Genomic DNA, 51,321 nt, shown 5'->3' on the forward strand with positions numbered 1-51,321 from the left:
AATGGGTGTCCGGATTAAAACGGAATGACTGTCCGGATAATGCCGGAATAGGTGTCCGGTTTGCTCCGGCGCATGCATTTATGCAATACAGAGATACAGCTCATGACGTATTGTTGAAGCGGCCAATCGGCCGCTTCATTTTTCACCGACCACATCCCCCAATATTTTCCTTCCATTCTTCAACTGCAGATCGTAACCACCGCAGCGGGGAACCCGCGGTTTTGTCGCCACTTGTAGATCGTGGCTTTGCTGCTGATGTGGAACATAGCTAACACTTCCTTGTGGCTGATCAGTTGTGGTGATGACTGCTCATCTAAGGTTGCGATTGGTTGTGATTGTTCGGGCGATTTGCTCAATGAGCCGACAAGTCGTGAACCTCGTTATTTGAAAGTGGTCGTACGGCCGGCGCTGATCACTTTGGGTATTCAAATTGACCAAGAGATGGTTAGGCTACCTAAAAGCGGGTACTTTTCGACGCCCTTGCTGGGGTCAAGCTGAAATAATAAGAGGAGAAAGGTGAGCATTTCTTCTCTAAGCTAGCTTCACTTAACCCAAAGGTACTTGCAAACCCGAATTTCTGGATTAAGTGAAGGGCGATATCGCGAGAGCAGTAGAGTTAAAACGACGGCTGAAACTTCGCTAGCGCAGAGTCCATCGCTGTCATTACCGCTTGGACTTTTTTATCGTTCAATGCGTCAGGGTGCGGCTGTCCGAACTGGCCGATATCATTATCGAAGTAAAGGCCGTGGGCATTCGCAAATTCATCAGACAGTGCACCGCGCACCAGAATATCTGCCCCGACACTAAGATCACTTCCAGCTATACCAAATGCACTTTTCACCATCTTACTGCCAAGTAGCGATTTTGGGTTGACCGACGCTATCATTGGACCACTTTCTTTCATGGCAAGCCCCATATTGCGAGACCACATGGTAATCGCCAGTTTACTTTGTGCATAGGCGTCACCGTCGGAGAGAGGCGTATTGCCTGCCAGTGCGTCTAAATCAACGCTTGATTGTGCGGCAGAAGACAGGTTGATCACTCGTCCTGTACTGCCCAGCTGCGGCAATAAAGCCTTGGTTAGGAGGTACGGTGCAAAGGTATTCACAGCGAAACGGACATCAAACCTATCTCCTGTTTTTGACTCTGGGGAGTTCCATACTCCAGCGTTATTAATGAGGACATCCAGTTTGGCATGTTGGGCAGAAACCTCGGCGGCAAGTTTATAGGCATCAGACATCTTTGACAGATCTGCGACATAACTTTCAACCTTTCCGTTACCTTGTAACTGACTGAGCTGGTTTTCTACGTCTTTCAACTTTGCTGGATTACGGCCATGCAGAAGTACATGATGACCTTGCGATAGAAGCATTTTTGCTGTTTCGAACCCGATGCCGTCGGTTGAGCCAGTAACAAGAATGACTTTTTGCATTGCTGTATTCCTTGATGAGGTAATCATAACGGTATGAATGATAGCAGTTTAAGTAAAGTTGATAATTGGATAGTTGAACGAAACAGTTTAAATAAAATATTGATAATTGCGCTTAAATTGACACCGCTGTGTCGCTTTCAATAGCAGTAAGAACATCTGCGGAACCATCATGTTTGATTAGCAAGTTGTTTAGAATCGATAGAGTCGCCGACACTGAACAAGCTCACAGAAGCATCGTAAAAATCGGCATCACTGTCGTCATAAAACCAAACCATTGTTCCGTTTACTTTTCAAATCAGCACGTTAACTAATGGGGGACGTGGATTTAAGGGATCCGGTATTTAGGTTAATAGGTTCATTAGTTTGTTTTTGTAGTTTCTCTATTAATACATCCCGTTTGAAAGGCTTTGGCAGGTAATCATCCATTCCGCTGTCGAAACACTGCTGTATATCGTCATCAAGAATAGAGGCGGTTAGGGCAATAATATGAGACCTATCCAGAGTCTGCTGTTGTTCCCAAGCCCTGATAGCCAGAGTCGCTTCGAACCCGTTAAGCACCGGCATCATACAATCCATCAATATCAGGCCGATTTGTTGATGATGCTGCTTGTAGAGGGTAACGGCTTCTTGACCGTTATTGGCAATCAAGTATTCATAACCTGCACGTTTTAAGTTAATACACACAACTTGCTGGTTAATCTTATTGTCTTCGACAATCAAGATAGTTTGCTTCTTGGCTGCTATATCGGTTTTAGTACAAGTGTCAGCGTGGGATGATTGAGGCTGTTTCTTGTTATCATGAGTGCCAATAGAGAAAGCTTGTTTCAGTTTATTATTCAATCGCATACCGAATAATGGAGCGGTTGCTAAGGCAACAACATTGTTGGCAATGCCATCAATGACCTCATGATTTTTGCGCACATAAATGATCTTGTAAGGATTAAGTTGGTTTGCAGCAATCGGCAGTGAACTCGGCTCGTCAATAATCACAACGGTAGAGGCGCTGTCCGCGTTGAGCATTTCATCAACTGTGTGACAAAGAGTTAGCTGATAACCGAATCGCTTTATTTCTGAGACCAACAAATTGTTATGGTTTGATGCCAAGTAATATACCGGTAAGCTTGGTACTGGGCTCGTGGTCTGGTCATCATTATGAAAAGTCAGGGTAAAAGAAAATGTACTGCCTACCTGCTTTTGGGAGACTAACTGGATTTCACCGCCCATCATTTCAATGATTTTTGCAGAGATAGCCAAGCCTAGACCTGTCCCTCCATATTGCGAGGAAGTATGGCTTGTCTCTTGTCGAAACTCTTCAAAGATGTGGGCTTGCTTATCGCTGTCTATACCGATCCCTGTGTCGCTAACTGAAAAGAAAACCTGAGTGTGTTCTAAAGAGCAATGAACCTGTTTGGCGGTAAAAGTAATCGATCCTGATTCTGTGAACTTGATAGAGTTAGATGCAAGGTTCATCAATACCTGGCGAATTTTTTGCTCATCGGCTTTGATATAGTCGGGGAGGGCCGAGTCTAAGTCGACCACCAAGTCTATTTTCTTTTGCTGGGCTTTCGGGGCAATAAGTGCAGCTGTATCAAAGATGACCTCTTTGAGTGCACATGTATGGGGTGCAATTTCAAGGTGGCCAGATTCAATTTTGGATAAATCGAGAATATCGTTTATGAGCATCAGCAAAGTCTGGGAAGATGCGTTGATGGTCGAGAGGTAGTCGCTTTGCACAGCGCTGAGTTTGGAGTCTGATAGTATTTCTGTCATTCCTAGAATGCCGTTTAGCGGCGTGCGGATTTCATGAGACATGTTGGCCAGGAAAGCACTTTTAGCTTTGTTGGCTTGTTTCTCTTGCTCGCGCGCTGTTATTAGGGCTTGTTCAAGCTTATTGGTTTGTCTTATTACGTACAGTAGAACAAATATAATAGCGAGGCATAGCCCGAGCGCGACCGCGTTTTTATAGGTTTCATATTTGCCCATTGCCAGTTCTATTTGTTTTGGCGCTTCTGTAAACAGGATATTGAGGGTGAACTCTAATGAATGGATAGTACTGCGCAGCTCACCATGCATTCCATCGTTATGGGAATAGCCAAGTGTTTTATAGCTGCGTTGTAATGTATAAAACGCGCCCTTGAATCTATCAAAGTTGTTGGCTGATGAACTCAATTTGGGGGACGCCGCGATAGCAGTTCCTATTTCTTCTAGATTTTGGTCGATGAGGGGGAGCAACTGAGGGTCAAAATCATTGAAAAACTTATACATTAAATCTTTGGTTGTGAGAGTGAGCGTATCAACCTCTGGTGAATTGGCAGCAATTAATGCGTGCTCGAAAGTTAGGGCACTATCTTTTAATCGATCAATTAAGCTCTTCGCTCCTTCTTCACCGAAAATATCGAGAACAGTATGGCTCATGATATTAAATTGTTGGTAATAGCTATCAATACTATCTAGTGCCTGTTCCCCTTGATAATGGGTTGCAATAGCATGCTTATCGATAGCATGGTTGATTTTAGATATTTGAGCCTTGAGATTTAAATAGGTGTCTTGCATCTTCGTTAAGTATTTTTCATCGACTCGTGCAAGGTAGTCTTTTTCATGACGGCGCATCATGAGCATGCCATTAGAGGCTTCTAATATCGTGTGTTGTAAAGATTGGAGTTCGGTCTGTTTTTTTTGGAGTAGATGGTCGGTGACGAAAAAAACAAAGAGAAGAGAGAAAGTGACTGCAGCCCCAGCGATGAGAAGACGATGAATAGACTGTGTTTGATAAGTGCGATGTACTGCCATATATATAAATCTCGTGAAACAAAAGCATTTATTCCCAGTGTACGGCGAAAGGAAAGTAAAAGGGCGCTTCTTAATCTTAGAGATTCAATTTATTTCAAAATTGTTACACAGAACAGCTTTTGATAGGGGAGAAAAAGGGTGTTACTGATGAGGGAGGCAGGAAAGAAAAAAGGGCACCCGAGGGCACCCTTTTGGAATTCTTCACGTTAACGCAATTAGATGCGCTCAACGTTAGCAGCTTGAGGACCTTTCTGACCTTGTTCAATGTCGAAAGATACTTTTTGGCCTTCAGCTAGAGATTTGAAGCCTTCACCAGCGATAGCACGGAAGTGAACGAATACGTCAGCACCGCCGTTGTCTTGAGTGATGAAACCAAAACCTTTCTCGTCGTTAAACCATTTAACGATACCAGTTGCTTTAGACATGGAATGTCTCCTGAATCAAAAAATTAATAAACGCTTGTTGCGTACTTAAGCCATCATAATGAATTACTTATGGACAAAAGAATGTTGAGCTCTTCAGGACAACGTCGCTCGATGAAGCGGTGTAACGAAGTTTTCTATTTCAATTTGTTGCATAAATAGGTCTGCATTTCAGGCCAAGGTCATTAGGCCATACGAGAGGGTGGGAGGCAAGCAAATACTGTGAAATTAAGTCGTTTATATGGAAAAGTGTGATTTGGATTGTACTGAAGCTGTTGTTTTAATGATGGTATACAAGATGTTATCACTGTTTTGATTGATTTCACGGCAGATTAGAGCGAAAGGTCGAAATCTAAGCGGTTAACTTATGGCTGAGTAATAAGCGTACAGGTAAGCGGTTAATGTAGAACGTAAAAAAGGGCTTTAACAGCCCTTTTATCCAAGTGTAAACGGAGAAAATTAAACTTTTTCTACGTTCGCAGCTTGTAAACCTTTTGGCCCTTGCTCTGTCTCGTAGCTTACTTTTTGACCTTCAGCCAAGGTCTTGAAGCCATCGCCAGTAATTGCACGGAAATGAACGAATACATCAGCACCGCCGTTGTCCTGTGTGATGAAACCGAAACCCTTTTCTTCATTGAACCACTTAACGGTACCTGTTGCTTTAGACATGTTGTCTCCTGGATAACTTACATCTGTACATATGCCAATACTATCTAATCTGTAACAATTGAACTCTTATACACCGGTTGGACTTGCAAAAAGAATTGCTAGACGAAGTGATTCAGAAGCCAATGTCATATCAGTGCAAAACAGTATTGCTCACTTCAAAGATTAGGCAGCATTGGGCTAATTGCAAATAAAAAAATAAGAAATTTGTGGGGGCTTTCACAGGATTTTGTCGAACTTGAGCCAGCACTTAAATAATCTCACAAATTTAACTAAATCTTACTTTTAGCTTTATACCCAGGTGACTTCAAGTCGCAGGATGTGTATCGCTCCGTTTGATGAAATAAGTCAATGAAGCAGGCTGTTTTGGTTTCACGACTCAAAATGTGACTTGAGTGGCAATACATGTTTCTGCTATAACGGGGGCAGTTAGGTTTTGTAGATTCATATAAGGACAAATAATGAACACTATCCTAGAGTTAGTTCGTCAGACTCGTCGCAAGAATAAGCTAAAACGTGAGATCCTAGACAACGACCGTAAAGTGCGCGATAACCGTAAGCGTGTTGAATTGCTGGAAAACCTACTTGACTATATCAAAGCTGACATGACTCATGATCAGATTGTCGAGATTATTGAAAACATGAAAGGTGACTACGAAGACCGTGTTGATGACCACATCATCATCAGTGCTGAGCTTTCGAAAGAACGCCGTGAAGTCAGCAAGAACGTTAAAGATCTGAAAAAAGCAGAGATTGCTTCTCAGCAGTAATTGTGGAAATTGATTTCTTAAAGCCCGATCATTATCGGGCTTTTTTTATGCTTTTTTACCTTCTCTCGACAATAATGTACTTTAATTCAGGTATATATAAGCCAATAAAAGCTATTATCATAGTTATGATTTTTTTTGAGGGAAATTGATTGTCTAAGCACCTTGGTTTTATCGCTTGTTTGCCATTCGCAGCATTGGCTGCCGCCACCGAAAATACTCCCGTGTCGATAGAGCAAGAGAAGTCATTAGGCTTTATATCTGTAGACGATTTGCGGCAGAAAAGAGACGGTGAACAAAAGTGGGGTATCGCTGCGGTCATGCGAGGCGCATCGATTCCTTATGCAACTGAGTCTGTTGTTGAAGATTCAACAGTAGCAACCTTTGTTCCCATGATGTTCTATCAGGGGGAGCGTTTGTTTATCAACGGCACAGAAGGTGGCCTTAACCTCTACCGTGAGCAAGATTGGGAAGTCAATGCCCTCATACGGATGCACTTTATCGACATACCCTCTTCTTTCCAAAATGAGATAGGCGGCGATACAGCGGATTATGGCTTTCAGTATAAATATCGTTGGGATGAAAACACCTATACCGATGTTGAGTTGTTGACTGATCCTGATGGTAGATTAAGTTCTCAGTTCTCCATTGGTGGTGACTATCAATATAATGACTGGCGTTTTCTTCCGAAGGCATCCTTGATTTGGAAAGACAGTGATTACAACAGTTACTACTACGGGTTGAATCTAGAAGATATTGACTCAGGCGTAGACTTCAAAATGGGTTCTGCATTTAGTTACCATGTAACGTCTAACTTATACGTTGTCGGTGGGGCTTATGCTCGCTACTTTGATAGTAATACTCGTGATGCTGCTTTTATCAGTGACAACTGGCAAGGTGAGGGATACCTTGGCTTCGGCTTCTTTAATGATGCCAAGAAGTCGAGAAAGTCGACTATCAGCAATAAGCCATATTTGCGTATAGCTCATGGTTGGGCGACACCATCGAATATTGGTGAAATATTCTCAGGTAATACCGAAAAAGACGAATTTAATAATCAGTTGACCTCTGTATTTTATGGTCACCCCCTGACCGATGAGCTGTTTGGCTTACCGCTGGATATCTATCTGACTCCTGGCTATGTATGGCACTGGCATTCCGATGTTCAAAGCTCAACGCAAGAATATGTGATGGCGATAAAAGCCTATTACACCTTTACGTGGCCGGTACAGTGGCGTTTTGGTGTTGCCGAGGGCTTGTCTTATGTTAATCGCATTACTTACATTGAACAGTCTGAGATGGATCGAAAAGGGTACGAACCCAGTAAGCTGCTTAATTATTTAGACTTCTCTTTTGATGTCAACCTTGGTGATGTGTTCAACCATAAACCGCTAAATGGCGTGTGGCTAGGTTACAGTTTGCATCACCGCTCAGCGATTTTTGAAAGTGCTTCCCAGTTTGGGCGCATTAAAGGCGGGAGTAACTACAACACGGTGTATGTACAGTTTGATTTCTAGGGCTGTTTCAGCACAAGAGATGAACAGCACAACAAAAAGGCCTTATCCACGAGTGAAATCACAGTAGCTCTGCCTTGATAACAACCATTTTTCCTGCGTAATACATAGATCAATTACTTATGCAGATTGGTATAAGCAGTGCCGTGAGAAGGTACTGCTTACTATTCGAAACTCATTTGGCTATTACTGCGCTAGGCTTTCTAGCTCTTGCTTCGCTTGAGCAATGCCTTTTGCTGCCATTTCATCGCCCATCGCCAGCGCTTCGCTATAAACAACATCAACATCAGTCATGCCAACAAAGCTTAAGAATGTTTTCAAATAAGGCACCATGATGTCGGTATCGCCGCCTTTGTGCATGCCACCACGTGTGGTAACCACAATCACTTTTTTACCTGTTAGCAGGCCGACAGGTCCGTTTTCTGTGTAACTAAAAGTCACACCGGCACGGGCAATCAAATCAAACCAGTTTTTAAGCTGTGTAGGAATCGAAAAGTTATACATCGGGGCACCAATAACAATGGTGTCACTGATTTTGATTTCATTAATTAATTGATCAGAAAGCGCAAGCGCTGCCTGTTGTTTTTCGCTGAGGTTATCACCGCCACGTAAACCACTGGCAATTTCGCCATCCAGAACAGGTATTGGCTGAGTTGCTAAGTCACGCTCTATAACGGCTGTGGTGTTCAATGAATTAACAAGGTGATCGATAAGACCGTTGGATTGCGAGTAGTCACCGAGAATGCTTGATTTTAGTACTAGAACGTTTGACATCGTTTGCTCCTTGAAATGCATTGCCGTTTGGCTTGGAACTAACTATACGAAGGGAGGCGTTTTGAAGATAGCGGAAAAAACCGGTTAAGTTATTCGAAAAAATCGAATAGGGTTTATGCGTTTTAAGTTACTGTTTTTAAATTGGTATCCTCCCTATGGCTCAAGGTTATTGCAAGTAACCACATAGGGTATGAACGAAAAAACTAATGCTTGTACCAATGCGACTAGGAAGTATGAAGACAAAAAATAGCCCGAAACGACTCCTGTTTCGGGCTTAGGGGAATGGCTCGTGAGAGCCTTGCGCTAACTGGTTAGTAAATGGAGATCAATTACACTATCAATGTTAGTTCAAGCAGTATGATTTGCCAGTTTTACCACTAAGAATGTTATTCATCTCTGATACTTAACAAAAATGTCCTGTTAATTGAGCAAATCTGTTGCAGTAACTTAATGCTAGTTGTTTCAGTGACAATTTACTTGCTCAAAAAGTGGAATTAGATGTCAAATAAATTGGTATCTCTCACCAGTTCACGAGGCAAGCCATTTTTGATGCGATTGCTCACCCATTTGCCAATGCCAATAGGGTAGTCACGGTAAGTGACAATAATTTCGCCTTTTCCTGATAAGTTATCAGGACGGATATCCCGACCCATAAACCATTCTTTCGCTTGTGCCGCATTAAGTGCAACGGCCGTCTTTTCCTGGCCCGTGGCAATGGTCATGATCGCCTCATGCTGCCAGCGGTAACCTTTCTTGTGTTGTTCCGCCAGCTTAATACCAATACGCTGGAAACGAATTTCACTCAGGAGATCACGCAGCTGTGACGGGAACAACCATACCTCTTTATCACGAAGCCAAATTTCGCCACCTGCGGGGATACTTAAGTCCAAGTCTTGCTTAAATGCTTGGGTAATGGCTTGAGTGTCTTTGCTGCTAGCTGGACTGAATGGGAATTTGCCTTTGCGCTTCTTCACTTCTGGTGACTCGACCGCTGCAAGCTTGCGAATACGAGCAACAAAAAAACCTTCACTGTCGAAGATTTGCGGGTAGACGTGCAGGAACCCTTCTTCGGTCAGGGCTTTCTCTGCACCATCGAACAAGTCAGCGAGAGGTTCAAACTCTACCGCATCACCGAAGGTCTCTTTCAGGTGATTACAGACTTGTTGGTTTTCGCTTAAGTTTAGCGTGCAAGTTGAGTAAACCATTACGCCACCTGGCTTGAGTGCTTGGAAACCGCTGATGATGAGGTTACGTTGTACTGCTGCAATGTCTTCAACTGACTGCAAGCTCCAGTTTGCCATTGCATCGTCGTCTTTACGTATGGCTCCTTCACCTGAACAGGGAGCATCAAGCAAGATTGAGTCGAATGACTCAGGTGCCCAACTACCGAAGACACAACCATCAAAGTGGGTAAGTGCTGCGTTGAAGACGCCACAGCGCTGCAAATTAGAGTGCAGTACCTTAATACGGCTTGCGGCCAGTTCATTGGCCACCAAAGCGCCGTGATTATTCATGGCACAGGCAATTTGGGTTGTCTTCGAGCCCGGTGCAGAGGCCATGTCCAGTACGCAATCAAGTTTGTCGTTATCTTTTAATAGCGCAACAACGGGCATCATTGAACTGGCTTCTTGAATGTAAAAAAGACCGGCCATGTGCTCTGCGGTATTGCCTAAAGAGACAGACTCTTCATCTTCTCGCTCAATCCAGAATCCGGTATCGCACCAAGGTACCGGTGTGAGTGTCCAGCCTTTATCGGCGACACGTTCAAGAAAGCTTTTCACACTGATTTTTAAGGTGTTAACACGGATGCTGCGACGCAGGGGAGTTTTACAAATAGCAATGAATTCATCCATGCTCAGGTGTTCAGGCATGATCTGACGAATTTGCTCAATGAATGCGTCTGGGATATGGATATTAGGATGCAAGGGAATGTCTCGATTATCTAGCAGTGGGGCGGAAGTTTATCATTTGTCGATAGCTACGTAAAAAGAAAGGCGAACAGGCAAAAGAAAAGGAGCATTTCTGCTCCTTTTCTCGATTCATTGGCTTTAACTTAAAGTAAGTCTAGTGCTTCGGAATTGCCGTGCGCCATGTTTTCCATTCCGGCTTGGCAGTATCGTGCAGCAGGAAGTGGCTGTCACTCTCGGCAATTGGCGAGAGTGGTTGGGTCTCTGGAGTCGCAAAGGCAATACCGCCGCGGATAAGGCTGTCCACTGTACCACTTTGTACTGAGGCTCCTGTCAGGCCGATAGTGACATCAATACCCGAGACATTCCAAAAAACGCTATCAGTACGAACAAGGTGACTGAAGCTCTGTTCGACTTGGGCTTCGATAATCACTCTGTCTGCCAGCTCCCCAAGGCTGACTTTAACTACTTCGCCAACTTGGATATCGCGATACAGCAGCGGTGTTCCTTCACTGATTGAGTTACGCTCTTCAGTCTCCAAAACGACGCTTAACCCTTTATTCTGCAACTGGGCATTGCCCAAAGTGAAGCTTTGAGAATAGTGGCCTTTGCCTGGTGTCACGGCAATATAGCTGCTGAGTAGGGTATCAAGATTTTTGGCACCGGTGATGCTGATTTTTGGGCTGACAATCCAAAACTGGCTGTCGGCCTTTGCCAGTAGCTCGGCATATTTAGGGAATAGGCGGGCTTTAACAATGACTTTACCAGTATTGAAATCAGGCTCGGTTTCAATCACTTTACCTACGTTCACGCCTTGGTAGCGGATATCGGTGTGTACCTTTATCGTTTTAGCATCAGCGGCAATCATGGTCACCAGCAAACCGTAGTCTTTGGCTTCTTTGTAACTGTTGTAGAGCTTATAGCGGTTGCCGCTGCGGTTGGTAACGCCTTCAAGCTCATCGAACGCTATGCCACCTTTGATAAGAGTACTGATTGGATCGGCTTTGATTTGAACACCGCCTAGGCCTGCCTCTACTTCGACGCCTGAGCGATTCCAGAATACGGTGTTAGCGGTGATCAAATGGCGGTACTTATTGTCAACTTTCAACTTGATAGTGACACCGTCACGAGAAAGGTCATAACTGGTCACTTCACCCACCGCCATATTGCGGTATAGCACCGGACTACCTTCTGAGATTGGAGGTAGTTCATCGGCATACAGGTGAATAGAAGCAAAGCCTTGGGCTTTTTCTGCCGCCATTGTGGCTAATTGCCTACTTTTATAAAGCGGGTATTGGCTTAACACTCGGCTATTGCCACTGCTTGTAAAACTAATGCTTTGGCTGATTAATTGATCAGCAGGCGGTACAGAAACATCGAGTCCTTGGCTGTTCAAATTGGCTTGAATGCCGCCATCGATAAAGAAACGACTGCCGGAGCGCACTAGCTTGGTGTACTCCGGGCGCACAATGACACTAAAGCGGACTTGATTACCATCCAGTTTTACCGATTTAACTCGACCGACTTCCAGACCTCGGTGCTTGAGTTTGGTGCCACGTTTAATACCGTAACTATCATCTGCGTACAGTGAGAAAGAGGCCACCCCGGGTTGCTGCTCTTGCAGTTCGTCTTGGTTGATGGCAACAAATTGGCGACTGGTCTCACCGGCGCCAGGGATCAAGGTCAGGAAGTTACCACGAAGCAGGTTACCAATGTTTTTCACACCATTTAACGATAGCTCGGCTTCTTCCAGAAGCATCTTAGAACCTGTGTTCAGTAAGTCGCTCATCATTGGCTCGATAGCAGCATGGGCAACAATGGTTCCGCGCTCTTTATCAAGGCGAATATCGGAAATCTGACCGATTTGTAAGCCCCGATACACAATGGGTGCGCCACTCGCGCTAATGTTACTGTTCTCTGGCAAGTCGATAGTGATGGCAATACCGCGACCCGCAGTATTCAGATCTGGGTAGAGCCGGAAGAGGTGATCAGGTTCAATTGGTAGCCCTTTATCCGGCGAGTCGAACGCGATGGCGCCACTAATCATGGCCGACAAGCTCTCGAACTGTACGTCGACACCATTGAAACCAATATTGGCACTCATACCGCTGACGTTCCAGAATCGACTCTTGTTGGTGACCAGATTGGCATATTGCGGTTTGATTAACACATCAATGATCACTTGTTTGTTGTTCTGGCTCAGAGTGTGGTTGTACACCTCACCGACCGGTATCTTCTTATACAGCAGTTGCGAGCCAATATTGATTGAACCTAAATGTGGGGCACGCAGTTGGATCTTCAGGCCTTCTCCGACAGGGGTATCGGCGGGTTGGCCGTCAAGTGCATCGAACTCGTTGGCAAATTTGCCTTCGCCCGGTTGCAAAGCGATATAATTGCCCGAGACGAGGGCATCCAGACCAGAAATACCGGTAATAGAGGCTTTAGGTTTTACCAACCAGAATCGGGTACCTGAGCGCAGAGTTTGCACGGCTTCTGGGTAAATGTCGGCTTCAACATAAATGCTTTTCAAATCGTGTGATAGGTTGACGTCACGAACAATACCCACCTCAAGACCCTGGTAACGAATAGTCGTTCTTCCGGCGACCAAGCCCGCAGCGTCATTGAAGTGGATTTTTATCCGTTCTCCGGCCTCATTGACGGCTTTGAAGACAAGCCACCCTGCGAGAATCAAGGCAAGCACGGGCAGGATCCAGAGGGGGGATACTCCACGATCGCGCTTTATATCGACCGGTTTAGGTTGTTGGTTATTAGGTCCGTTGTTCATAGTTGTCCCATATCAGACGAGAATCCAAACTTTCTGCGGCAAGCATTGTCAGCACCACTACGACACCAAAGGCAATCGCGCCTGGTCCGGGGGTGAAATTGAGTAATTGATCACGGTCTATCAAGGCGACCATGATTGAAATAACGAATAAATCCATCATTGACCACTTGCCAATCCACTGAATGAATCGATAAAGCTTCATGTGTTGCAGGTGATTCACACTGCGTTTGAATTGGATGGTCAACAAGAGAAAGGCCAGACCAAGAATTTTGGCCACTGGTACGACAATACTGGCGACAAAAATAATGATGGCAATGCCTAGCATATCGGAATTCACCAACGAGGCGACACCCGAGAAGATAGTATCTTCGACACGTTTACCATTATTTAGAAAGATAGAAATCGGATATAGGTTAGCAGGAAAGATAAAGACAGTTGCTGCTATTAGGTATGCCCAGGTTTTCTGGATGGAGTGAGGCATACGCTTGTGAAGCAGGCTGTTACAACGTATGCATTCCTCGTGGTCATCTTGTGTCATGTGGCAGTGATGACAGTGACGGGCGTGGCTATATTTCTTATGAGCAGTCTCAGGCTGCCAGGCTTCCCAGTACCGGTTAATGCTGATACGGGTAAGCAGAAGCGCCATTAGCAGTTGTAGCATCACCAGGGAATATAATCCTGGGCCGACGAAAATATCGGCATAGTCTTGTACTTTGAAACAAGAAATCCCAAGGCTTACCAGGAACACATCAAACATTGCCCAATGCTTGAGGTGTTCAATAATCCATAGCGAACGGCGGAAAAGCTTTATACGCCGGAACTTCAACCCAGCCTGTGCACCCAAAATAGAGCCACAAACCAATAATGGTGCGATAGAGCTACAAAACAGAATAAGGGCAGCAACCACCGGAAATGTCGGTGCTAATGAGACCGTGCCAGAGGTTATGGTTGCTGGGATCATGACACCAAACAAGCGAATGGTGATCATCGGAAAAAGATGTGCCGGAATGAAGAGGATTAAGCAGGCTAGGGCAATAGCCAGTTCACTGGAAAAACGAAAATAACCACCACGGTACAAGCGGGTGTTGCAGCGTGGGCAGTACGCACTTTGTCCCTGTTCAGCGACCTGCGGCAGCAGAGGTAAATCGCAGCCGGGGCATAGTCTCGCTGTGGTCATTAACGTTTAATCCTTTAAAAATGGCTTTAAATGAACATGATATTATTATTTCAGGTTCACTCTGGCTACTGGTACTTGTGCTAATGCATCATTTTGATTTTCGGCTGATTGTACAGAACCATAAAGCGTTTGGTACAGGCCTTCCTCGTTCACCAGTTCGTAATGGGTACCGCTTTGGCTTACCTGCCCATCTTCAAGTACGTAGATTACATCAGCTTGTTTAACCGCTGATAAACGGTGAGCAACAATTAGCGTGGTACGGTTGGCCAAAAACTGGTTAAGTGCATGATGCAATGCCGCCTCTGTCGCGGTATCGAGTGCCGATGTTGCTTCATCCAGAATAACGAACTCGGGGTTGGTCAGAACCATACGGGCAATAGCGAGTCGTTGACGCTGACCACCTGATAATTTAATTCCTTGACGGCCTATCTCGGTATCCAACCCTTCCGTCAGGCGCTGGGTAACATCAGTCATTTGCGCAATCTCAAGCGCTTGCCAAAGTTGCTCATCACTGTACTCACCCCCTAATGTCAGGTTGTGGCGCATAGTATCATTAAATAATACAGGGTGTTGTAAGACCACTGCCATTTTGTTACGGAGTGCTTCATAACTGACATCTTCAATCGAATAGCCATTGATTAAGATGTCACCGGCGTCTTTTTGGTAGATACCCAGCAGTAATTGGATCAGTGTTGATTTTCCACCACCAGAAGAACCGACTAACGCCACTCGCTTGCCCGCAGGGATACTAAGGCTCATACCGCGTAGCACTTCTTTATCTTCATCGTATGCAAAATGGATGTTACTGACTTCAATGTCGAGATGATGGTCATCAGTAAACGGATTCACCTTTTGTACTGGACGAACTTCTTCTTCAATGGCAATGAGGCTATTTAAGCGCTGCATGGCAGCCGATGCACTGTACCAAGCAAATTGGATCCCCAGTAGTTCCTGTACCGGACCAAGCATAAACCATAAGTAGCCAAAAACAGCGAACATCTGGCCTATGCTCAAGTCGGTAAACAGCACCATAATCATTGCCATAGCACGGAACAACTCAAAACCGACCAAGAACAGCAAGAAAGATATGCGCCCAGCGGCTTCTGATTGCCATGCGTATTTATCGGCATCACGTCGAATATCATTGGCATTGGACTTTAACTGGCTAAGAAATTCCCGCTCGCGGTTAGCTGCACGCAATTGGTAAATGCCGTCGAGGGTTTCCACCAAGCGCTGTTGAAAGCGTTCGAACGCCTGGTTTTCTTTCTTCTTAAGAGTCTTTACCCGGTTCCCCATTAATTTAGAGGCATAAACCACAATAGGGTTGACCAATAGAATAAAGAGCCCCAGCTGCCAGTTGAGCCATAGCAAAATGGCAGCAGTACCAATAACGGTTAGAAAACCAATAAGGAAACGGCTGAGGGTATCACCCACAAATTTATCGATGGTTTCAACGTCGGTAATGAGGTGGGAAGTGATCCCACCGCTACCGCGCTCTTCATATTGACGCATGCTAATACGACCAAGCTTGTCGATAAGATGCTGTCGCATGTTGTAGGTAATATCTTTGGCCACCAAGGTAAATTGGCGACTTTGCAGGATGTTAAGTGCTTGGCTGCCCACGCGCATTAAAACGACAAATAGCAGAACCAGTAGGATATAAGCGGTTGGTTGGTGCAGGGAGTCCGGTAAAAAATGATTAAGGAAGGCAATACCACCAGCTGGCTTGTCGAGTAGGATCTCATCAACCATCAAAGGCATTAACAGTGGAATTGGGACACTGATAAGGGTTGCGATAAGCGCGATAAAATTCGCGGTAATCAAGCGGGGGCGGTGATGTTTAGCTTGCTTTAATAGCCAAGACCAGTTAATCATTTGGTTTGAACTGTTTTTCACAATGATAATGATTCCCATTATTAATAAAGAAGCCATTCTAACGGCTATAAAAGGAGTAAGCCATGGAAATTAGATCTGTGAACTATCAAACGCTGACGAAACAAGCGGTCGCGTTGATTGAAGATGAGCCAGATCTCATTGCTAATATGTCTAATATTAGTGCGTTACTGGCTATGGAGTTAGAAGAGATTAACTGGGTGGGTTTTTATTTGCTTAAAGGTGACCAGTTGGTGTTGGGGCCATTTCAAGGCAAGCCCGCTTGTGTGAGGATTCCTGTAGGTCGCGGTGTATGCGGTACATCGATAGCTGAAAACAGTGTTCAACGGGTTGAAGATGTCCACCAATTCGAAGGGCATATCGCCTGTGATGCGGCCAGTAATTCAGAAATAGTGGTTCCGTTTTCTGTAAATGGTGAATTGTGCGGTGTACTGGATATTGATAGTCCAATCTTATCAAGATTTAGTCAATTTGACGAAGATGGACTGACTTCTTTGATGAATGAGGTACAAAAAAGACTTTAATTGAATGCTTTCGGTGGTTTTTCAGCGTTAGGTAACTATAATAGCGGAACAATTTCTTTTTGATTAAAGTACTAACGGCGAGGAAACTCGCTTTTGTCAGGAAAGTCCATGGAAAACTCTGAAAAGCTAACGAACAGTAAAGAAGTCATTGCCTACATTGCTGAGCGTTTCCCAAAATGTTTTACTGTTGAAGGTGAAGCGAAGCCTCTAAAGATCGGTATCTTCCAAGATCTAGCAGAGCGTCTAACTGATGACCCGAAAGTAAGTAAAACTCAGTTGCGTACCGCTCTGCGTCAATACACTTCTTCCTGGCGTTATCTTCACGGTGTGAAAGCGGGTGCAAACCGCGTTGACCTTGATGGCAACGATTGTGGCGTGTTAGAACAAGAACACGTAGATCACGCTAAGCAAGCGCTTGAAGAAAGCAAGGCTAAAGTCCGTGCTCGTCGTAAAGAACAAGCAGATGCTAAAGCAGCTGCTAGCAAGGATGGTGAAGCAAAGGCGAAAAAAATTCGTCCAAAAACAGCTAAACCTAAGAACACACAACAAAAAACGACTAAGCTAAATAAAAAGCCTGCAGAAACGACCCGTGCACTGACTGCTGATGAAGTCGTCGTTGGCAAGAACGTTAGTGTTAACTTGGGCAACGGAAACATGCCGGCAACTATCGTTGAAATTAATAAGGACGATGTGCGTGTTCGCCTATCAAATGGTTTGACCATGGTAGTTAAAGCGGAGCACCTGCGTTCGTAAAGGAGAATGCTCGACGCATGAAAGGTCGATTCCGTTTCTCACTGATCGCTGCTGGCATGATGCTAGCAGCGTCAGCGCAAGCCCTTGAGGCGACATACACGTTAAGTGATCTTCCGCAGCTGGTTCCAGAAAAACAGCATGCGACTGCCAGTAAGCGAGTAGCTTCGCGCTTTACTCGTTCACATTACAAGCAGTTTTCACTTGATGACGAATTTTCTTCCAGTGTCTTTACTCGATATATCGAGATGCTGGACTTCAACAAAAGCTTCCTTACGGCTTCCGATATTCGGCAATTTGAAAAATGGGAAGAGCAGCTAGATGATCAGCTCAAAAGGGGTGATACATCAGCAGCTTTCGATATTTTCAATACTCTGCTGAAGCGTCGATATGACCGCTATCAATACGCACTGACTTTGCTTGATCATGAAATCACCTTTGATGCTGATGAAGATATAGTGTTAGACCGTTCCGAAATGGAGTGGGCTAAAGATCGCAATGAACTCAATGAAATTTGGCGCAAACGCGTAAAATACGATGCGCTTAATTTAGATCTTGCGGGCAAAAACTGGGATGAAACTAAAGAGACACTCGGTAAGCGTTATAACAACGCCCTTAAGCGTCTTACTCAAACTCATAGCGAAGATGTATTCCAAATTTACATGAATGCTTTTGCGCGTGAGGTTGACCCTCATACTAGCTATTTGTCACCACGTAACGCCGAACAGTTTCAGTCTGAAATGAACCTTTCATTAGAAGGTATTGGTGCTGTTCTACAAGTGGTTGATGACTATACCGTAATACGTTCTTTGGTCGCAGGTGGTCCGGCTTCTTCCTCGAAGAAATTGGCTGCTGGTGACAGAATCATCGGTGTCGCGCAAGACGGCAAAGACATGATCGATGTGATTGGATGGCGTCTTGATGATGTTGTTCAGCTCATTAAAGGACCAAAGGGCAGTAAAGTTGTTCTGGAAATCCTTCCTGAGGGGAATAACGCAAAAAGTTACGATGTCACTATTGTTCGTGACAAAATCCGCCTAGAAGATCGCGCAGCAAAATCTTCGGTAGAGATGTCAAACGGCAAGAAAATTGGGGTGATTGAAATTCCAAGTTTCTATGTCGGTTTGTCGGAAGATACCAAGAAAGAACTGGCGAAGTTGAACGACCAGCAGGTTGATGGCGTGGTTATCGATTTGCGCAACAACGGTGGTGGTGCACTGACTGAAGCAACAGCCTTGACTGGGCTGTTTATCAACAGTGGACCCGTTGTTCAAGTTCGTGATAGCTACGGACGTGTCAAAGTGAATGGCGATTCAGATGATCGCGTTTATTTTGACGGAGCGCTCACTGTTTTAGTTAACCGCTACAGTGCGTCAGCGTCTGAGATTTTTGCGGCTGCTATGCAGGACTACGGACGTGCTGTCATTCTTGGCGAGCAATCATTTGGTAAAGGAACGGTACAGCAACACCGTTCACTGAACCATATTTATGATTTGTTCGATAAGCCATTGGGCCATGTTCAGTACACTATTCAAAAGTTCTACCGCATCAATGGTGGTAGTACCCAGAATCTAGGTGTTGTACCTGACTTGGCATTCCCAACGGCTGTTGACCCATCTGAAACCGGTGAAAGTGTTGAGGATAATGCATTGCCTTGGGATAGTATCAAGGCGGCGGACTATCAGAAACTCTACAACTTCTCGGCGGTTCTGCCTTCATTGAAAGCAAAGCATGATCAGCGGATAAGTAAGGACATGGAATTTGGCTTTATCCAAGATGACATTGCTAAGTACCGTGATGAGAAAGATATCAACACGATTTCTCTGAACAAGAACAAGCGCATTGCAGAGCAAGACAAAGATGATGCAGACCGTCTAGCGCGATTGAATCAGCGCCAGAAAGCGGATGGTAAGAAAGCGTTTGCCACATTAGATGATGTGCCAAAGGATTATGAAGCACCTGATGCTTATCTAGATGAAGCGGTTGCTATCACGTCTGATTTGTCGAGATCGCAAAGTTAACCTGTGATAATAGGCCTGACCCCAATAAACGGCACCTTTTAAGGTGCCGTTTTTTTATGGATAAAATCAGTTAGCTAGAGAGGAAAAGCGGTGTGTCAGCCCTGAGACAACTGAGAGATAAACACTGCTAAGTCTCAACTTTTACCCTCTAGGGGGTAATTGCCGACTAGGGTTAAATGTAGGTAATTAATTCTGGTGTTAGGGGAATACTATGCTGAAACATGTAATTCTTGCTGTAACGCTGTTATTTTCGACATTTGCTATCAGCGCGCGGTCAACAGATTTGACTGAATTTGATTACCCATTACTTCTGGGAGATTGGTATTGGTTTAGTAATACTGATACAGGTGTTGAAAGTGAAGGTGCAAACTACCGTGCAATGAACATCAAATTTAAATCAAATTATCGTTTCGTCATTCGGCTTCTTCAGATAGATGGCAACGTGGAAGAGTGGGATGGGACATATGATATCGATGAAAGCACGGTTACTTTTCTTTCTCATGGTCAACCCGAGCAGCAGCATAGCTACATGTTAAGCTACAACCAGTTTTTGCTCGATGGTGCTCGTTTCACTAAGTTGGCACCAGAAAACTTGCCGGGTAACTGGCGTTCTTCACAAATTACGGGGAACGATGTTGGTGATGGTGTCTCGGAAATTGCTTTATCCCTTCGTCCAGACTTCTTATTTTCGGCCGAGGTGTCAGGTAAAAACGGAAAGAAAAAAGAGCACAAGGGGATTTACTTTATTGAAGATGATCGCATTGTGTTGATTTATGAAGATGGTCAACAAGATAGCCAGTACAGTTTAGGCAGTAATACCCTGACGCTCAGTAATCAACAATTTGGTATGCAAGCGGTAATGAGAAGGGAGTAGTGCGTAATAGCCTCATTCTCTTACTTGACCCCACTAACACGGTTAACAAAAAAGCGAGGTGAATACCTCGCTTTTTTGTTATCTGTCGATTGATGTGTGCGATTAGCTAACGACTTTAAAGGCTTGTCGAAGTTGCGTCAGGTAATTCTTATCTCGGCAGATACTCTTACCTGGCTCGTCTGAAATCTTCGCAACAGGGCGGCCTTCACATTCCGTCAGTTTCAAAACCACATTCAATGTTTTCACACCAGGCAGATCGCAAGTCAGCTGAGTACCAATACCAAAGCTGGTATTTATACGATGGGCAAAGTGCTTATAGATGTTTAGCGCTTTATCTAACGTCAGGCTATCGGAGAAAATCAAAGATTTGGTTCTTGGATCAATACCCAATGACTGGTAGTGCGCAATAGCTTTTTCACCCCAGGCAATCGGGTCACCGCTATCATGACGTAGGCCGATGAAGCGTTCTGATAAACGAAGGTCAAAGTCACGCAGGAAAGCATCCATATTGATGCAATCGGTAAGAGCGATACCCAACGAATCAGGGTACTCTTGAAGCCAACGGTTTAACGCAAGTTGCTGAGAGTCGGCCAGTTCACCGGACAATTGTTGGTGCGCTTGGAACCACTCATGGGCTTGGGTGCCAAAAGGGGTCAAGTTTTGGGTGCGGGCCAAGTGGTAGTTCGAGGTACCTTTGAACTCTGGCATGTTGTTCTTCAGGTAGTTAACAACCTTGTGTTGAACATCGCGGGAGAAACGTCGGCGCGTACCGAAGTCAACCAGCGAGAACGCGTCCAGATTGATACCTTCATCATTGGCTTTCTGATAAAAGGCAGCCATCTTTTGCTTGAGTGAGCTCAGAGCGTCATCCGTTGAAGATGCAGGGTAGCAATGTTTGCATCGAATTTCGCAGATGATTGCCAATAATGGTACTTCCCAAAGGATAATATCGATCCACTTACCCGTAATGCTAATCGCTAGTTGATCACCCGACGTGTCGATCTTAACTTGCTTGCTATCAAGTTGGAACGATGCGAGGTACTCAAGGTAATCAGCCTTAAAGAAGCTAAGAGTCGACAGGTAGTCTATCTCTTCCTGAGTGAAAGAGAGTCCACCCAGCCGATTGATATGCGCTTGAATCTCTTGGCTATATGGACGGAGATCTTCGTCGCTCCGGCAGTGAAACTCGGCAATAGCTTCAACATTGGGGTATTGATGAAATATGGCTTGCTGCATGTGCAACTTGTATGCATCAGTATCAAGCAGGGAGTCGATAATCCCAGTGTGTCCAAAATGATTCATAACTAATTTGGTTGTATTTTGCAATCCGGTAATTTTACCCTATTTTTAGGCTTGGTTGTCTCAAAATGTTTCAGATTGAGGAAAAAAATAGGGGCAGCAAGATACGCACAAATGCCGTTAACGACAAGCCTGTAGAGGTTTATTGCCAATACACTGTTTAATACTTTGTTTGTACGGTGATCTTGCTGTAAAGCTGAATTTGGGTAACCATTACTGCTTGTAAGCTAAGTATAGTAAAGATGATAAGCTAGCCTTCAAAGCACAACCAGCGAAATCATTGGCTGGATGTGCGTTAATTGACCGGGTGAGTGGACAATTGAGAAACATATCGCCAAATCAGGGTAATAAGCTTGTCTGCACCGGTTTAACGCAGAATAATGGATACATACCGCGACACTAACAGGCGGAAATAAAAGGAATAAACATGGCCGAACAACCAACTATCCAGCCAACGGCAAAGTACCGTTCAGATTACCAAGCACCAGAATTTACAATTTCCGATCTCTCGCTAGAGTTTGATTTGCATGATACAACAACCCGTGTGGTCGCGATCAGCAAGGTTGAGCAGCAAGTGGAAGGCGCGAAATCAATGGAGCTTGATGGTGATGCGTTAACTTTAGTTCGCCTTGAAATCAATGGTGAAAGCTGGACAGATTATGCAGAAAGCGAAGGTAAGCTGACAGTTAACGGGCTACCTGCATCGTTCGAAATGCTGATTGAAACTGAAATCAATCCAGAAGCAAATACGTTGCTTGAAGGCTTGTATAAATCAGGCGGTGCATACTGTACTCAGTGTGAGGCCGAAGGCTTCCGTCGTATTACCTATTACCTAGACCGCCCTGATGTATTGGCTCGCTTCACCACTAAGGTGATTGCAGACAAAGCACAGTACCCATATCTAATGAGTAATGGTAACCGAGTTGACGAAGGCGATTTGGATAATGGTCGTCACTGGGTACAGTGGCAAGACCCATTTCCGAAACCAAGTTACCTGTTTGCATTGGTTGCCGGTGATTTTGATGTTCTGAGAGATAAATATACCACTGTTAGTGGCCGTGATGTTGCGCTTGAAATTTTTGTCGACAAGGGCAATCTTGATCGCGCTGAATATGCCATGACTTCATTGATTAACTCTATGAAGTGGGATGAAGAGCGCTTTGGCCTAGAGTACGATCTCGACATTTACATGATCGTAGCGGTAGATTTCTTCAACATGGGGGCAATGGAAAACAAAGGGCTTAATGTCTTTAATTCCAAATACGTACTGGCCAATGCGAAAACGGCGACAGATACCGACTACCAAGGTATTGAAGCGGTGATCGGCCACGAATATTTCCATAACTGGACAGGTAACCGAGTCACTTGTCGTGATTGGTTTCAGCTAAGCCTGAAAGAAGGCTTGACTGTTTTCCGTGATCAAGAGTTCTCTTCAGACCTAGGATCGCGGCCGGTAAACCGTATTAATAACGTACGTATCATGCGTGGCCCACAGTTCTCTGAAGATCGCGGACCGATGTCACACCCGATTCGCCCAGATAAAGTGATAGAAATGAATAACTTCTATACTTTGACTGTGTACGAAAAGGGCAGTGAAGTTATTCGCATGATGCACACCTTACTTGGTGAGGATAAATTCCAAGCGGGTATGAAACTGTACTTCGAACGCCATGATGGCACCGCGGCAACCTGCGATGATTTTGTTCAGGCGATGGAAGATGCATCTGGGGTTAGCCTAGAGAAATTCCGCCGTTGGTACAGCCAATCAGGAACACCGGTTGTACATGTTGAGACAGAATATCTTGAACAAGAAAACCGTTACCGTGTCACGGTTAAGCAGCATACTGCGCCAACACCAGGTCAGCAAGAGAAGCAGCCGCTACATATACCGTTTGATGTCGAGCTGTATGGTGCACAGGGCAATGTCATTCCGTTACAGTGTAATGGCCAGTTGGTCCACAATGTACTGGATGTCACTGAAGCAGAGCAAGAGTTCATCTTTGACGGCATTGAAGAGCAACCCGTTATTTCCATGCTGCGTGAATTCTCAGCACCGGTGATCTTGGAGTATGATTATTCAGATGCAGAATTGACCTTCTTGATGGTTCATGCGCGTAACGAGTTTGCCCGTTGGGATGCAGGTCAAATTTTGTTGGCTAAATACATCAAGCAGAATGTCATTCGCTGCCAGAATGGTGAGTCTTTTGAGTTGCCTGAGCAGGTGGTAGACGCGTTCCGTGGTGTGTTGCTTGATGAAAAGCTAGACCCTGCATTTATTGCCGAAATGCTAACACTGCCAAGCGAAAATGAAGTAGCGGGTTGGTATAAAACCGTTGATGTTGATGCGATCAATACCGTTATGGCTGAGCTTGAAAAAGTCTTAGCTGTTGCGATGGAAGATGAGTTCAGTGCTATTTACCACTCGCTAACACAAGCGGCGTATACCATTGAGCATGAAGCGATGGCAAAGCGTTCACTTCGTAATACGTGTTTGGCTTACCTTGCGCTTACAGAGCAAGGAAATAGTCTAGTGGCTAAGCAGTATCAAGCATCAGACAATATGACAGATACGATGGCGGCAATGGCTGCAGCAAATGCCGCAGAACTGGCTTGCCGTGCAAGTCAAATGGCTGACTTCAGTGACAAGTGGACTCAAGACGGCTTGGTGATGGACAAGTGGTTTATTTTGCAGGGTAAGAACCCTGCGGAAAATGCATTGGAAAATGTGCGTGAAACCATGAAGCACAAAGCGTTTGATCTGAAAAACCCGAATCGTACTCGCAGCTTGGTGGCCAGCTTATGCGGTAATAACCCAGTACGCTTCCACGCTAAAGATGGTTCTGGTTATCAGTTCTTGACAGAAATCCTGACTGTCTTGAATACCAGCAATCCACAGGTCGCTTCTCGTCTGATTGAACCATTCCTGAAGTACCGTCAGTACGATGAGCTACGTCAGAGCTTGATGCGCGCCGAGCTAGAAAAGCTGTCTCAGTTAGATAACCTAGCTAAAGACCTGTTTGAGAAAGTTCAAAAAGCACTTGAGCAGTAAACAGTAATCACACTATAAAGGGGTAAGGTATCTTGCCCCTTATTTATAATTTCATTTATATACCCACTAACACTATCTGAATCTTGTCCCATGAAAGCCTATACCTTTTCTATGCACATTACTTATCAGCAATTTCTCCAGCACTATTCAGGCGCAGCCAGTCATGTATTAGTCATGACTGAGAACGGTTTGCGTCTGCAGTTACCCGCTGCGCGGTTACGACCATTTCTAACTCAGCTGGGGATACGTGGGCGATTTAGAGTCATGGTTTCAGAGGCAAATAAACTGCAAGCCATTGAACAGATTTCGTAATGGAATGTTGATGTGTTTCTAACATTTAGCCAAGGTCACCACAATGGGTACTCGCATCTTTACTTTACTCTTCGTACTAATTCGGTGAGAGGGACATAAGAAATAGTCATCGCTAGGGCTAGGAAAAATAACCATAAAATAAATGGTTATACCAGTTTTTACGTGTTACATCGTATCATAGTGCTAATTTCATCAGCCTTAGAAAAACCCTCCAGTCAAAATCTCTACCTTAGTCACATATTCGATTTTTTCCTGCTTAACCAGAGTAATTAGCGTAACCATCTCGCAACAAAACCCCCTACAATAGCAGTCACGCAGGAGAGCGTATTCCGGCGGTATGTTCCCAATACCCAACCGTTGGATACTTTATAAAAACTCTATACTTGATTGATAATATATAATGATGGAGCATTGCTATGACCGCACCTGACCCTATTGTGCCGGTACTGCTTGAGAAAGTGTATGACTTAATCCAGGATAAGATTGAGACACCCCAGCAGTCATTAGTAGAAGTGTTTGCTCAGCAGTTGTTAGGACAACTGGCAGATGATGATCTGCTTCAAAGGAATGAATCTGACCTTTATGGTGCTGTACTGAGTTTATGGCATCACCTTGTAAAAAATAAGCCTGACCAAATATCTGTTCGTGTCTATAACCCGACACTTAGCCGCTATGGCTGGCAGTCACCTCATACCGTCGTTGAAATTGTCACTCCAGACCGTCCTTTCTTGGTTGATTCTGTTCGTATGACCTTGACCCGTTTGGGGATTACTAGTCACATGATGCTTAATGGCCCGTATTTCTTTAAACGAAATGCAGAGGGCACAATTACTGAAGCATGTGGTAAGGACGGTAACCTACAAACACTTTTCCATATTGAGGTTGATCGCCTTAACGATAAGAAAGAGCTTGAAGCATTAAAACAAGAGCTAACACAAGTCCTTCAAGATGTCGATTTGGTGGTTAATGATTGGCAATCGCTGCAAACAAAAATGCAGGCGATTGTGAAAGAACTCAAGAAAGCCGACCTACCTGTTAATAAAGAGCACCGTGAAGAGGCCATTGCCTTCTTGGACTGGGTGACACATCACAACTTTACTTTCATGGGATATCACAAGTATGATCTTGTACCGATAGAAGGTGACTATGAATTGCGTCCTTGTGATGAACAAGGGTTAGGGCTGCTAAGCGATACCAGTAAAGTTAGAACTCTTCGCCTGTCACAACTTCCCGAGTCTGCCCGAATTGAAGCTCGCAAACCTGACTTGTTAATCCTCACAAAAAGCAATGGCAAGTCGAAAATTCACCGTCCAGCCTATACCGATTACATTGGCATAAAGCGTTTTGATAAAGAGGGCAATGTCATTGGTGAGCACCGCTTTACTGGCTTGTATGCTTCTACCGCTTACCATCAATCGACAATGAACATTCCGCTGATCAGTAACAAGGTTACGCGTATTTTAGAAGATAGTCGTTATCCGGCTGGATCACATTCGTGGAAGGCACTGAATAATTTACTCGAAACGTACCCGCGTGATGAGCTGATCCAAGCCAATGAAAAAGAGATGTTGGATGTCGGTTGTGGTGTGGTTCGTATGCAGGATAGGGATCTATTACGCTTGTTTGTTCGCCGTGATCCTTTTGGCCGCTTCTTCTCTTGCATGGTGTATGTCACGAAAGAACGTTATAACACCGAGTTACGACGTAAGACACAAGAAGTCCTGAAAGACTACTTTGCCTCAAAACAGGATGTGGAGTTCACGACTTTCTTTTCGGAAAGTCCGCTGGCAAGAACGCATTATATCGTGCGAGTCGAAAATAATAATTTCGATGTCGATATCAAAGCCATAGAACATAACCTGGTTGAAGCTGCTGCATCTTGGGATGATCGTTTAAGCGCATCGCTTATCGCGAATTTTGGTGAAAGTAGTGGTACATCATTGGCAAAAAATTATGGTAGTGCCTTCCCGCGCTCTTATAAAGAGCAGATGCTACCGGGTTCAGCCGTTGCCGATATCGAGCAACTAGAAAGCCTTAGCGAAGATAATAAACTGGGTATGCTGTTCTACCGCCCACAGGAAGAGGCGAGTGACTCCCGCTTTGTAAAACTGAAACTGTTCCACCGTGACGAGCCTATCCACCTTTCGGATGTTATGCCGATGCTGGAGAACTTGGGTCTGCGTGTGATTGGTGAGTCGCCGTATCAGGTGGTCACCAAGCGCGGAACGGTTTATTGGATCCTTGATTTCGCGATGCTACACAATGCCTGTAACGGAATCGATTTGAGTGAGGCGCGTGATCGCTTCCAAGAGGCTTTCTCGGCCATTTGGCATGGTGAACTTGAAAGTGATGGATTTAACCGATTGGTATTGTGCGCAAGATTAACCGGGCGTGAAATTACAATTTTGCGTAGTTTTGCTCGTTACATGCGACAGGTCGGTTTCCCATTTAGTCAGCACTACATTGAAGAAACGCTTTCAGGTCATAGTGATCTTGCAAGATCCTTGGTTGAGTTGTTCTCGTTGCGTTTCGATCCGAGCCGTAAATATTCGAAAAAAGCTGAAAGTACACTTATTGCTAAGCTCAATGAAAAGCTAGAGCACGTAGAAAGCTTGGATGATGATCGGATCATTCGCCGTTACATGGAGATGATCCTTGCAACGCAGCGTACCAACTATTATCAGCTTGATACCAACGGCCAACCAAAGCCATGGCTGTCTCTGAAACTTCGTCCATCGGAGATCCCAGAAATCCCGGCTCCGGTTCCTTTTTTTGAGATCTTTGTCTACGCACCAGATATTGAAGGTGTGCATCTGCGAGGCGGTAAAGTTGCCCGAGGTGGGTTGCGCTGGTCAGATCGCCAGGAAGATTTCCGTACTGAGATCTTGGGCCTTGTGAAAGCGCAGCAGGTGAAAAACACCGTTATTGTTCCGGTTGGGGCAAAAGGTGGTTTCGTTTGTAAGCGTCAGCCTCAGCTATCTACCCGTGAAGAAATTTGGGCTGAAGGACAGCGTTGTTATAAGCGCTTTATCCGTGCTTTGCTGGATGTCACAGATAACATCATCGACGGAGAACTGAATCCCCCTGTAAACGTGGTTCGCCATGATGAAAATGACCCGTATTTAGTTGTTGCCGCTGACAAAGGGACGGCAACCTTCTCTGATTTGGCTAACTCGGTATCTGAAGACTACAAATTCTGGCTGGGTGACGCGTTTGCTTCTGGCGGCTCGAATGGCTACGACCATAAGCAAATGGGGATCACCGCGAAAGGTGGTTGGGAGTCTGTGAAGCGTCACTTCCGCGAGTTGGGTATTAACTGCCAGACAACGGACTTCACTTGTGCCGGTATCGGTGATATGGCTGGAGACGTGTTTGGTAACGGCATGCTGCTATCAAAGCATATTCGCTTGGTCGCTGCCTTTAACCATATGCACATCTTCCTGGATCCAAACCCGGATGCTGCAAGTGGCTGGAAAGAGCGTGATCGCTTGTTTAACCTGCCTCGTTCTAGCTGGGAAGATTATGATTCAACGCTGATTTCGGAAGGTGGCGGTATTTTCTCCCGCCGTAGTAAGTCGATTAAACTTACCCCGCAGATCCAGAAACTACTGGGAACACGCAAGCAGAGCCTGCCACCAAACGAAGTGATCAAGTTGATCCTGAAAATGGAAGTGGATCTGTTGTGGAATGGGGGGATTGGTACCTACGTGAAATCAGAGTCTGAAACCCATACCGATGTCGGTGATCGTGCTAATGATGCATTGCGTATCAACGGCAGTGAGCTTCGTGCCCGCGTTGTGGGTGAAGGTGGCAACCTTGGTTTGACCCAGCTAGGTCGAGTAGAGATTTCGAAAAAAGGCGGGTTGGTCAATACTGACTTTATCGATAATGTTGGTGGGGTTGATTGTTCAGATAACGAAGTAAACATCAAGATCTTGCTGAACTCACTGGTTGCTAGCGGAGACCTAACGTACAAGCAGCGTAATGAACTGCTTGAGCGTATGGAAGATGAAGTCGGTGATATCGTTCTTGATGATGCTTATTGTCAAAGCGAATCGATTTCTGTGACCCAGCAGCAGCAAGTTCAGTTGCTTAAAGAGCAGATCCGTTTTATTCACCATCTTGAGAAAGAAGGCAAGTTGGATCGTGCGCTGGAATACTTGCCGGATGACGATACGCTGGCAGAGCGTGAGAAGTCAGGCGTGGGGCTCACCCGTCCGGAGCTCGCTGTGCTCGTGGCATACGGTAAAATGGTATTGAAAGAAGAGTTGGTGACGGAAGAAATCGCTAATGACCCTTATCATGCTCGTTTGTTACCGGCATATTTTCCGAAAGAGTTGAAAGATAAATACCGCAGCCATATGGAAAACCATCCGCTTCGCAAAGAGTTAATTGCGACCTCGCTAGCAAACCAGATGTCTAACGAAATGGGGTGTAATTTCGTCACCCGCCTTCAGGAAGAAACGGGAGCCACGATTGCAGAAATCTCCTCGGCTTATTCCGTTGGCCGAGAAGTGTTTAATTTTCAGCAGTACTTTGATCAGGTCCGGTCACTCGATAATGTGATCCCTGCGGAAGTGCAGTACGAAGTGCTTTATCGTTGCCGCAGAATGTTGCGTCGTGCGACCCGATGGATCCTCCGCAATCGTGATAGAAAGCTGGGCATCGAACAAATGATTGCGTTCTACCAACCGATTGTAAACAAGCTTCGCGAAAACCTAGAGCGTTACCTTGTCACGGAAGAGGTTCAAGAGCATAACGAGCAAGCTGATGTGATGATGAAGCAGGGGATCCCTGAAGATCTTGCGCATAATATTGCACGCTTGAGTAGTTTATACTCGGCAATGGATATTGCTCAAATTGCCGCCAACTCAGAAAAAGATCTTGATTTCATCTCTCGTGTTTATTTTGTTGTCGGGGCTGATTTGTCATTACACTGGTTCCTCAAGCAAGTCCACAATCAGCCTGTAGAAAACCATTGGCAGGCTCTGGCGCGTGCCTCATTCCGCGAAGATCTCGATTGGCAGCAGCGTCAGTTGACGCTGGCGGTAATCAGTAGTGGGTTAGAGGCTCCTGATGCAGAAAGCTTAATTGACAACTGGATGGGTGAGCATAAGTCCGCAATTCAACGTTGGAATACTGTACTCGCAGAGTTCAAAGTGGGTACAACGCATGAATTTGCTAAATTTTCAGTAGCACTTCGTGAGCTTATGTTGTTGAATTTAAACTGTAAAACAGTAGCATAGTGATATAAATAAGCTCTTTGGTTTTATATTTAACTGAAGCTTATAAATTTGAAGTAATCACTGTTCGAAAAGCCACCGTGATGTCTTTGGTGGCTTTTTTTCGATTGAAAGCCGGAGATATAAACGTTTGCTTTTCTCTTGAAAAAATAAAAGTATCCTTTTCAAGAGTCTAACCGAATATTTTATGGGCTAGCCCATTTTTTTCGGTATAAACATAAATTAGTCATTGAATTTAGGTACCAAAGTGTGAATAATGTTCTCCCGTTTACACGGGGCTTTTATTAGGAGGTACAATGATTTACCGCCTCGCTCGATCCGCTATTTTCAAGCTTGATGCAGAAAAAGCGCATGATCTAGCTATTCAGAACTTTTCTCGCTTTACCGGCACTCCTCTTGATCTTTTCTATCGTCAACACGTTCCTGATCGTCCTGTTGAAGTGATGGGTATCAAATTCAAAAATCCTGTTGGTCTGGCTGCTGGCCTTGATAAAAACGGCGAGTGTATTGAAGCATTTGGCGCAATGGGTTTTGGCTTTGTCGAAGTTGGAACCGTTACTCCACGTCCGCAGTCGGGTAACGATAAGCCTCGTTTGTTCCGTGTCATTCCTGCTGAAGGTATTATCAACCGCTTTGGGTTTAACAACCTTGGTGTTGATAACCTGATTGAGAATGTGAAGAAAGCCAAGTATGACGGTGTTATCGGCATCAACATTGGTAAGAACAAAGATACGCCGATTGAAAAGGGCGCAGAAGATTACCTAATCTGCATGGAAAAGGTGTATCAGCATGCTGGTTATATCACGGTAAATATCTCGTCACCGAATACTCCTGGCCTACGTACACTTCAGTACGGTGAAATGCTTGACGATCTGCTTGCTCAATTGAAAGAGAAGCAGAAGGAGTTGGCTGAAAAGCACGGTAAATATATCCCTCTAACGCTTAAGATCGCGCCGGATCTAGAAGATCATGAGATTAAGCAGATAGCTGAATCTTTGATCAAAAATAAGATCGACGGTGTCATCGCAACCAACACAACACTGGATCGCTCATTGGTCAAAGACATGCCGCATTGCGATGAGGCTGGTGGTCTAAGTGGTCGTCCACTTCAGAACCGCAGTACTGAAGTGATCCGTCTGTTGGCGGAAGAACTTGATGGTGCGCTACCTATTATTGGTGTCGGTGGCATTGATTCAGCAGTATCTGCTCGTGAGAAAATGGCAGCGGGTGCGAGTCTGGTACAGATTTACTCTGGTTTTATCTACCACGGCCCTAAATTGGTTAAAGATATCGTCACAAATATCTAATTATCAGTACAGTAAATGATCTCGAGAGAGAATCAGACATAAGCTACCTGCAAGAGAAATTTTGCAGGTACTTTTTTTATGCCGATTTCCTGTTTATCACCTTATCAATGGGGATTTTGTCAAACATACAACGTTTGTTATGTTTTTTTTTGAGTTTTCTTCCTCTTTTTATTTGCCTGTAGGGCAGTAGAATTTGCTCTAAAGTTTTGTTTGTTGTAGTGGATAAGCTTTGTAACAGATACGGATATGGAGCGGTGCTTATGTTAAAACCCAATAATTCATGGATGTGGTATTACGATCAGAAGTACGATGCTCTCATGTTGGATCTTGGTGATAACATGATTTTCCGCGTGGCTATTCCTACCAAAAACTTAGTTCCTTGTGCTTTTGCACGTACAACCTTTACGGTTGACGATGCATCTGTCTACCAAACCTTCCTCGAAGGAATGTCTATCCTGGACCTATCTGAACCGCGTAAAGTAGAGCTTGCATTAAATGCTGTAGCGGCAAGTCGTTTCCATAAGCCTCTTATGCCAAAAAGCTGGTTTTTTCATCAGCGCTCAAAAGGGCAGCAGCCTCAGCAGGGAGATATTGTCACTCTTTCAACCGAGCTCAGTGAAGGGCAGTTCCTTATAATTGAAAACAGTGGCTCTGCAAGCTTATGTATGATGGCTGATACAAACGCATTAGCGCTTAATCCCGCAAAAGAAATGGCCTTCTGTGAGACGATAAAGGTCATGAATGACCGTATGACGGCCTACCATGGGGCTGTAGAAGTGCCAATAACGCTTGCTTTGGTCGGATAATAGAGACTATTAATCCGATGTCGTGAGTCATTCCAGGTTTTACGGCGTATCTAACGTGGTCCACACACAGAAAACGACTCTGCCATCCTAGCTATCCCATGGCATTTATCTTGGTCGTTAATTCGAACTTTGAACTTCGAACGACAAAACCGTCGTGTAAAACTCCTCTCAAAATTGATTCTTCACTTATTTTGTCTGTTGCAGCCTAATCCTAATTCCTTCGTCTTTATTGCCTATGTCCCATTTAAAACCGAATAAAGCGACTTTAACCTCTCGAAGCTAATCTATTCTGCTTTTGTCTTGTCATTGCTGTATGTCACACGCTTTCTTAATCCAGCTGAGTTATGAGCGGTTGGAATCGCCTCGTGTGACCTTGTTATTTGAAAAGGGGTCTTGCGGGGCCGTTTCGTTAGATAAGAGATAGACTATTGGTATTTTTGCTGCTGATTTCTCAATAAAACTATTCGTTAGAAGGGTATCGCTTAAAGGGATGCGAAGAATACATGAACCCAGAATAAGCCTTTTCTTATTTTAGCTGTTTAATAAAGCGTCATTATTGGTGACACAAGTCTAAAATATTTATCTTTTTATCATTTTTTTTCTACCTCATTTCATCGGTGGTGGGCAAAAAAACACCGTAATTTCGCACCTGAAAACACTGTGAAATGAAAAAAACTTCCTCAATTTCCTTATTCATGTAATAAAATCACCTGCCAGCAACAAGCTGTCGTAGGCTTTTATTATATCCTCACGAGCATTAGTTCCTAGAAGGAAATACTGCTAGTGGTTAGGGTTGACCGTATAGGGTTGAAAGGTTTGCAGGTTAGTCAGCACCGACTTTGAATGGTTTATTTGCAGAAAAAGTATAACTGTAAGTTTTTGATTTTAAGTGGTTACGATGATTTGTTTCCTGTGGGGGATAATGGTGCTGGTGTTATATGTGGTATTTCACGAACGGTTGTTTACACTTGTGGATAATAGCTTTGCTTGCATTGTACACATGAGGAAACGTCAGTTGGGCCTTAGTTATTTGCAAAGGCGCAGGTACTCGGCGGCATCAAAGTCTAGAAGCGGAGAGTAATGTGACGTGTAGTTGCATTTGATTGCTGTTTTTTTAGCTAAATAACCGAGTTAGCACCTTTTATGACAAGGTATTTACTGGGTTTTCAGTTATAATTCACCGCAACATAAGTGTGAAAAGAAATCCATGAATCAATATTTAGCTATCACTTCACGAGGTCTTGAAAACCTCCTTGCAGAAGAACTTACGAAACTTGGCGCTGACAGCGTTCAGGTTGTACATGCTGGCGTCCGTTTTAAGGCCGAGCAAGCAACGGCTTACCGATGCTGTTTATGGACGCGAGTAGCATCGCGCATCATCTTGGTACTGAGCGAATTTAACGTTCGTGATGACATGGATTTGTATTTAGGTGCGGCTGCGATTAACTGGCCAAATTACTTTGGTAGTGACACCCGTATCATTGTTGACTTCAATGGTACCAACCGTGAAATCCGTAACAGCCAGTACGGTGCAATGAAAGTGAAAGACGCCATTGTCGATCGCTTTACCAAGGCTGATTTACGTCGTCCAAGCATTGATCGTGAACGCCCAGAGCTACGTATCCACATGCGTTTGTCTGGTGAGAAAGGTGTACTGGGCCTTGATATGGCCGGTAGCGGTCTTCATCAGCGTGGTTACCGTAGCGAAGCAGGTAAAGCGCCATTGCGTGAGACCCATGCGGCGGCATTGGTGATGAAGTCTGGCTGGACGCCAGAGAAGCCATTGCTAGACCCAATGTGTGGTTCGGGTACTTTGCTTATTGAAGCGGCGCTGATCGCGGCAAATATTGCGCCAGGTATCAAACGTCAACGTTGGGGCTTTGAGGCGATTAAAGACTTTGACCGTGAAGGTTGGCTTGAAATTCACGCTGAAGCGAAGGTAAAAGCCCGTCGTGGTCCTGCAAATGTCACAACTAAGTTTTTTGGTCGTGAAATGGACCGCCGCGTTCTCTCTATCGCGCGCGATAACGCAGGTCGTGCCGGTGTTAAAGATCTGATTGATTTTGAATATGGTGACGCGACTCAGCTTACATGCCCAGAGGGGTTCTCTGAAGGTGTGATCCTGTGTAACCCTCCGTATGGTGAGCGTATGGGGACAACGCCTGAACTGGTCTCTCTGTACAGTGAACTAGGTAACCGTTTGAAGCTTGCTTTCGCCGGCTCTACCGCTTCAATGTATTCATCTTCTAATGAATTGTTAAGTTGTTTGCGTATGCGTGCAGACAAGCAGTTCAAATTGAGCAATGGTGCGCTGGATTGTGTGCTGAAAACATACCAGATCACAGCCGGTGGTGTTAAGCATGTTGAAGGTGAAGCTGAAGGGCGCGTCGAAGAGAAAGAAGTCGCACCAGATTTTGCAAACCGCTTGAAGAAGAATATTACCAAGCTAAGCAAGTGGGCAAAGAAAGAAGGGCTGGAGTGTTACCGCCTCTACGATGCTGATCTACCAAACTACAATGCAGCGATCGATAAATATAAAGACTTCCTGATTATTCAGGAATACGCGGCACCTAAAACGGTTCCGGAAGAGACAGCACGTCGCCGTTTGATGGATATCATGCGCGCAACGATTCAGGTAACCGGTGTTGAAAACAACAAGGTTATCCTAAAAGTGCGTGAGCGCCAGAAGGGTAAGAGTCAGTATCAGAAGCTTTCTAGTGCTGAACGCCACATGATTGTGAATGAGTACGGCGTTGATCTGAAGGTTAATCTATACGATTACCTTGATACCGGCTTGTTCCTTGATCACAAGGTGACGCGTAAGCAGCTTGGTAAAATGGCTGCAGGTAAAGATTTCCTTAACTTGTTTGCTTACACGGGTTCCGCAACGTGTCACGCTGCTTGTGGCGGTGCGAAGTCAACAACAACTGTTGATATGTCCAATACTTATTTACGTTGGGCACAAGAGAACATGGAGCTTAATGGCCAAGTGGGCTCTCAGCACCAGTTTGTTCAAGCGGATTGTCTGCAATGGTTGCAAGAAGCGGATGGTGACTTTGATCTTATCTTCATTGATCCGCCAACGTTCTCAAACTCGAAGCGAATGAAGCAGAGCTTTGATGTTCAGCGTGATCACATCATGCTATTTGAGAACCTAAAACGTATGCTAAGACCAAATGGTCAGATAGTTTTCTCGAATAATAAGCGTCAGTTCAAGATGGACATCGAGAAACTTGAAGAACTTGGCTTACAAGCGAAGAACATTTCTGATAAAACGTTGCCAATGGACTTTAGTCGCAACAAACAGATTCATAACTGCTGGATCATTACCCACAAGGAAGATTAAGTGCTAATCACGCTTTATAGCACAGAAGGGTGTCATCTTTGCGAGCAGGCTTATAGCCTGCTCGTACAAGCTGGTGTAAAAGAGCACGTTCAAGTGGTGGATATCGCCTTTGATGACGTGCTTTTTTCTCGTTACGGCGTCACAATTCCTGTGCTCTCTATTCTTAATCCTGATTCAGACTCAAATAGCCCAGAACTCGGTTGGCCCTTCGATGCTAATGAGTTGGCACTATGGTTAAACAACAATGGCATTAATTAATATTAGTAACGCCCAATTGGCGTACGGTGATCACGCGCTGCTTGATAAAGCAGAATTTCTTCTACAGCCGAAAGAGCGTGTTTGTCTGGTCGGCCGTAACGGTGCTGGTAAATCCACTTTGATGAAAGTGATTGCCGGTGATGTATTGCTTGACGATGGCAGTATTCAGCGTGAGTCCGAGCTGGTTGTTTCGCGTTTAGAGCAGGATCCTCCTCGTAATGCAGAAGGGACCGTTTTTGATTATGTTTCAGAAGGTCTAGCAGAAATAGGGCAGGTATTGAAAGAGTACCACCACCTGTTGGATTTGATCACCCATGATCCTTCTGAGTCTAATTTCGCAAAATTAGGTCGAGCGCAAGAAAAAATTGATCATGCTGATGCCTGGCAATTCGATAACAAGATCTCATCGGTGTTGGAGCATCTTCAGTTAGAGCCAAATACATTGCTCAAAGATTTATCCGGTGGTTGGCAGCGTAAAGCCGCATTAGCGCGCGCACTGGTTTGTGACCCTGATATCTTGCTACTTGATGAGCCGACTAACCACTTGGATGTTTCTACTATTGAATGGTTAGAAGGCTTCCTAAAAGAGTTTAGAGGCTCGATCATCTTTATCTCGCACGACCGTGCGTTTATTCGCTCGATGGCAACCCGAATCGTCGACCTCGACCGTGGCCAGCTAGCGTCTTTCCCTGGTGATTACGATCAGTATCTCGAAGATAAAGAAGAGATGCTTCGGGTAGAAGCCGAGCAGAATGCTGAGTTCGATAAAAAGCTAGCGCAAGAAGAAGTGTGGATCCGTCAGGGGATCAAAGCACGTCGAACTCGTAACGAAGGACGGGTTAGGGCACTGAAACAGTTGCGTCGTGAACGCAGCGAGCGCCGTGAAGTGGTAGGCAAGGCCGACATGCAACTTCAAGATGCGCAGCGCTCGGGCAAAATCGTGTTTGAGGCTGAGCATATTAGTTATAGCTATGGCGACAAACCAATCATCAACGACTTCAGCTTCAATGTTATGCGTGGTGATCGTATTGCACTCATCGGTCCCAATGGTTGTGGTAAGAGTACGCTGTTAAAAATTATGCTGGGTGATCTTCAGTCACAGGGTCACTTTCATTGTGGTACAAAACTAGATGTAGCGTACTTTGATCAGTATCGCGAAGTCCTGGACCCTGAAAAGACAGTCATGGACAATCTGGCTGACGGTAAGCAAGAAGTGACGGTGAACGGCCGCACGCGCCATGCCCTCGGCTATCTTCAGGACTTCTTGTTCCATCCACGCCGTGCCCGTACCCCGGTTAAAGCGCTATCAGGTGGAGAGAAAAACCGCCTGCTGTTGGCGAAACTTTTCCTTAAGCCTAATAATTTATTGGTGCTAGATGAACCAACCAATGATTTAGATATCGAAACATTGGAACTTTTGGAAGATATTCTTGCCAACTATCAGGGTACTTTGTTGTTAGTGAGCCACGACCGTCAGTTCGTTGATAATACAGTGACAACAAGCTGGATTTTCGAAGGTAACGGTGTCATTGATGAATATGTTGGTGGCTACCACGATGCCCAGGAACAACGTGCTAATTCGCTGAGCCTAAGGGCGAAGGCACACGCTGCCGACATAGAGGCAGAAAAGAAAAAAGATGAGAACAAGCAGCGTCAGACTGAACGTCCTAAAGCAGGTAAAAAGCTCTCTTACAAACTGCAGAAGGAACTGGAAGATCTGCCGCTAAAAATTGAAGAACTGGAAAATGAAATTGCGCAGTTGCAGGAATTGATTAATGATCCTGCTTTCTTCCAGGACGTGAAAAATGACACTGAAGGCACGCTGAACCGTTTGGCGGAAGCAGAAGCTGAATTTGAGCAAGCATTTGAACGTTGGGAAGAGCTTGAGGCAATGCAGAAGGAAGCTTAATGCAACATAAGACATTAAAATTGTCAGCACTGGCCGTTTTGGTAGCCGGTGCGACAGGCGCTAACGCCGCTGTTTACCGTGTGGTTGAGGTTACGGACAACTCAGGTATTACGTCCCAAGATTATTACAGTAATTTGGATATTAACCAGGAAGTCGAATTTTACGGTCAGGGTATCACTGCATCTGCAGCTGGTGACAACTGTTTTGATGGTAGCTGTAATGATTCTGACTATTCAGTATTCGGTGAAAGCCGTTTTGGTGCTGATGGCATCAATTATCGTGATGAAGTGCCGTTTATTCTTGATAATATTCAACGTGTTAACGATGAAGATGATCTATACCGATACTGTGACAATAATTTAGGCCCGAATACTTGCCGTGAATGGGCGCGTACCCAGTTCTATGGTAATGGCTACAACACCAATGACATTTCAGATCGCAGTGGCTTCGGCGGCTTGATCCGTGAACAAGAAGCATGGAGCCAAAACTTCTTCTCCAATGCGACTGCCATTAGTGGTTTTGAATCCTTCTCTGCAGTTGAAACTTTTGCAGATGAGCAAACTAACTATGATACCGATGCAGTAGCGGCATTGGGGTCAATCGTTGATTCAGGCAATCATAAAACCACTAACAGTGTGATCAATGCTCAAGGCACAGCCGATACCGTTGGCGAATATACTTTGGGTGTGACAAGCGGTGCCTACTTCTACGACAACCAGCGCTATGCTCGTCAGTTTAACAAGCGTGGTTTTGTTAATCTTGGTGATGACAAGGTAGGCCTTGCTCCAGCCGGTACGGATTCACTGACAACAACTGCTGGCCAATCTCTAGCGTGGGATACGGTTGAATATAACGGCCAGCTGCTGGTTGTGGGAAGTGCGTCTTACGATCGAAGCGATTTTAGTGACAGTGACAACAAGGTGCCTAATAACCGTAGTAACCGAGATGATCCTACCTTTAGTGAGTCGGCTTTCAGAAATTGTCCGACAAGGTTTGAAGAAGGTCTAGACAGCTTCTACGGCACCAAAGAGTGTCAGCTGTCTGTATTTGCTAACGACGGTGTCTTCTGGACAGTTGACGGAACCACATCAAGTGTTGATGCTCAGCTGCTTTCAAAGAACGACCTAGCTACTTTGGACCCTGATAACAAGGACCGTTCATTCCAAGCCGGAGCACGAGCGGTTGAGCTTGTTAATGGTCAACCCGTTGTTGTTGGGTTTACCACCGATCGTTATGACAATGACTACTATGCGATGCGGGCGGCAATTTGGGAGCTTCCGGAAGACGCGACGAGTGTAACAGAAGAGGGCTTCACCAAAACGATAATACCGGGCCTTGAACTGGAAAGCAGTGGTGACCGTGTGCTGACCTATACGCTTGCGACCGGTATAAACAAGAATAATAAGGTGATTGGTGTTGCGAAAAACTTCCGTTCTGATAACCGTTCATACGTAGAGCGTATGTTTGTTTATGACAACGAAGAGAAGCCAAATGCACCGACATTTTTGGATACTTCCATCTCTGAATTGTTCTTCAATGGTGCCAATGGTCACCCAGGAGCAATTAATAACAATGATCAAATTGTTGGTCGCTTAGATGCTGAGTCAGTGAATCAGGTTGATGGTCGTTTCCGTCGCCAGCGTGCTTTTACCTATGCGATGGGCGATATTGAAGGCTCAGTTGCATTGAAGAAAGGTGATGTGTATTTCCTTGACGATTTGACCAATGATGGTGATGAGAACGGCACAGCGAATATGTACCGTATCTTTGATGCTACAGGCGTAAATGATGCAGGTGTTATCTCTGCAACAGCTTATAAGTGTGAAAGCGGCTACGACGATCTGACGACAAACTCTTTCTGTCAAGGTGGTGAGCCAGGTGTGGAGCGCACAGTGGCTGTGAAGCTTGTTCCGATTGTTGCTGATGATGAGCCGACAGTTCAGGAGCGGCCTAAGTCAGAAGTCAATATTGAACGTAGTGGTGCATCGCTTGGCATATTGGCAATGGCTTTCCTTGGCTTCCTAGGGTTCCGTCGAAGAAAGTAATTTTTTGTCAAAATTGGTCAAATTACACTCAGGCTCACAATTTGTGAGCCTGTTTTGTTTTCGTAGTTGATCTCTGCTTCTGTTTCGCTAATTCTTAATAGTGGAGACACAACATCTCCATCATTATGCAATAGTAATGAATGTAAATGATAAGGATGAGGATCGAACTTATGAAGAGACAAAAGCGGGATCGTCTGGAACGCGCACAATCTCAAGGCTATAGAGCTGGCATAAATGGACGTTCCAGTGAAGACTGTCCGTATCAAGCGACAGATGCCCGTACTAACTGGCTAGGTGGCTGGCGAGAAGCACGAGAAGATCTGCAATCTGGCCTGTTTAAATAATAAACCTCCCTTCATATCTCCCTTATTGAGCCCCTATTAGGAACAGGGGCTCTTTCTATTCTACAGGCCATGGCGATAAGCTGGGGGCAATGGGCAATGGACCAACACTTCATGTCTGCTAGTTCAGCATTCATTGATATTGATATAGTGACGGCGTAACTTTACGTGAACGTACTTGAATGGCATAGTGCCACTAGCCACTAGCCACTAGCCAGATACAAAAAAAGCCGCCATTGGCGACTTTTTGATAACTTGTTTACTGTTGCTTAGAAGTTTGACGTATCTTTGAATAGGCCAACTTTCAGATCTTTTGCGACGTAAATCTCTTTACCATCAACCAAGACACGGCCATCGGCAACACCCATGATGAGCTTACGGTTGATAACGCGCTTAAGCTGGATTTCATAGGTTACTTTTTTCGCTTCTGGCAGGATTTGACCAGTAAACTTCACTTCACCTACACCCAAAGCACGACCTTTACCTTCGCCGCCAGCCCAACCAAGGAAGAAGCCAACCAGCTGCCACATGGCATCTAGACCAAGGCAGCCTGGCATTACAGGGTCACCTTTGAAGTGGCAATCAAAGAACCACAGGTCAGGGCGGATATCTAACTCAGCATGGATGAAACCTTTGCCGTGGTCACCATCTTCATCGGAGATGTTTACAATACGGTCAATCATCAGCATGTTGTCAGATGGCAAGGAAGGGAAAGCTGGACCGTAAAGTTCGCCTTTACCACATGCAACAAGTTCGTCGTAATTATAAGATTGCTGGCGTTTCATCAGACTTTAAAACTCCTTAAAAAGTATGGAGGCAATTTAGCTTACACATGTACGCCAAACAACTCGGATCAGTTCTGGACCAACCAGTTACGGATGCGCGCTAACAAACCGATGTGCTTCACCATTTCACCGTTATGGAAGATATCAATGCGCTCTGCAATCTTTGCCAACAGAGTCTCTGCATCCTGATCATCGCTGCGGAAGGCTTGGCCGGTAAGTAGTGGTAGAGCATCATCAACACTTTCTGCGCTCCACAAGTGGAATTTCCCGTTTTTGATGGCATCGAGGATTTCATCATTGAGACATAGGTTAGTCATGTTTGTTTTCGGTAATATGACACCTTGGTTACCCGTTAGGCCGCGGAATGCACAAACCTGATAGAAACCTTCGATCTTTTCGTTAATGCCACCTACAGCCTGTACACGGCCAAATTGGTCAACAGCACCGGTCACAGCGATTTGTTGATTAAGAGGCTGCATTGATAGCGCAGATACGAGTGAGCATAGCTCTGCCAAAGAGGCACTGTCGCCATCGACTTCGGAATACGATTGTTCGAAAACAATAGAGGCGGAGAAAGGTAAAGGTTGGTCTAAATCCAATGCGGTACTGATAAATGCCTGCATGATCATCATACCTTTGGCATGGATATTACCGCCAAGCTCTGCTTTACGCTCAACATCCGAGATATCACCGTCACCAAAGTGCACCACACACGAAATTCGGGCAGGCTCGCCATAGGCGCGAGGGTGTCCCGGTACTTCAACGACAGTCAGCCCGTTGACCTGACCGACTTCTTCACCTTGGCAATCAATAAGTACCTGACCGTGATGGATATCTTCAATTGCACGTTCTGGCAAGTAAGACTCGCGATATTCACGCGCCTGTATTGAATCTCTCAGGTGCTGGGCAGTAATTTTCTGATCTTGCGACTCAAGGGCGGCTTCGCAAAGTAGGCTTTGGTGCCAAATAGGGCAAAGCGGCACGCGGGTTTGATCTTCGGCGTAACGGGCGCCTGTCTTTAGCACCATCTCTAGTGCTTGTGAGTCCGCCAGCTCTGGCAGTTTGGCTTTCTTGATAATGGCTTTGAGGTAAGCGAGATAAAGCGGAAGGTTATCCTTGTCAATGATCAAGTCCTGTTCGAACTCGCCATACATGGTAAAGCCCGAAGAGATGTCCGGTTCGGCATTCTCCAGCTCAGCCATCAGGTAACGGTCGCCAATCAGCACCAGTTTGATATTGAGCTGCTCTGCTGGTGGCAGAGGGTACAAGGACTTGTTTGAGGCTGCTTGCCATTCCAGCGTCCCATTCATCAAAATGCTTTTAAGACGAGGCCATAAACTTGGGTTCGCTAGGATAGCCGTGACAGAAAGCACTAAGTAGCCATTGTTGGCCTGGTGTACAAGCCCATGTTTTACCTGCTGCTTGCTGATGTTGTTTTCTTCAATCGGTGGATATACGGCACCAAAAAGGTTTTGATCGGTAACATTCTCGCCAGCGACGATGACCGGTGATTTATTGTGGGCTTCAGCTTGTTGTGAAATCAGCTCAATGACATAATCACGGTAAACCTTATTATCAGGTGCGGTAATACGTAATACTCGAGGTTGAAGTTCGACAGCAGTAAACCGGCGCACAGCATCTGATAGGCGATCTTGCAAGGTTCCTGTAGTCGCGGGAAGAAGATCATCATACTGTTCAAGGATGGCTTGGTACTGAGAGTAGTCTGGAGTCATCGAGCGCCAGTTTTGTTCATGCATGGGCGTGTGCTTTATTTCGTAATGTGAAAAGGTCAGCAGTATAAATGAATCAATGCCTGCATAATAGCTTAGTGTGTAATGTTATTGACTTCATTTGCAATTTGGTTGAGATCGACTTAAAAACAAATGCTTAAAGTTCAAAATGGAATTGAGCTTTAGGTGTCTTACAGTTACACTGTCACTACTTAAGTTTAGACTTATCGAGAACCCCTGACGACTATGAAATATCAGCAGCTTGAAAACCTTGAAGCCGGTTGGAAATGGAATTATCTAGTAAAGAAATGGAAAGAAGGTGAAGCGATCACCGGGTACATTGATACCAGTGAAGCAAAAGCAGCGGTTGATGGCCTCTTATCTATCGAACATGAACCAACCAAGGTGCTAAAGTGGATTGATAGCCATATGTCACCGGAGCTTGATAAAAAGCTTAAACAAGCTATCCGCGCCAAGAGAAAGCGCCATTTCAACGCCGAGCAAGTTCATACCCGTAAAAAATCTATTGATCTTGATTACCGTGTTTGGGAAAGGCTGGCGGAGAAATCCAAAGAGCTGGATTGTACCTTGTCTGACACCATTGAGTACTTGTTGAGTGAATCCAACAAGACGGAGGTGGCAAGTAAGCAGGTATTGGATCTCAAGCATGATCTCCATGAACTGCTTGATTTTGAATAGGCTAAGTAAAGAAAAGAACTAGAATCTAGATATAGCCTCTAGCTAAAGCGAAGATCTACTCAAAACCTTTTGAATTACCATTTTGTAGATCTAGGCATGAAAGGAACTTAGAGAGGAGCCAAGTATGGAATTTATGGGATTTGTGATTGTCCTTGCCATTGTTGTATTTATTTTGGTGTTTAAAGATCGGCCAATCATGGTGCTGACCTTTGAGGAGGGAAAACTCACTCAGCAGAAAGGTCAGATCCCAAATGGCTTTTTGGCCGGCTGCAAAGATATCGCGCATAAGCAGCCGTTTTCTGGCAAGATCAAAGTCTATAAGAATCGTTTTGCGACCAAACTGGTTTTTTCAAAGACGGTGCCAGCCAAGGTGAAGCAGCGTATCCACAATGTTTTTCCGCATAACGGCGGCTCAAAGAAGCGGGGAAGACGCGCTTAAAGTCGATTAGATTCGCAGACAATAAGCTCTCCAGCCAGGGGAGCTTTTTTGTATCTAACATCAATAGAGATTACCTATATGCTAACACCCCACGCGTTTCGTTTAACTCTCGGTACCGACCTGAAGTCGTCCATTTTGGCGTATGTGCAACAACAAGACATTAAAGCAGGCTCGCTGCTAAGTTGTGTTGGTTGCCTTTCCCACGCCTCTATTCGGCTTGCCAATGAATCAGAGAGCCTCGAACTAGCAGGGCCGCTAGAAATTCTCACCCTAAGTGGCACCTTAACGCCAGAGCATGTTCATTTGCATATCTCCGTGGCGGATAAATCAGGGCGTGTCTATGGCGGACACCTACAGGAAGGTTCTATGGTGTCTTATACTGCAGAGGTTTGCCTGGCAGAATATACCGATTTGTCTTTTACCCGTGAGCCTGACGCTACGACAGGCTTTACCGAGCTGGTGGTAAGATAACGGCTCCTTAAGTCATGGCTTTCCACGGCCGAATTCCGAGGGCCTTAATGCCGTATATACTTGTTACCATTAGCGGTATCTTATGCAGGTGATGAAGTTATGGATAAGGCCTCAGAGGTATTAATACCTTCCGGTTTGTCATTTCAGGAACAGTTTCAAGGGAATTACTGTTTTGGCTGTGGGGCAGAGAACCCACAAGGATTGGTAAAATAGCCGTAGAGGCTAAGCTAACGGCCGTGAGGGTGCCTGATTCTTGGATGACGGTATGATATTGCTCTTAGTGTTAGTTTGTTTCAGGTTTACTTGGAAGCGGCATTTAAAGCTATTCCAATGTGGCAGGCTGCGCTGGTGGCGGAAAAGTAAATCGATATATTGCAAAACAGCCGCAGAATTTCGATTCTACAGCTGTTAATTATTCGGCTTCGAGGAAGTCTATTTCGTTAGAGTACTTTTAGCATGGGAAACGGCTATATCAACTAAAGCCTGATGACTGGTTAGATAATGATGGATCTTTTGTTGCAGGTCGCTTAAGGCTTGCTCGGCTTTTATTCTATTTTCTTTCTCTTGTTCTAATTGCTTTCCAAGTTCAACGGCCATATAACCGCCTTTAATTAACGCTTTGGTTGTGACGTTGCTCTCAGTAATCGACTTTAGCTCTTCGATCATATAATAGTGCTGGTCAATATCTCTTATTGTAATAGCCATGTGCAGATAACGCGTAAAAGATAGCATTATGAGTTGATTGATATTTTTGTCAATGGTTTTGATGCTTTTCTCTCGAGGCTGTATCTTTGAGTTAAATATATTTTGCTATCAATTATGAGTGTGAAGCTAATGGGCAAAACTATGGTGTGCAGTGTTTTAATGCCAATACACGATAAATTGGCGGTGAAGGCTATTGTAGACACTGTTCGACAACGATTAGAATTCATTAATAAAGCGATAAAGGTAGTAAGGAATATTTGTGAACCAGCAACTGAGTCAGATAAAGCGTCGGGCGATGGAAAGTCGTACGAGGGAGCTATCTAAACCTTCACTACCAGGATTAATGGAAGTCTCTCATGGGAGCGAGATTACACTGAGCGTTAAAACACCGGTAGGGCAGCTCTATCAGGTGAGTTCAGTGTTTATTGGTACCAATGGTAAAGATAAACTGTTTATCGAACTGCCAAAGGTGACAAAGATTGAAAGAGAGCAATTTTTCCAGCTCGGTTATCGGGTGACCATTAAGGCTGTTTCTGAAAAAGGTGAAGGGGCTTTGGTTAATGTAAGAACCAAGCTCAGCCATATTATTACAGATCCCGTTCCGCTGTTAGTTGTTGATATTCCTCCTCAGATAAACGTTGTTCAGTTAAGAAAAGAACCGCGTTATAACGTTAGCCTCGAGGGTAAAATCGTTCTACCCAATCGCGTGGTGCATGTGGTTCTAAAAGATCTGTCTAGCTCCGGTTGCAGTTTCTATCTAGAAGCAAATGGTCCAACGATAGAGATCAATAGTCATTTGGCGATTGAAATAGTTCATCCTAGTACGGAACTAATGTATCCGCTATCGGGGAAAGTCTGTAATCATCAGCTGATGGGGGGGAATAAACAGCTTGGCATCGAGTTTGATGATCTCGGTCAGCAAGCTGTGAGGGAGTTAATGAGTAAGCTTATTTTTGATGGAGCTAAGCTTTCATTTAAGAAATAGGGTTGAGCGACAGTTAAATACGTTGTTTATCCATTACGTTGTAACGGGTGGAATGAACTAATCTTCACTCAATAGGAGTATATCCAGCTTTTCAAGGCAACGTTGAATTTTTTGCATCGAAAGCGGTTTGACCAAGTAGTCGTTTGGTTTATGGGAAATGACCCGTTTTACGGTATCAATGTCGCTGTCACCCGTTACGATAACCACAGGAAGAGAAGGATATTGTGTTTTGATATATTGTAATACCTCAATACCGTCTAAAGGTTTGTACAGATTCAGATCGAGAAAAACACAATCAACTGTATTTTTAAGCAAAGCGGTATAGGCTTGCTGTGCGGTAAGCGCATAATGTAATTTTTGAATAGGGACGCTTTTTCTTAGCAGCTCGGCCATGATTTTGGCCATCATCTTATTATCTTCAATGATGAGAAACTTATTCATACTGGTTTTTCCTTAAACTCATCGTATTTTTGCTAAGTACAACAACAAAGCTCTTCTATACCCATGTAGCGTTAAGTCGTTTGGTTAAGCGGGAATGGTATTAATATATATTATGATAGGGATAATATACGATCAACTTGTCTGAAGATGAACCATATTTTGATCTCTATTGCCAGAACCTACATGCTAGTGCACTATAATTTTTTCATTCGTTAACTATAATCAGCTTTAAGCGATATAAAAAGTAAGGCTTTTTGTGCGTTCTAAAAAGGGGACAATAGCGCACAGCCGCGTTAGACAGAAATATAGGTGACTCTATCTGCCGATTCGATCTGGATTGCATTTTTTACTGCTGGTGGCTGAACTTCAGCACTCTAACTTTATGCTTTAATCTCAACTTTTCTGCATGAGTACCCCATGAGGTACGATCATGGAAATCTATGGAATTATGAGTCATCGCCCACGGATACTGTTTCGTTGTACACCCATAAGAGGTTGTTCTCGTAAAATCTCTACGGATGTCAGTTATGCGTTGGGTTGGTGCTTCATATAAAAGCATAATGCACCATAACTTTTAATTTGATCCACAACAAATAACACAAATAGGGTAATTACCACCTCTAAGCAATGCATGCACTCGACACCAACCACAATATTGATAGGCGCAGGGGCGCCCAGTAATTCATCTGTGTCAGCATTGATCTTCTTAGGACGATTTTTTACCGAGATTATCGAGTATGCAGACATAGAAAATGCGAGCATTTAGATCAATCCCGCAGTAATAATCGCACTGTTGGTTATAAAATCTTACTGAGTCTTCTCCATATTGGGTTTAGTCGCCTTCTGATGGCTATGCTGTCGGAGAAGGCTCAATAAGTATCAAGGCCTTTACCACGGAACATTTTTGGTATGGGTTGTTTGTCTGTTTACGGTGGTCTTTTGGGGCGGACAACTTGTAGCGGCGTTATAAGCACAAGACAAATTACACATAAGGATATCGATGGAAGAGCTTCAAGGTGGACGCGAAGGTCATATTTTTCGCTCTGATAATAAGATTTATCGACCACGTGGCAAGTGGTCTGAAACTGTACAGTTTTTGTTGTCACATATTGCCGAACACGGCTTTAATTCGGCACCTAAGCCTTACGGTTTCGACGGCAAAAATAATGAGATATTGTCTTACGTGGAAGGCGACGTTTTCAATTATCCGCTGAAAGGTAATATCGCTACGACTGAAGCACTGACTTCTGCTGCAAAACTTCTTCGCTTATACCATGATGCATCTAGTTCGTTTTTATCAAAACATTCGAACCAACCAATGAAGTGGATGCTTCCAAGTCGGGAGCCAACAGAAGTTATCTGTCATGGGGATTATGCGCCTTACAATGTTTCGCTGATGGGCTCAGAAACAGTGGGGATTATTGATTTTGATACTGCGCACCCAGCACCGAGAACTTGGGATATCGCTTATGCTTTGTACTGCTGGGCTCCATTTAAAACTCATGAATATGATGCAATGGGTGACTTAGCATCTCAGTCGATAAGAGCCAAGCAGTTTTGTGATGCTTATGGTTTGCTTGACGTTGACCGCTTGGGTTTAGTGAATGCAATGATCGACAGGATTCAAGCTTTGGTCGACCATATGCACAATGAAGTCAGTAATGGTAACCAAGCTTTCATCGAAAATATCAACGATGGGCATCATTTGGCTTATCTGACAGACATTAACTACCTTAGCAGCCATCAGCAGTATATTATCGATGCATTGGTGAGTTAAACCGTTCTCGAGCCCAGAAATGGGAAGCCCCGCAGGCTTCCATCCCGACAATTGCAGGTGGAATGTAGGCAAACAAAACTAGGACTTTTGAACGAGTTATTGTTTTATGGAGCAGTATCTTGCCTTGTTCATACTGAACGGATGTTTGGCTAGATCAATAGTGACATGGTGGCCTTGATGACTATCGAGCAGACCATGGTGCACCATAACTTTGAATTTGACCCACAACAAGCTGAAAACGTAGCACAAAAAATAACACCGCTTATCGTGAAATACGGCGGTAATCCGCCACCATGGTTAGCTAGGTACATGGCTGTAGCTGCCATTGGTATGCTTGGGCTGTCTAGCAATATGTAAGTGCGTAGCCTCAAGATTAAAGATACTGAACTTGCCAAGAAAGAAGCATGACCAGCAGCAACAGGCCGCTTGAAACTACAACCTATCAACCAAAACAATGCGCTGAGTAATCATCATGTCTATGTGGTTGGCATGTCAGGCTAGGGCGCAAGTTCGGCCCGCACTCCATCAACATGTTCCAGCGTGGACGAGTTTCTGTATATCGAGGCGTTTACTGAATCAGTGTTGATTGCTACCGAATGTGGCGATTACCGTTGAGTACATGGGCGAGGCGGGGGCGGTTGGTTTTGGTCGCTACATTCCGCCAACGGATGGTCAGGAAGTTGCTATCACCCAAACGCCAACCGTGACCCTGTCACTCAACCAGCAGGTGAACATCGGCCAGTTCCACAAGTGGCATTGTTACTGGGCAGCAGGTTGTGATTACAGAGCTACCAAGGGTGAAATTTGAAAGTGGTCAGGCGGTTAGAGTCTATGCAACTACGCCAATTTTGACCAAACCCGTGGGTGGTGACGGCATTTCAGCCCGCAAACTACCCATTAAGAGTGGTATTTCACCAATAAATGCCAATGCATCACACTGTCACATTTTAATGAAAGCAGACTTAGCAAACACTCACGGAAAGTCATTAACGAGGGTTGGTAGTTGGCCGCAGGTGAACAGCTCAAACTTGAAACCACCGCCTTGAGATTTTCAGGTACCGACGGTGACACAGTTCAAATTATCGAGTTCATACGATGACAGGGAAATCATTAAAGGAGCGGCTGCCTGTAGGAGCCCACAAAAATGCATGTTATGAGTCATCTCGAACAATCCTGGCAAAGATGGAAGCCTCCAAGAACAATCTATGAGCAGGATGCTTATGCTCATTTGGGTGGACGTTTCCCGACATTGATGAAAGTACAATTACAAGAAAGCCAGCCAGCGTATCCGGCAGGTAATTATACCGTTCATAGCTCTAGTTTTATCGTGAACAAGTTTGGTAGCATTGAACTTAAACGGTTTGGCATGATGATCCAACCATTGGAGCCGGCATTATAATTAGCCGCAAACAAGAGTGCTGTGGGTATGACTGAAACTAAAGTTTACTTTGATGAAGTAACTCCAGAAATGATTTCTACATTTACTGAGCAAGATGGTTTTTACACATTCAAATCTTGGGAGGCACTTAATATCAGCTGTGCAACTGATTACGGTGATTATGATTTGGTAGAGTTAACGCCTGAGCTTTACAACGAAATGCTTGATTCAGGCGTGTTTGAAGGCCATGAACCAGATTAGACCCAGCTATAAAACTCAAACCCTTCTCAGTGCGCATTATGTACCATAGGGTAAAGCACTGATTTGTAAGGTTATGCGGGTTTTCCTTCACCTAAGGCGTTGATAAGGCGGGGGTTTTTATATTTGTCTTCAAGTAGCCCGTAAACTACTTTTTGATCATCAATTTCAAGTAAATCAGCGACTTGGAAAGCAACTTCCCAATCCATAGAGTTTAGTTCGTTTCTCCATTTACTCAAGCGAGAACGGCTTACCCCAATTTTCTGGGCAAGTTTATAGTCTGAGGGCAGGCCATACTTGCTTTTGACCATGTCTAACAATTCATTTGTGTAAGTCATCATTTACCCACGAAAATCCGTTATTTGTTAAATTTTAGGCTAACAAAATGTCTAAAACCACAGTTGAAGCCATGTTGACGTTTAATTGATATTGACTAATCCTATTGATGCATATCAAAAACTTGCTTGTATGGGGATGCAGACATGGAAAACGTCAAACAACCAATTTTAAATCCAATACACCAACCTTGCCCAGATATGGCTGGGTGTATTAATCCAAAACCTGAGCTCACTCAAAAATCTCTCGAAACCGTTCGCCAACTTCGTGAGAAGTTTGGCTTCAAAACCACCAAACAGCGTGCCAAGGAGCACAGCCAGTACCTCAAAGAATTAGCCATCTTTCAATACAACCGCGACTTGATGGCAGGGGGTGCAAAATGAATGTTCATAAAGAACTATATAAATTGTTCTATCAGGCCGAGCGCCTTAGCAGCGCAATCCTTTTTGAGAGATTTCGCGGGGGTAACTGTCCTCTTGATTCTTCGCAGGATGCGATACGAATGGCTTACATTTATGGCATTGATATCTGTGATTTGTTTAAAGTTCAAGCCGTTGCAACCGAAGTGATGTTTGATCGCAGAAAGCCAGAGTTTCAGCAGTCGCAAAGATTGCGGGATGCCATTGCTAAGCGTGAGGAGACATCAGCATGAAACCTATCAACTTAAACAATGCCGTTATTCTGGATACTGAAACCACTGGTTTATACGAAGATGCAGAAATTGTTGAACTATCAGTGATTGATGCTTTAACCCGTGAAGTCTTGATTGACACACTAGTAATGCCAGTTCAGCTAGTTCCCGGTGAAGCAATGGCAATCCACGGGATCACTAATCGCATGTTAGTGGGTTCATCAACATTTCCAGTTATCTACAAACAACTAGCCCAAGAACTAAAAGGCCGTGATGTACTGATTTACAACGCCGCCTTTGATGTCCGTTTGATTCGCCAAAGCCTCAAACGTTACGGCATTGATTTTATGCCATTCAAAACGCAATGCGTGATGGAATGGTATGCCGAGTTTTTTGGGGAGTGGAATGCACATCACGGCAACTTCAAATGGCAAAGCCTGACAAACGCCGCAATTCAGCAAGGTATTGATATTTC

Annotated in this window: 44 protein-coding genes; 29 read left to right on the plus strand and 15 right to left on the minus strand. The window is 44.7% G+C overall.

Features of this window, described 5'->3' with window-relative positions; all coding sequences use genetic code 11:
* On the plus strand, positions 1 to 272 hold a 272-nt coding region (locus tag ACVA53_RS19400), incomplete at its 5' end, for a hypothetical protein (RefSeq protein ID WP_446505987.1).
* Between the two features lie 344 nt (positions 273 to 616).
* Here ACVA53_RS19400 and ACVA53_RS19405 read toward each other — a convergent pair.
* The 4 genes from ACVA53_RS19405 to cspE (ACVA53_RS19420) all read right to left on the minus strand — a co-directional run bounded on the left by ACVA53_RS19405 (position 617) and on the right by cspE (ACVA53_RS19420) (position 5,313).
* Positions 617 to 1,432, minus strand: a complete 816-nt coding sequence (locus ACVA53_RS19405; protein ID WP_446505988.1) for an SDR family NAD(P)-dependent oxidoreductase — start codon at positions 1,430 to 1,432, stop codon at positions 617 to 619.
* A gap of 303 nt (positions 1,433 to 1,735) precedes the next feature.
* Positions 1,736 to 4,222 carry an ATP-binding protein gene (locus ACVA53_RS19410; protein ID WP_446505989.1) on the minus strand — a complete coding sequence of 829 codons (2,487 nt, stop codon included), beginning with the start codon at positions 4,220 to 4,222 and terminating at the stop codon, positions 1,736 to 1,738.
* Positions 4,223 to 4,437: 215 nt separating this feature from the next.
* A complete protein-coding gene (gene cspE, locus ACVA53_RS19415) occupies positions 4,438 to 4,647 on the minus strand; it encodes a transcription antiterminator/RNA stability regulator CspE (protein WP_036830632.1) in 210 nt (69 codons plus the stop codon).
* A 456-nt stretch (positions 4,648 to 5,103) separates the two neighbouring features.
* Positions 5,104 to 5,313: a transcription antiterminator/RNA stability regulator CspE gene (gene cspE / locus ACVA53_RS19420; protein WP_107347945.1), complete on the minus strand. Its 210-nt coding sequence runs from the start codon at positions 5,311 to 5,313 to the stop codon at positions 5,104 to 5,106.
* Between the two features lie 458 nt (positions 5,314 to 5,771).
* On the opposite strand from cspE (ACVA53_RS19420), the gene ACVA53_RS19425 reads away from it, so the two are divergent.
* Both ACVA53_RS19425 and ACVA53_RS19430 read left to right on the plus strand, forming a co-directional pair.
* Positions 5,772 to 6,080, plus strand: a complete 309-nt coding sequence (locus ACVA53_RS19425; protein ID WP_255044096.1) for a DUF496 family protein — start codon at positions 5,772 to 5,774, stop codon at positions 6,078 to 6,080.
* Between the two features lie 254 nt (positions 6,081 to 6,334).
* On the plus strand, positions 6,335 to 7,594 hold the full coding sequence (locus tag ACVA53_RS19430; protein WP_446506010.1) for a MipA/OmpV family protein: 1,260 nt from the start codon (positions 6,335 to 6,337) through the stop codon (positions 7,592 to 7,594).
* 183 nt (positions 7,595 to 7,777) lie between these two features.
* Here ACVA53_RS19430 and ACVA53_RS19435 read toward each other — a convergent pair whose 3' ends face one another.
* From ACVA53_RS19435 to ACVA53_RS19455, 5 genes are all read right to left on the minus strand, one after another.
* Positions 7,778 to 8,365, minus strand: coding sequence for an FMN-dependent NADH-azoreductase (locus ACVA53_RS19435; RefSeq protein WP_446505990.1), 588 nt, complete (start codon positions 8,363 to 8,365; stop codon positions 7,778 to 7,780).
* A gap of 494 nt (positions 8,366 to 8,859) precedes the next feature.
* Positions 8,860 to 10,290: a 16S rRNA (cytosine(1407)-C(5))-methyltransferase RsmF gene (gene rsmF, locus ACVA53_RS19440; protein ID WP_446505991.1), complete on the minus strand. Its 1,431-nt coding sequence runs from the start codon at positions 10,288 to 10,290 to the stop codon at positions 8,860 to 8,862.
* A 139-nt stretch (positions 10,291 to 10,429) separates the two neighbouring features.
* The gene (locus tag ACVA53_RS19445) at positions 10,430 to 13,057 is read right to left on the minus strand and encodes an MlaD family protein (protein ID WP_446505992.1); all 2,628 of its coding nucleotides are present in this window, start codon (positions 13,055 to 13,057) and stop codon (positions 10,430 to 10,432) included.
* On the minus strand, positions 13,041 to 14,234 hold the full coding sequence (locus ACVA53_RS19450) for a paraquat-inducible protein A (RefSeq protein ID WP_255044519.1): 1,194 nt from the start codon (positions 14,232 to 14,234) through the stop codon (positions 13,041 to 13,043). Before ACVA53_RS19450 ends, ACVA53_RS19445 begins: the two co-directional genes overlap by 17 nt.
* 45 nt (positions 14,235 to 14,279) lie before the next feature.
* Entirely contained in the window at positions 14,280 to 16,109 is a 1,830-nt protein-coding gene (locus ACVA53_RS19455) for an ABC transporter ATP-binding protein (RefSeq protein WP_446506011.1), read from the minus strand.
* Between the two features lie 83 nt (positions 16,110 to 16,192).
* On the opposite strand from ACVA53_RS19455, the gene ACVA53_RS19460 reads away from it, so the two are divergent.
* The 4 genes from ACVA53_RS19460 to ACVA53_RS19475 all read left to right on the plus strand — a co-directional run bounded on the left by ACVA53_RS19460 (position 16,193) and on the right by ACVA53_RS19475 (position 20,296).
* Positions 16,193 to 16,651 carry a GAF domain-containing protein gene (locus ACVA53_RS19460; protein ID WP_446505993.1) on the plus strand — a complete coding sequence of 153 codons (459 nt, stop codon included), beginning with the start codon at positions 16,193 to 16,195 and terminating at the stop codon, positions 16,649 to 16,651.
* 108 nt (positions 16,652 to 16,759) lie between these two features.
* Positions 16,760 to 17,404 (plus strand): RNA chaperone ProQ, encoded by a 645-nt coding sequence (proQ, locus tag ACVA53_RS19465; RefSeq protein WP_446505994.1) that lies wholly within the window; start codon positions 16,760 to 16,762, stop codon positions 17,402 to 17,404.
* A 17-nt stretch (positions 17,405 to 17,421) separates the two neighbouring features.
* A complete protein-coding gene (gene prc, locus ACVA53_RS19470) occupies positions 17,422 to 19,422 on the plus strand; it encodes a carboxy terminal-processing peptidase (RefSeq protein ID WP_255044522.1) in 2,001 nt (666 codons plus the stop codon).
* Between the two features lie 211 nt (positions 19,423 to 19,633).
* A complete protein-coding gene (locus tag ACVA53_RS19475; protein ID WP_255044523.1) occupies positions 19,634 to 20,296 on the plus strand; it encodes a lipocalin family protein in 663 nt (220 codons plus the stop codon).
* Between the two features lie 102 nt (positions 20,297 to 20,398).
* On the opposite strand, the gene pncB is transcribed toward ACVA53_RS19475, so the two are convergent.
* Positions 20,399 to 21,598 carry a nicotinate phosphoribosyltransferase gene (gene pncB, locus ACVA53_RS19480; protein WP_255044524.1) on the minus strand — a complete coding sequence of 400 codons (1,200 nt, stop codon included), beginning with the start codon at positions 21,596 to 21,598 and terminating at the stop codon, positions 20,399 to 20,401.
* 424 nt (positions 21,599 to 22,022) lie between these two features.
* On the opposite strand from pncB, the gene pepN reads away from it, so the two are divergent.
* The 10 genes from pepN (at position 22,023) to rmf (ending at position 40,214) form a co-directional block, all read left to right on the plus strand.
* Positions 22,023 to 24,644: an aminopeptidase N gene (pepN, locus tag ACVA53_RS19485; protein WP_446505995.1), complete on the plus strand. Its 2,622-nt coding sequence runs from the start codon at positions 22,023 to 22,025 to the stop codon at positions 24,642 to 24,644.
* A gap of 90 nt (positions 24,645 to 24,734) precedes the next feature.
* Positions 24,735 to 24,956: a DUF2835 domain-containing protein gene (locus ACVA53_RS19490; RefSeq protein ID WP_446505996.1), complete on the plus strand. Its 222-nt coding sequence runs from the start codon at positions 24,735 to 24,737 to the stop codon at positions 24,954 to 24,956.
* A gap of 416 nt (positions 24,957 to 25,372) precedes the next feature.
* Complete coding sequence (locus tag ACVA53_RS19495; RefSeq protein ID WP_255044527.1) at positions 25,373 to 30,202, plus strand: NAD-glutamate dehydrogenase; 4,830 nt, start codon at positions 25,373 to 25,375, stop codon at positions 30,200 to 30,202.
* 293 nt (positions 30,203 to 30,495) lie between these two features.
* Positions 30,496 to 31,506 carry a quinone-dependent dihydroorotate dehydrogenase gene (gene pyrD, locus ACVA53_RS19500; RefSeq protein WP_446505997.1) on the plus strand — a complete coding sequence of 337 codons (1,011 nt, stop codon included), beginning with the start codon at positions 30,496 to 30,498 and terminating at the stop codon, positions 31,504 to 31,506.
* Positions 31,507 to 31,766: 260 nt separating this feature from the next.
* Complete coding sequence (locus ACVA53_RS19505; RefSeq protein WP_255044529.1) at positions 31,767 to 32,312, plus strand: cell division protein ZapC; 546 nt, start codon at positions 31,767 to 31,769, stop codon at positions 32,310 to 32,312.
* 1,207 nt (positions 32,313 to 33,519) lie between these two features.
* Positions 33,520 to 35,658 (plus strand): bifunctional 23S rRNA (guanine(2069)-N(7))-methyltransferase RlmK/23S rRNA (guanine(2445)-N(2))-methyltransferase RlmL, encoded by a 2,139-nt coding sequence (rlmKL, locus tag ACVA53_RS19510; RefSeq protein WP_255043959.1) that lies wholly within the window; start codon positions 33,520 to 33,522, stop codon positions 35,656 to 35,658.
* Complete coding sequence (locus ACVA53_RS19515; protein WP_255043960.1) at positions 35,659 to 35,916, plus strand: glutaredoxin family protein; 258 nt, start codon at positions 35,659 to 35,661, stop codon at positions 35,914 to 35,916.
* On the plus strand, positions 35,903 to 37,825 hold the full coding sequence (gene uup, locus ACVA53_RS19520; protein WP_446505998.1) for an ATP-binding cassette ATPase Uup: 1,923 nt from the start codon (positions 35,903 to 35,905) through the stop codon (positions 37,823 to 37,825). The genes ACVA53_RS19515 and uup overlap by 14 nt, the downstream gene beginning before the upstream one ends.
* A complete protein-coding gene (locus tag ACVA53_RS19525; protein WP_446505999.1) occupies positions 37,825 to 39,870 on the plus strand; it encodes a DUF3466 family protein in 2,046 nt (681 codons plus the stop codon). The genes uup and ACVA53_RS19525 overlap by 1 nt, the downstream gene beginning before the upstream one ends.
* A gap of 170 nt (positions 39,871 to 40,040) precedes the next feature.
* On the plus strand, positions 40,041 to 40,214 hold the full coding sequence (rmf, locus tag ACVA53_RS19530; RefSeq protein WP_255043963.1) for a ribosome modulation factor: 174 nt from the start codon (positions 40,041 to 40,043) through the stop codon (positions 40,212 to 40,214).
* Positions 40,215 to 40,480: 266 nt separating this feature from the next.
* Here the strand turns inward: rmf and fabA are convergent, their stop codons facing one another.
* Both fabA and ACVA53_RS19540 read right to left on the minus strand, forming a co-directional pair.
* Positions 40,481 to 40,996, minus strand: coding sequence for a bifunctional 3-hydroxydecanoyl-ACP dehydratase/trans-2-decenoyl-ACP isomerase (gene fabA, locus ACVA53_RS19535; protein WP_255043964.1), 516 nt, complete (start codon positions 40,994 to 40,996; stop codon positions 40,481 to 40,483).
* A gap of 68 nt (positions 40,997 to 41,064) precedes the next feature.
* Positions 41,065 to 42,753 carry an AAA family ATPase gene (locus ACVA53_RS19540; protein WP_446506000.1) on the minus strand — a complete coding sequence of 563 codons (1,689 nt, stop codon included), beginning with the start codon at positions 42,751 to 42,753 and terminating at the stop codon, positions 41,065 to 41,067.
* A gap of 219 nt (positions 42,754 to 42,972) precedes the next feature.
* Between ACVA53_RS19540 and matP the strand changes: the two genes are divergently transcribed.
* The 3 genes from matP to ACVA53_RS19555 all read left to right on the plus strand — a co-directional run bounded on the left by matP (position 42,973) and on the right by ACVA53_RS19555 (position 44,335).
* Positions 42,973 to 43,425 (plus strand): macrodomain Ter protein MatP, encoded by a 453-nt coding sequence (gene matP / locus ACVA53_RS19545; RefSeq protein ID WP_255043966.1) that lies wholly within the window; start codon positions 42,973 to 42,975, stop codon positions 43,423 to 43,425.
* A 133-nt stretch (positions 43,426 to 43,558) separates the two neighbouring features.
* Positions 43,559 to 43,864 carry a DUF3634 family protein gene (locus tag ACVA53_RS19550; RefSeq protein ID WP_255043994.1) on the plus strand — a complete coding sequence of 102 codons (306 nt, stop codon included), beginning with the start codon at positions 43,559 to 43,561 and terminating at the stop codon, positions 43,862 to 43,864.
* Positions 43,865 to 43,942: 78 nt separating this feature from the next.
* On the plus strand, positions 43,943 to 44,335 hold the full coding sequence (locus tag ACVA53_RS19555; protein WP_255043967.1) for a PPC domain-containing DNA-binding protein: 393 nt from the start codon (positions 43,943 to 43,945) through the stop codon (positions 44,333 to 44,335).
* A 432-nt stretch (positions 44,336 to 44,767) separates the two neighbouring features.
* Here the strand turns inward: ACVA53_RS19555 and ACVA53_RS19560 are convergent, their stop codons facing one another.
* On the minus strand, positions 44,768 to 45,040 hold the full coding sequence (locus ACVA53_RS19560) for a hypothetical protein (RefSeq protein WP_446506001.1): 273 nt from the start codon (positions 45,038 to 45,040) through the stop codon (positions 44,768 to 44,770).
* A 259-nt stretch (positions 45,041 to 45,299) separates the two neighbouring features.
* Between ACVA53_RS19560 and ACVA53_RS19565 the strand changes: the two genes are divergently transcribed.
* Positions 45,300 to 46,025 carry a flagellar brake protein gene (locus ACVA53_RS19565; RefSeq protein WP_255043969.1) on the plus strand — a complete coding sequence of 242 codons (726 nt, stop codon included), beginning with the start codon at positions 45,300 to 45,302 and terminating at the stop codon, positions 46,023 to 46,025.
* Between the two features lie 57 nt (positions 46,026 to 46,082).
* On the opposite strand, the gene ACVA53_RS19570 is transcribed toward ACVA53_RS19565, so the two are convergent.
* Positions 46,083 to 46,466: a response regulator gene (locus ACVA53_RS19570; RefSeq protein ID WP_446506002.1), complete on the minus strand. Its 384-nt coding sequence runs from the start codon at positions 46,464 to 46,466 to the stop codon at positions 46,083 to 46,085.
* Positions 46,467 to 47,466: 1,000 nt separating this feature from the next.
* Between ACVA53_RS19570 and ACVA53_RS19575 the strand changes: the two genes are divergently transcribed.
* The 5 genes from ACVA53_RS19575 to ACVA53_RS19595 all read left to right on the plus strand — a co-directional run bounded on the left by ACVA53_RS19575 (position 47,467) and on the right by ACVA53_RS19595 (position 49,882).
* A complete protein-coding gene (locus ACVA53_RS19575; RefSeq protein ID WP_255043971.1) occupies positions 47,467 to 48,243 on the plus strand; it encodes a phosphotransferase in 777 nt (258 codons plus the stop codon).
* Positions 48,244 to 48,420: 177 nt separating this feature from the next.
* Positions 48,421 to 48,600, plus strand: a complete 180-nt coding sequence (locus ACVA53_RS19580) for a hypothetical protein (RefSeq protein WP_446506003.1) — start codon at positions 48,421 to 48,423, stop codon at positions 48,598 to 48,600.
* A 229-nt stretch (positions 48,601 to 48,829) separates the two neighbouring features.
* On the plus strand, positions 48,830 to 49,051 hold the full coding sequence (locus ACVA53_RS19585; RefSeq protein WP_446506004.1) for a hypothetical protein: 222 nt from the start codon (positions 48,830 to 48,832) through the stop codon (positions 49,049 to 49,051).
* A gap of 336 nt (positions 49,052 to 49,387) precedes the next feature.
* A complete protein-coding gene (locus ACVA53_RS19590; protein ID WP_446506005.1) occupies positions 49,388 to 49,642 on the plus strand; it encodes a single-stranded DNA-binding protein in 255 nt (84 codons plus the stop codon).
* Between the two features lie 27 nt (positions 49,643 to 49,669).
* Positions 49,670 to 49,882, plus strand: coding sequence for a hypothetical protein (locus ACVA53_RS19595; RefSeq protein WP_446506006.1), 213 nt, complete (start codon positions 49,670 to 49,672; stop codon positions 49,880 to 49,882).
* A 71-nt stretch (positions 49,883 to 49,953) separates the two neighbouring features.
* Here the strand turns inward: ACVA53_RS19595 and ACVA53_RS19600 are convergent, their stop codons facing one another.
* Positions 49,954 to 50,217: a transcriptional regulator gene (locus ACVA53_RS19600; protein WP_446506012.1), complete on the minus strand. Its 264-nt coding sequence runs from the start codon at positions 50,215 to 50,217 to the stop codon at positions 49,954 to 49,956.
* 144 nt (positions 50,218 to 50,361) lie between these two features.
* Between ACVA53_RS19600 and ACVA53_RS19605 the strand changes: the two genes are divergently transcribed.
* The 3 genes from ACVA53_RS19605 to ACVA53_RS19615 all read left to right on the plus strand — a co-directional run.
* The gene (locus tag ACVA53_RS19605; RefSeq protein ID WP_446506007.1) at positions 50,362 to 50,598 is read left to right on the plus strand and encodes a hypothetical protein; all 237 of its coding nucleotides are present in this window, start codon (positions 50,362 to 50,364) and stop codon (positions 50,596 to 50,598) included.
* A complete protein-coding gene (locus ACVA53_RS19610; RefSeq protein WP_446506008.1) occupies positions 50,595 to 50,867 on the plus strand; it encodes a hypothetical protein in 273 nt (90 codons plus the stop codon). The genes ACVA53_RS19605 and ACVA53_RS19610 overlap by 4 nt, the downstream gene beginning before the upstream one ends.
* Positions 50,864 to 51,321 (plus strand): 3'-5' exonuclease (locus tag ACVA53_RS19615; RefSeq protein WP_446506009.1); only part of this gene is annotated, 458 nt, incomplete at its 3' end. The genes ACVA53_RS19610 and ACVA53_RS19615, both read left to right, overlap by 4 nt.

The sequence above is a fragment of the Photobacterium sp. DNB23_23_1 genome, from assembly GCF_052873815.1.

Coding starts and splice junctions, on each gene's coding strand:
- ACVA53_RS19405 (WP_446505988.1), bottom strand. CDS start 1,432: ATGCAAAAAGTCATTCTTGTTACTGGCTCAACCGACGGCATCGGGTTC.
- ACVA53_RS19410 (WP_446505989.1), bottom strand. CDS start 4,222: ATGGCAGTACATCGCACTTATCAAACACAGTCTATTCATCGTCTTCTC.
- cspE (WP_036830632.1), bottom strand. CDS start 4,647: ATGTCTAAAGCAACTGGTATCGTTAAATGGTTTAACGACGAGAAAGGT.
- cspE (WP_107347945.1), bottom strand. CDS start 5,313: ATGTCTAAAGCAACAGGTACCGTTAAGTGGTTCAATGAAGAAAAGGGT.
- ACVA53_RS19425 (WP_255044096.1), top strand. CDS start 5,772: ATGAACACTATCCTAGAGTTAGTTCGTCAGACTCGTCGCAAGAATAAG.
- ACVA53_RS19435 (WP_446505990.1), bottom strand. CDS start 8,365: ATGTCAAACGTTCTAGTACTAAAATCAAGCATTCTCGGTGACTACTCG.
- ACVA53_RS19445 (WP_446505992.1), bottom strand. CDS start 13,057: ATGAACAACGGACCTAATAACCAACAACCTAAACCGGTCGATATAAAG.
- ACVA53_RS19450 (WP_255044519.1), bottom strand. CDS start 14,234: ATGACCACAGCGAGACTATGCCCCGGCTGCGATTTACCTCTGCTGCCG.
- ACVA53_RS19455 (WP_446506011.1), bottom strand. CDS start 16,109: ATGATTAACTGGTCTTGGCTATTAAAGCAAGCTAAACATCACCGCCCC.
- ACVA53_RS19460 (WP_446505993.1), top strand. CDS start 16,193: ATGGAAATTAGATCTGTGAACTATCAAACGCTGACGAAACAAGCGGTC.
- proQ (WP_446505994.1), top strand. CDS start 16,760: ATGGAAAACTCTGAAAAGCTAACGAACAGTAAAGAAGTCATTGCCTAC.
- prc (WP_255044522.1), top strand. CDS start 17,422: ATGAAAGGTCGATTCCGTTTCTCACTGATCGCTGCTGGCATGATGCTA.
- ACVA53_RS19475 (WP_255044523.1), top strand. CDS start 19,634: ATGCTGAAACATGTAATTCTTGCTGTAACGCTGTTATTTTCGACATTT.
- pncB (WP_255044524.1), bottom strand. CDS start 21,598: ATGAATCATTTTGGACACACTGGGATTATCGACTCCCTGCTTGATACT.
- pepN (WP_446505995.1), top strand. CDS start 22,023: ATGGCCGAACAACCAACTATCCAGCCAACGGCAAAGTACCGTTCAGAT.
- ACVA53_RS19490 (WP_446505996.1), top strand. CDS start 24,735: ATGAAAGCCTATACCTTTTCTATGCACATTACTTATCAGCAATTTCTC.
- ACVA53_RS19495 (WP_255044527.1), top strand. CDS start 25,373: ATGACCGCACCTGACCCTATTGTGCCGGTACTGCTTGAGAAAGTGTAT.
- pyrD (WP_446505997.1), top strand. CDS start 30,496: ATGATTTACCGCCTCGCTCGATCCGCTATTTTCAAGCTTGATGCAGAA.
- ACVA53_RS19505 (WP_255044529.1), top strand. CDS start 31,767: ATGTTAAAACCCAATAATTCATGGATGTGGTATTACGATCAGAAGTAC.
- rlmKL (WP_255043959.1), top strand. CDS start 33,520: ATGAATCAATATTTAGCTATCACTTCACGAGGTCTTGAAAACCTCCTT.
- uup (WP_446505998.1), top strand. CDS start 35,903: ATGGCATTAATTAATATTAGTAACGCCCAATTGGCGTACGGTGATCAC.
- ACVA53_RS19525 (WP_446505999.1), top strand. CDS start 37,825: ATGCAACATAAGACATTAAAATTGTCAGCACTGGCCGTTTTGGTAGCC.
- rmf (WP_255043963.1), top strand. CDS start 40,041: ATGAAGAGACAAAAGCGGGATCGTCTGGAACGCGCACAATCTCAAGGC.
- fabA (WP_255043964.1), bottom strand. CDS start 40,996: ATGAAACGCCAGCAATCTTATAATTACGACGAACTTGTTGCATGTGGT.
- ACVA53_RS19540 (WP_446506000.1), bottom strand. CDS start 42,753: ATGCATGAACAAAACTGGCGCTCGATGACTCCAGACTACTCTCAGTAC.
- matP (WP_255043966.1), top strand. CDS start 42,973: ATGAAATATCAGCAGCTTGAAAACCTTGAAGCCGGTTGGAAATGGAAT.
- ACVA53_RS19550 (WP_255043994.1), top strand. CDS start 43,559: ATGGGATTTGTGATTGTCCTTGCCATTGTTGTATTTATTTTGGTGTTT.
- ACVA53_RS19555 (WP_255043967.1), top strand. CDS start 43,943: ATGCTAACACCCCACGCGTTTCGTTTAACTCTCGGTACCGACCTGAAG.
- ACVA53_RS19560 (WP_446506001.1), bottom strand. CDS start 45,040: ATGGCTATTACAATAAGAGATATTGACCAGCACTATTATATGATCGAA.
- ACVA53_RS19570 (WP_446506002.1), bottom strand. CDS start 46,466: ATGAATAAGTTTCTCATCATTGAAGATAATAAGATGATGGCCAAAATC.
- ACVA53_RS19575 (WP_255043971.1), top strand. CDS start 47,467: ATGGAAGAGCTTCAAGGTGGACGCGAAGGTCATATTTTTCGCTCTGAT.
- ACVA53_RS19580 (WP_446506003.1), top strand. CDS start 48,421: ATGACTATCGAGCAGACCATGGTGCACCATAACTTTGAATTTGACCCA.
- ACVA53_RS19590 (WP_446506005.1), top strand. CDS start 49,388: ATGCATGTTATGAGTCATCTCGAACAATCCTGGCAAAGATGGAAGCCT.
- ACVA53_RS19595 (WP_446506006.1), top strand. CDS start 49,670: ATGACTGAAACTAAAGTTTACTTTGATGAAGTAACTCCAGAAATGATT.
- ACVA53_RS19600 (WP_446506012.1), bottom strand. CDS start 50,217: ATGACTTACACAAATGAATTGTTAGACATGGTCAAAAGCAAGTATGGC.
- ACVA53_RS19605 (WP_446506007.1), top strand. CDS start 50,362: ATGGAAAACGTCAAACAACCAATTTTAAATCCAATACACCAACCTTGC.
- ACVA53_RS19610 (WP_446506008.1), top strand. CDS start 50,595: ATGAATGTTCATAAAGAACTATATAAATTGTTCTATCAGGCCGAGCGC.